Raw genomic sequence first — 57,671 nt, forward strand, 5'->3', positions numbered from 1 at the left:
CAGTACCGCGGTGGTATTTCAATTTGTTTATTGTGTTCTTAATTAGTGGTTTGTGGCATGGCGCAAATTGGACATATATTATTTGGGGTGCATTAAATGGTTTTTATCTCATATTTGGCAATATATCGCTTAACTTTAGAACAAAATTTGAAAAAACAATAGGCTTAACCAATTTGCCAAATTTGGCTAGGTTTATCCAAATTTCAGTTACGTTTTTATTAATATGCTTTTCTTGGATATTTTTTAGGGTTAACAACTTTAATGATGCAATAACGATTATTAAAAAAATAACAACCTTAAAAGGCCCTCTATTTATAGAAAATCCTTCTAAAATGATTTATAGTTTGGCAGGTATAGCTACACTATTATTAATTGAATATAAGCGAGAATACTACAGAGGAACTGTAAGTTTTTTTAATAACAAATATTGGATCATCAGAAATATGTCTTATGCTTCATTGGTAATTATCATTTTACTTTTCGGAGTTTTTGATGGCGGACAGTTTATCTATTTTCAATTTTAATGGGAAAGATATTAACCCAATTACTATACCGCTTAAGAACCAATAAATTTTATTTATTAGGGCTTAAATTCTTCTTATTTTTTCTGCTAGTTTTTATTTTAGATTACGCTATTGGTAACCTTTTAAAATACTTTTATTTTAAACAAGAGAGTGGCTTACAATACAGAGCTACTTATGTTATTGAAAAAACCAAAGCCGATATTTTAATTTTTGGATCTTCAAGGGCTTCATATCATTACATTTCTACTGTTTTTGAAGATAAGATGCGATTATCTTGTTTCAACGCCGGCCGTTACGGAAGTCCCATTTTGTACCACCTTGCTATTTTAAAAAGTGTTTTAAAAAGACACCATCCTAAAACTATTATTTTAGATTTAAACCTTCAAGATTTTGAAAAAAGAGAAGGAAGTTATGATATACTTTCTTGCCTACTACCTTATTATGATAGCCACCCAGAAATGCGATCAATTATTTTAAAAAGAGGTAAGTATGAACAGTTGAAACTGATTTCTAATATTTATCCATACAATTCAGAAATGTTAACAATTGCTATTGGCAACACAGAAATTAATAAAAAAAGAAAGGAAGACATTAAAGGGTTTACACCAATAAGAGCAAACTGGAATGACAAAATTGAAAATTACCGCTTCCCTCAAATTTATGAATTAGATAGTACCAAAGTAAAAGCATTTACTACATTTATAAACGATTGTAAAAAAGCTAAGATTAAATTATTTATTGTTTGTTCTCCTTATTTATCTAAAAATAAAATAAAGGAAAGTACAATAGAAAAAGGAAAAGAAATAGCGAGAAATTATCATATTCCATTTTTTGATTATTCCAATTATAAACCTTTGCTTAAAACAGTTTTGTTTTATGATGCCCCACACATGAACAGTGAGGGCGCAAAGGTGTTTTCAAACCTAGTTGTTAATGACATTTTGAGAAGCAATAAAAAATAGCCTAAACAAAAAAGCCGAAGGTATAAATACCCCCGACCCCCACTATTTAAACTAACTTCTTATTTAAGCAAAAAAATTAGCACTTGAAAAACATTAAATATTGTGTTAAGTGGAAAACGTTTTGACAATTTAATTTGGTTAAAATATTTTTTCTATGTGTTTTTATAGTCTCTACAGATAAAAAAAGAGAATCCGCTATATCATTATTTTTAAAACCTTTAATAATGTATTGTAAAATCTCTTGCTCTCTACAGGTAAGGCTATTAAAATTATCTAAATTTTTTAAACAAAACTCTTGACCTCTTAATAAATGATTTAACATGGTGGTATATTTCTGATAATCACATTTATTAATTGTTAATGAAAGCTCATATTTATCATCGCTAGCTTCTTTAATATTTAATTGAGGAACAGCGCCAGCCTCTTTTAGCCAAGAAGAAGTAGCCAACCAATCTGTTGCACTTTTTTCTTGTTCAAAAAATCGCAATTTCATATCCTGGTCAAGCTCTTCGTAAAAGTTCTTAACTTTAAACCTCGCATATAACCGCTCTGGTAAAACCATTGCAATTTTACCAGTTAAGCTTTTACTTAAATATTCATTGCTTAAGAAGGACTTAGCTCTTTTTTGCAAGTTTTCACAAAGTGACGCATCCAAATTAAGATTATTCCATAAAGTATGTTTAGGTTTAATGTTTAAAAAAGCTGCTTTAAAATTATTAATCCCACATAAATAATCATCTACGTTGTTGCAATTATTCCATGCGCCATTTAACATATTTAAGTTTTTATGATAACTGATGTTGATGTAGTTATTGGCGTAAATAGTTTCCATTAAAGAATAAATTGAAGGAATTGATACTAAGTTTATATTTTTTAGCAGATATTTTCAATACCCTTTTTTAAAAAATAAGTAATTATAATTACCAAAAGTGGCATAATTATGATACCTAAAGGCATAATTAGAGCAATGGCAGCTATTATTATAGTTACTATTTCTTCTTGAGTTGAAGCCGGTGTAGCTATTGCACAAAAGTGCCTTTTTACTATTTTCCATAAATTATTAATTGAAACTCCTCTATTTAACTCAACTTTTGCAATGGGCATTGCGTAATATTGATTTTTAAAAATACTTTGATTTGCCATTAGAGAAGTTTGATAATATAAATCTGCTAATGCTTTTTGAGCTTCAACCTCACTAATATTTAATAATGGATTAGACTGCAATTCATTTAAAACATCTAAGGCATAATTTTCTGAATCGATAATTTGTAAATTTTCATTTCTAATTTTCATGATATTTAAGTTTTATTTGAATCAAAATTGACAACTAAAAGTTAAAAATATTTCAGCAATATGCCCCAATTTACTACCGTTAAAACACCCTCTAAAAAAAGCTATATCGCTGTACAAAACATATTTAGTTAATGGCTAATTTTAGGTTCATTTAAACGTTAAAATTATGATTGATGACAAATTAAAAATTGCCTTTTACGATAGATTTTTTGGAGACGACAGTAAAAAAAAATTAAATGGTATAAATACCTCTGTTGATCCAATATGGGCAAATGATTGTACAGAGTTGTACAAAACTTCAAAAACAGCAATGGATTTAACTGTACTAAAAAAAATGCTACAAACAGAATCGGTTTCTTTTGAATTTTCTGAGCTTAAAGATTGGATGAATAAAACTTTATCAGGTGTGAATTTTAACAATATTAGAGTTTGTTTTGGTGTTTACGATAGAGATGTTATAACTATGGAAAACAAACCTACGAATCTATCTAAAGGGAAGTTGACAGTGTTTTTATGGCCTTATTTAGATGATAAAAAGGCAACTCGCCCTAAGCAAGGATTTGTAACAGATGAAGAAGAAGAGGAAGTTGAACCTTTTAATATTGGTAGTTTGCATCCATGATAGCAACATACTATTTTGAGTTTTTAGCTTTTTGTGTAGCTCTATACAATTTTAAAAGATTAAAAAATTCTTACATGTTTTGGTTTATCCCCTTTTTGGGGATAACCTTTTTAGCTGAAGTAAGTTCGGATTTAATATACTACTTTTACAAGAGTAACACTTATTGGGTATATAATTATTTAATTCCAATAACTACCCTTTTTTACAGTTTCATTTATTACTGTTTAATTAGAGACCAAAAACTTAAGATGCCATTTATTATCATCTGTTTATTATACCTAATAATTAATGGTTATTTTTTAAGTGTAACTTCAAGTTTTAGTATATCTTCTATTTTACTATCTTCTATAGTCTTAGTAATATTTTCTTGCTACTATTTTTACCGTTGTTTGTTAGACGATGTAGATTTAAACGCATTTTATATTAAAAGCGGCTTATGGATAGCCTCAGGCATTTTAATTTTTTATAGCGGGGTTTGTATTGTTTTTTCTTTATTTGATTACATAAGAACTCACCATTTAGCTGTAAATGGCACAGCGTTATATAATTTTGTACCAAGGGTATTAAGCATTATTTTGTATAGCTGTTTTATGGTTGCATTTGTTTTATGGAGAAAACCTCAGAAGATATAATTGGCGCAATAATTATTGCCAGTATTTTACTGGTCATATTAGCAGTTTTTACACTGTTGTTTTTTTTATTGTATATTAAAAAAAGAGGTAATTTAAAACAGCAAAATGAAAACCTAAAAATAGCCTTTCAACAAGAATTACTACAAACGCAAATAGAAATTCAAGAAGAAACTTTTAATCATATTTCTGAAGAAATACATGATAATATTGGCCAAGTATTGTCTTTTCTCCAACTTAATTTAAGTTTAAAAAAAGAATTAAGTAAAGAAGAAATAGAAGAGAAAATCAATAGTAGCGCAGAAATAGTAGCTGCAGTTATAAAAGATATACGTAACCTATCTAAAAGCCTTAGTTATGATTATATTAAACAGTTTGGCCTAGATGAAGCTTTAAAAAATGAACTCAACAGAATTAATTTAACAGATTTGTTTGAAACTTCTTTTAATGTTAAGAGCGAAGCCTTTGTTTTTTCCGATCAAATCAACTTATTAATTTTTCGTATTTTTCAAGAAAGCATCAACAATATTATTAAACATGCCAACGCAAATAAAATAACTGTAAACCTTAACTATAGTACTGATTTTTTTATACTTAATATTAATGATAACGGTAAAGGTTTTTTAGTAAATGAAAAAGATACAAACCAAGGCTCGGGTTTAAAAAACATTAAAAAAAGAGCTAAAGTTTTAGGTGCTACAATTAACATAGCATCGGTAATAAACAGCGGTACAACCGTAAATTTAAAAGTTCCTATCAAAAATTCCTATGAAAAAGATTAAGATAGCTTTAGCTGATGATCACAAACTTTTTAGAAGTGGCTTAGTGGCTTTATTAAAAGATTTACCAGCGTTTGAAATTATTTATGAAGCCAATGATGGGAAAGAATTATTAGAAAAAATAGAAGGAAAAATAAAACCAGACATTTTATTATTGGACATTAAAATGCCAAATGTTGATGGATTTGAGGTAATTACAAAGCTTAAAACAGATTATCCATTAATTAAAATCATTGTTTTATCTATGTTCTCTGATGAAACTACAGTTATGAAAATGATTAAAGCAGGTGTAGAAGGCTATATTTTAAAGGATGCCAACCAGCAAGAATTTATTGAAGGGATAGCGGCAGTGGCAAAAGACGATGTTTATTACTCAAAATATATTAATAAAGTAATACAAAAAAGCTTTGTACAAAAACCAAGTATTGGTGTTAAACTAAGTGCTAATGAATCCATTTTTTTAAAACTACTATGCCAGCAATTGAGCAATAAAGAAATTGCAGATAAAATGTGTTTAAGCGTGAGAACCATTGACGGTTACAGAGACCAACTTTTTTACAAGTTAAATGTAAAAAGCAGGGTTGGATTAGTGTTATATGCAATAAAAAATAAAATTGTAGAAATATAAATATATTATCCATTTAGATTATATATCAATAAAAGAAAATAGTTTTTTTCTATATCACTATCAGAACATACAATTACTTTTTTATAACTAAAAATATAAATTTGCACCACAAAACAAATTAAAAAAAATAGAGCAAATGATTGGTATAGGAGAAAAATTTCCAGAGTTTAAAAAATTAGCAGTAGTAAGTTTAGAAAAAGGTAAAGAATTTGAAGAAATAGATTCTTCTTCTTTAATTAACTTAGATAATAAATGGACAGTTATGTTTTGGTGGCCAAAAGATTTCACTTTTGTTTGCCCAACAGAAATTGCAGAATTTAATAATAATTACAGCGAATTTAGAGACAGAGATACTACTTTAATTGGCGCTTCTACAGATTCTGAGTTTGTTCACTTAGCTTGGAGAAATAACCACGATGATTTAAGAGGTTTAAAATTTCCAATGTTAGCCGATACTTCAAAATCTTTAGCAGAAGATTTAGGTATTTTAGTAGCAGGTGAAAAAGTAGCTTACAGAGCAACATTTATTATAGACCCACAAGGAGTTATCCGTTGGGTATGTGTAAATGATTTGAATGTTGGACGTAATGTTAAAGAAGTTTTACGTGTATTAGACGGCTTACAAACAGACGAACTTTGCCCATGCAACTGGGAAAAAGGACAAGAAACTTTATCTTAAGATCATAAAAAAGCCTCTTAAGTTATAAGAGGCTTTTTTTATGAATAATAATTTTTATAAATAATTGATAATCAATAACATGAATATTTCAGAGACTACGCAAGAAGTTTTAGCCATATTTGGCGAAACAGAAATAAATAACAAAGCCCTAACTTTACTAAATGCTACAGATTTTAAATATTTAAAAGATTTAAAATTAAATTTCAACAGCACATTAACTTCAGAACACTTAAGTGAAAAAGAATGTGGACTGCTAGGTTTATCTATTGCAGCAAATAACCAAAATGCTATTTTGATAGAGTTTTATAAAAACTACTCCTTAAAATTTGAAGCAACAGCAGACGAAATAGCTGAAGCAGTTTCTTGCGCTTCTTTATTAGCTTCAAACAATGTTTTTTACAGATTCCGTCACTTTACGCAAAAAGAAAAATACACTCAAATTCCTGCTCGTATCAGAATGCAGTTAATGATGAAGCCAGTTGGTACAAAAGAGTTTTTTGAATTAATGAGTTTAGCTATTTCTGCGGTTAACGGTTGCGAAATGTGCGTAAATGCTCATGAAGATTCTTTAATCAAATTAAATACAAAAGAAGAAAGAATTTTTGATGCTGTTAGAATTGCTTCAATTGTTACAGCAACAGGAGTAATCATTTATTAACTTAAATTATTGATAATTTCTTTTAGTGTAATTACTATAATTAAAATAGTTTATAGCTACAACTAAATGGTTATATTATCAGTAAATTTTATTAAAAATTTGTTATTAACTAAATTTTTTACCTAAATTAGTGATAAGGTTAATCACACCTAAAAGCATTTTCATCACTTTCTTTTAGGATTTATAGGTTTTAATTGTTAATTCCAGAGCCGCTTTCAAAATGAAGCGGCTTTGGTGTTTAATAAAGATTTTAAAATTAAAATCTTTTAAAGTAATTAATAAACCATTTTTCCGTATTGTAAATAAATACGCTACCAAAAGCACAAATTGTAATTATCTAAAAAATAGCTAACCATAGTAACTCAGTATAAATTTCTTCCCGTACTAATTTTATGATTGTATAAGTAGTTAAATAAATTACAATAAAATTAACTAGTAAATTAACAAATCTAAAACATTCAAAATTTTACATAACAAATAATAATTTTAAAATTTATTCCATAACTTTATACCTTAAACCAATTGAGTATTTAGTCTAAATTAATTGTCAATGAGTAATAAAATTAGGTCGATAATTGTAGGAACTGGTAAATTTGTACCAAACAGAGTTGTCAAAAATTCAGACTTTCTAGATCATACTTTTTTCGAAAAAGATGGTTCTCCTCAACTCAGAAAGAACATTGATGCTATCAATAAATTTCAATCCATTACTGATATTGAAGAGCGCAGATATTCTGAAGACAAATATGTAACTTCTGATTTAGCCTATTTTGCTGCAAAAGAAGCTTTAGAAACTGCTGGAATTAGCGGCGAAGAATTAGACTATATTATTATTGCTCATAATTTTGGTGATGTAAAAGCCGGACAAAACCGCACAGACATGGTACCAACGTTAGCAAGCAGGGTAAAGTTTAAACTAGGTATAGAAAACCCTGATTGTGTAGCTTATGATTTGCCATTTGGTTGCCCTGGATGGCTACAAGGAATGATACAGGCCGACTATTTTATCAAATCTGGAGATGCAAAAAAAGTAATGGTAATAGGTGCCGAAACTTTATCCAGAGTGATTGATCCACACGATAAAGACAGCATGATATATGCTGATGGCGCTGGCGCAACAATTTTGGCAGCAAGCGATGGAAGTGCGGGTATAATAAGTCATAAAGCACAGTCGCACACTTTAAACCAAGCCTGGTTTTTACAGATGGGTTGCTCAAGCAATACAGAGTATGCTGTAAAAAACGATTTATTTTTGAAAATGGATGGTAGAAAAGTGTATGAATATGCCCTAACCCATGTTCCCTTAGTAATGAAAGCAACGCTTGAAAAAGCTGGCTTAACACCCGATAAAGTAAAAAAAGTGTTGGTACACCAGGCCAATGGCAAAATGGACGACGCCATTTTGAAACGCTTTTTTAAACTTTATGATGTTGATAATCCTCCATCTACAGTTATGCCAATGACTATTGCTAAACTAGGGAACTCATCTGTAGCTACCGTACCTACATTGTTAGATATGATATTGAAAAATGAAATGGAAGGACATGCTTTAGAAACGGGAGATGTAGCTATATTTGTTTCAGTTGGGGCAGGAATGAATATTAATGCCCTGGTTTACCAGTTTTAATGTTCAACAAAATATTTAGAAGAGAGGTTGATTTGCATCAATCTCTTTTTTTGTGAAAAAATTAAAGACTATTCCAAACATTTATTATTATCGTTATGAAGTCCAAACCATGAAAAAACTGTTTACACTTTTATTCCCTTTGACAGCCTTATTTGCATTAGCATAGAAAAAACAGAACGTATATTTTTTAGATAAAAATGGAAAAATCATTAGCAATAAAGACAGTGCCGATTTACTCCGAATCATACAAGAGCCCGATTCTGGCTATTTAAACTACGTTTTACAGGAGTTTTATGCCGACGGAAAGCCAAAAAGATTCGGTACCGTAAGTAAATTTTCTCCCTCTTTAGTTTTAGAAGGCCCAGTTACTGAATTTTATAGAAACGGAAAAAGAAAGCAGTTTGAAAATTTTGTAAAAAATAAAATTGTTGACAATGGATATTATTTTTAAGAAAACGGAAAAATTCGGGAGCACAGGCTTTATCTAGCAAAACCAACAGAAGATATGCGCTATAAAACCTTACAATATGCCGATAGCACCGGCAGGGTTTTTCTTGACGAAAACGGAACAGGTAGAGTAGAAATCTATTCAACTTATGAAGGAATTTTAATGGGAAATTTCGTAAATGGATTAAAAGATGGTGTATGGAAAGAATATGTTCCCAAACAAAAAATAACATATGACGAGATTTATGAAAACGGAAAATTTATTAAAGGAACTAACACTTCAGATAATGGTGAAGTAACTGAATATGATAAATTTGAGACTCTTCCATCATTTAAAGGAGGCATGGAAACTTTTGGCAAATTTTTAACTAAAAATTTACGTTACCCTCCTAACGCTCGAAAAGACAATATACAAGGCCGTGTTTATATACAGTTTATCATCAAAAAGGATGGTACTTTATCGGAATCTAAAATACTTAAAGGCATTGGTGGCGGTTGTGATGAAGAAGCCTTAAGGGTAATTAATCTTTCTCCTGATTGGAATCCAGGTCTACAACGTGGTATAGCTAAAAATGTGAGCTATTCAGTACCTATTTTCTTTAAGCTGTCGGAGTCTCCAAAAAAAATCTTTCCTTATCAACAAAACCCGTATAACGCTTTTTAATTCTATGATTTAACGCTTTGAAAATTACCCTCAATAAATTCAAAATTTTATGCCAAAAAAAACTTTCAATTTCTTACCTTTGCATCCCGAACAAGCATTCGGGATTTTTGTTTTATACAAAAGCGTAAAATCCCCTTAAACTTACGCCATGCCAAAAAATAACTCCATTAAATCAGTTTTAATCATCGGGTCCGGACCTATTATTATTGGTCAAGCTTGCGAATTTGATTATGCAGGTTCTCAGGCTTCTTTATCGTTAAAAGAAGAAGGAATTGAAGTATCCATCATCAACTCCAATCCTGCAACCATCATGACAGATAAAGTGATTGCAGACCATGTTTACTTAAAACCTTTAACAGTTGCTTCAATAGAAGAAATTTTACAAGAACGTAAAATTGACGCCGTACTCCCAACAATGGGTGGTCAAACCGCATTAAACTTAGCCATAGAGGCAGAAGAACGTGGTATTTGGGAAAAATACGGAGTAGAAATTATTGGTGTTGATACCGCAGCCATAGAAAAAACTGAAAATCGTGAGGCTTTCCGTCAATTAATGGTTGATATAGGAATAGGAGTTGCTAAATCTAAAATTGCAAACTCATTTTTAGAAGGTAAAGAAGCAGCACAAGACATTGGTTTTCCATTGGTAATTCGTCCTTCTTATACACTTGGAGGTTACGGAGGTGGTTTTGTGCATAAAAAGGAAGATTTTGACGCAGCGCTTTCTCATGGCTTACAAGCTTCCCCAACTCACGAAGTTTTAGTGGAGCAAGCCGTTATAGGTTGGAAAGAATACGAATTAGAATTATTAAGAGATAATAAAGACAACGTTATCATCATTTGTTCTATAGAGAACTTTGACCCAATGGGTGTGCATACTGGAGATTCTATCACAGTAGCACCAGCTATGACATTATCTGATCGTTGTTACCAAGATATGCGTAACCAAGCTATCAAAATGATGAGAGCCATTGGTAATTTTGCAGGTGGATGTAATGTACAGTTTTCTGTAAATCCAGCTGATGAAAGCATCATCGCTATAGAAATCAACCCACGTGTTTCTCGTTCATCAGCACTTGCTTCTAAAGCAACTGGTTACCCTATCGCAAAAATTGCTGCTAAATTAGCTATCGGTTATAACTTGGATGAATTAGAAAACCAAATTACCAAAACCACTTCAGCATATTTTGAACCTACTTTAGATTATGTAATTGTTAAAATTCCTCGTTGGAATTTTGATAAATTTAAAGGCGCAAATACAGAACTAGGCTTACAAATGAAATCTGTAGGTGAGGTAATGGGAATTGGTCGTTCGTTTATTGAAGCCCTACAAAAAGCTTGTCAGTCTTTAGAAATTGGCAGAGCTGGTTTAGGTTCTGATGGTAAACAAATGAGAAACATTGAAGAAATTATGTACAAACTAGAGCACCCAAGTTGGGATCGCTTATTTGCCATAAAAGATGCTTTAAGAATGGGCGTTCCGCTAGAGTCTGTTAGAAAAGTAACTAAAATAGATAAATGGTTCTTAAATGAAATTCAAGAACTGGTAACTATAGAACAAGAAATTAAACGTTTCTCTTTAAATAATATCAGTAAAGATTTCTTCTTAACCATTAAACAAAAAGGTTTTTCAGATGTTCAAATTGCTTGGATTTTAGGTGGAAATGTAACCGAAGATGATGTTTACGACCGCAGAAAAGAATTAGGTGTAAATAGAGTTTATAAAATGGTAGATACTTGTGCGGCTGAATTTCCAGCACAAACCCCATATTTCTACTCCACTTATGAAGGCGAAAATGAATCTAAACCTTCGGACAAAAAGAAAGTAATTGTTTTAGGGTCTGGCCCAAATAGAATTGGACAAGGAATAGAATTTGATTACTCTTGTGTACACGGCTTAATGGCCTCTAACGAAGAAGGTTTTGAAGCGGTTATGATTAACTGTAATCCAGAAACGGTTTCTACAGATTTTAATATGGCTGATAAGTTATATTTCGAGCCAGTTTTCTGGGAGCATGTTCGTGAAATCATCGATCTTGAAAAACCGGAAGGTGTTATAGTTCAGCTAGGCGGACAAACTGCTTTAAAAATGGCCGAAAAACTTCACGAAAAAGGCATCAAAATTATTGGTACTTCTTTCGAGAATATGGACATTGCCGAAGACCGTGGTCGTTTCTCAGATTTATTAAAAGAATTAGGAATTCCTTACCCAAAATACGGAGTTGCCGAAGATGCTGAAGAAGCAATTAAAGTAGCTCATGAAGTTGGTTATCCGGTATTGGTTCGTCCGTCTTATGTATTAGGTGGACAAGGAATGAGTATTGTGATAAACGATGAAGATTTAGAAAGAGCAGTAGTTAAACTTTTAGGAGATTTACCAGGAAACCGTGTTTTAATTGATCATTTCTTAGATAGAGCTGAAGAAGCCGAATCTGATTGTATTTTTGATGGTGACGAAGTACATATTATAGGTTTAATGGAACATATTGAGCCTGCTGGTATTCACTCAGGAGATTCAAGTGCGGTATTGCCTCCATTTAACCTTTCTGATGCCGTAATTGCTAAAATGGAAGAATACACTGAAAAAATTGCGAGAGCTTTAAACATCAGTGGATTAATGAACATGCAGTTTGCCATTAAAAACGAGGAAGTTTATGTAATTGAGGCTAATCCAAGAGCGTCAAGAACGGTTCCTTTCATCGCTAAAGCTTATGATGTGCCTTACATTAATATTGCTACTAAAGTAATGTTAGGCACTAAAAAACTAAAAGACTTTAAAATTGAAAGAAAATTAGAAGGTTATGCTATTAAAGAACCTGTATTTTCTCACCATAAATTCCCGGAAATTAAAAAAGAGTTAGGTCCAGAAATGAAATCTACAGGCGAAGCAATACGTTTCATCAAAGATTTAGAAGACCCACATTTTATTCAGTTATACAAAGAGAAATCAATGTATTTGAGTAAGTAATAATTGATTTAATATTTAAATCCTCATCTTTTATTAGATGGGGATTTTTTGTTTTTATTTATTTCAACTTCTCATTATTCAAATGCCTAGTTGCATCCCTAATAGATTTTTTCTCTAAATTTTTGTTTAACGCATCTGTTAAATCAATACCCGTTTGATTGGCTAAGCAAATCAATACAAACAACACATCAGCCATTTCATCAGCAAGGTTAACATCCTCGTCAGATTTTTTGAAAGATTGTTCACCGTATTTTCTAGCCATAATACGAGCAACCTCTCCCACCTCTTCCATTAAAATGGCGGTATTGGTTAATTCGTTAAAATACCTAACGCCTGTAGTATTAATCCATTTATCTACTATTTCTTGAGCTTCTTTTATGGTCATGTTATTCTTTGTTTTTTGTATCGATTGTAATGGTAACAGGACCATCATTTACTAAATGAATTTTCATATCAGCACCAAAAATACCCGTGGCAATTTCTTTGTTGGTTAGCATTTTTAATTCATTAATCATTTTTTCATAAAGCGGAATAGCCAAACCAGGTTTTGCGGCATTTATAAAAGATGGACGATTGCCTTTTTTTGTTTGCGCAAATAAAGTGAATTGAGAAATCAATAAAATACTCCCCTCAATATCTTTTAAAGATTTATTCATTAAGCCAGCATCATCACTAAAAACCCGAAGATTCACAATCTTTTGAGCCAACCACTTTAAATCTTCATCAGTATCTTCATTACAAACGCCTAATAAAACAACATACCCATTTTTAATTTCACCAGTAAGTTCATCATCAACTAAACATTTTGCTTCACTTACCCGCTGAATAACTGCTCTCATATTACAAAATTATGTGAAATAGTGGTTTATTGCTAATAAATATATTTATAAAACCCAGCTCTGTGAACTCTTTGTGCTACCTACGTTTAATTTATTTTTTCTTGTTGCACTTTGTGGTTAATAATTGCAGAATTGGCTAATTAACCAAGATATCGAATTTTAATACAAACAAAAATAGGCCACTCCATTTAAGGAATAGCCTATTTAGCTTTCAAAAACATTGTTATGATGATTTAGAAAATTCTAAGATACGATTAACAGTTTCGTTTGAAGGAGCTTTAACTATTAAATCTAAAGCTGGCTTTAAATTTTCATAAAATTCAAATTCTTCAACACTCAACATATTCGTGTTTTTTGTTTCTTCGTCATTATTAACAATTGAATTTAAAGTAGGAGTAAGTGTTTCTATCATACGCTTTTTTACTGTTTAATTTAGATAAAAACGCTAACTCTTGCTTAATATTATTCAATCGTACTAAAAAAAATACAACTAATTTTTTAACATCAATTCTTTGGTGGTCATCATTTTACGTAAATTGTTAAGCGCATAGCGCATTCTGCCTAAAGCGGTGTTTATACTTACTTCTGTTAATTCAGCAATTTCTTTAAAACTTAAATCGCCGTAATGTCTCATAATCAACACTTCTTTTTGTTCTGATGGTAATAAATGAATCAGTTTTTTTAAATCTTCATGGGTTTGTTCTTTCACCATTTTTTCTTCTGCACTTTCATCATAAATACCTAAAACATCAAAAATATCAAAACCATCGGCATTGGTAATTGTTGGGTTACGTTTTTCTCTTCTAAAATGGTCAATAACTAAGTTATGCCCAATTCTTAAAACCCAAGGCAAAAATTTACCTTCTTCATTATACTTTCCGGCTCTAAGTGTTTTAATTACTTTTATAAATGTATCCTGAAAAATATCTTCAGCTAAAAATTCATCTTTAACTAAAAGGTATATTGAAGTATATATTCTTGATTTGTGTCTGGTAATCAACTCTGAAAGAGCAGACTCATTCCCCTTTATATAGAGGTGTACCAGTTCTTGGTCGGTTTGTGTTTGAAAGCTCATAATAAATCCTACTTTAAAATGTGTAATTAATTTTATTGTTAAGTAGAATATTATCTATAAGCTGTCGTTTTAAATGATTGGATTTGTTTTTACTACACCAAATGAAATGATAATTTTATTAAAATCAAAATATAATTGATAATTTGTTATGCAAGCATAGTTTTTATTTCGTAAATCAACATTAATATGATAAAAAATTATTGGCATGTAACTGTTTGTAAACAATATACGAAAATTATATAAATTAGTTTTGGTATTTAACCTTTGTTAACATAAAGAGCTTTTTAATATCTATCTAATAATTTGATTACTAATATTTTATTTCAAAGTGCTTGATTTTTTAGCATTAGGGATAGTAGTGAAAATCCTTTATTCTTTTTTCAAAAATAAAGATTGAAACGTATAGCCCGACCCGCTCTTTTGCGGGGAATGCCATTATTAATAAATATCTTTTTACACCATTAATTTATTAGCTATAACTATTCATTAAAGCAGGTAAAAACATCCTTAATAATCAGTTTGATCAGAATATAATTTACTTAGGAGTGGAGCAATGTGTCAATAAAAATCTTTCGGAAGAATTGGGAGGAATGTATTTATACCAAAAGAGGGCATCCTGGCTATTAGTTTTTATGATAGGGATATTATTAGGTGAAGTATTTATGATAAAAGAAGATCTATTGATTTTTTAAAAAAATATCAATTTCTATTTTCATTTAATTGGTTAGTGTCTCCTAAATTAATGTGCTTTTTTAATATGCGTTTGCCTTCTATTTTTACAGTTTTACTTTTACGTAATCTATAAATAATATCGCTTGCAAATTTCCTGCTTTCTTCTAAATCTACAATAGGCACAGGGTAATCTTCTCCTATTTTACAATGGTAAAGTTGTTGTTCAATTGGGCTTAATTTCCAAGGTTCGTAAATTAAATGTGAAGGAATATCTTTTAATTCTGGCAGCCATTGTTTTATAAAAACCCCATCGTTATCATGTTCTTCAGCATTTTTAGTAGGGTTATAAATTCTGATGGTATTAACGCCGGTTACGCCAGCTTGCATTTGTATTTGAGGGTAATGAATGCCAGGCTCGTAATCTAAAAATTGTTTAGCTAAAAAAAGTTAAGCTCTTGCCAGTTTTGCCATAAATTAAAAGTGAAAAAGGAAACTACCATGGCCCGCATTCTAAAATTAATATAACCGGTTGCCACTAAACATCGCATACAAGCATCAACCAAAGGAAAGCCGGTGTTTCCTTGCTCCCAAGCTTTTATATACACTAGGTTTTTAGGTTTAATAAGCTCATCAAATCCTTTATTTATGTTTTCAAACTCCATTCTACATTCGTTCTCAAATTTTTGAATAAAATGGCAATGCCAATGCAAACGAGAAATAAAATTAGCAAGGTCTCTTTTATGGTTTGATACTTTATAATGTTGCCTTGTGTACCTATAAACCATTCGCATAGAAATATTTCCGTAAGCCAAATAAGGCGATAGCCTACTACAACTTTTTCTACTTAAGGCTGGTTTTGATATATGGCTACTATAGTTTATATGGCGTTCTTTTATAAAAGATTCTAAATAACGCCAAGCAAAGGTCTCGCCACCTGGTTGAAAATTTTTATTTTGTGTAGTGATTTCTATAGGTAAGTCACCTCCCTTCAAATCACCGTAAAAATCATCTGCTAATTTGATGATATTCCAATGTTCTTCTTCCACAAATTTCGGAAATTCGCACATTTTATTTTCCCAGCTTTGCTCCCAATTTTTTCTTGATTTTAGTCCCCTAATTACACCAAATTGCTGGTATTGCTTCCAAATAATTCCTTCATTGTTACAAAAATTTTGAACCCATTTATCCCTATCAAAAGTGGTTTTATTACCTGTTTCTTGGTGGGAGAAAATGTGCTGAATCTGATATTGGGTTTGGATAGCTTTTAAAATTATCTCCACTTCTTTGTGAAAAATATAGATTTCGTTATGGATGCTTTTCAGCTTGTTTTGCATATCCGTTAAAGATTGATAAACAAAACGCCAATGTCTTACATCACTATCAGGGGACGACATTATAGAAGGCTCGAAACAATAAATCAACAGTATTGGCAAACCACTTTTATGTGCAGTTTGTAAAGCCTCGTGATCAGTAAAACGAAGGTCTCGTTTAAACCAAACTAGGTTAATTTTTTCTCGATGATTATTTTCTCCTCCGTTCATGTAATTGATAATAGAAGAAGATTTTTAGTGAGATTGTTTTGGGGTTTTACGTTTTTATTTGATTATTAGATATTCCAAAATGGAAGGTCAAAGTATTTGATTTCAAATACTGAACCACCTAAGAATAACGAAGATAATGTGATTCTAGTCCAAGCAGGGTCTCTCCAATGCTATTAAGTTAAGCTATTTATAATTTTGATAAGCCCTTGATTTGTTTTTTCTCATTTCAGCTCTGGGGAAACACCGATCTGGTTTTACGGCGACCATCGAACTAGCTATATTGGTTATTAAAAACTCAATCAATTCATCAGCTTTTTCGGAATAAAGAAGTTTTACAATTCTATTTCTGACATATCTAAAAGCATTCTGCCAGTTGAATTTGTAGGTCAGTTTACGTTTTTTAGTGGCGACATCTATCTTGGACTGAGCTTGACAACCCAGAATGGCAACTAGATTCATCATAAAAATATGTGCCTCGAATTCCTGAAACACTCCTTCCGGCTTTCTGCTACCAAACTGTTCAAGTTTCATTTTCGGTTTCAGTTTTTTGAAGCCTTCTTCCACTCCCCATCTCAACTTATACAGATCTTTCATTTCCGAAGAACTGAAAACAACCATATCATATAATGATGACACCAAGATTTCTGTCTCCCCCGTTTTAAGCCTGACTTTTGTTATTCTCACTTTGATTGGTCTACTGTCCTGAGCGTGTAAACTACAGGTTTTCTTCTCTTTTTCACTAGGTTTCCATTCGATGATGAAATCATCTGAGGATTGTTGCATAACTGTTTTGCCAAAGGTGGAATTGGTTCCACTCATCCTTATACAAAAATCTCTTTTCTGTTCAATAAAACGCTTGCATACATTAAAATGCCCAAACCCTCTATCAAGTATAAAGATTGCTTTACTGTTCGGAAGTTCGCTCAGACAGCATCTCAACAACGACTTTTCTGAAACTTCCATTTTTGAAATCCTCGAATCGATTACCATCTCACTGAAAACATCGTAGAGAATAAAAGTTTGCGCCAGACAATTGGATATGCCACATTCTGCCTTGGAATGTATTCCAAAATATTCTTTCATCTGCGGAGATGAGGGAAGAGCAACAGTCGATCCATCACCGGCAATCAATTGATACTCCTTCCAAAGTTTTTTGGTGGAATGCTGATGATAGTGAATCAGGATTTTGTTCAAATCCTTGAAAAAACAAAGATTGATTTTATAACGGGCAAGACTGAAAGCAGCGCCACTAACAGGTCTGAGGTGAAAATTCTGCATCAGGACTGAAATATTATATTCAACAGATTCCTTAAAAAGGTTGAGTATCGCCGTAGCTACTATCGGAAAGGTTAGCCGGCGCTCCCTCGAGAAAAAGATTGGATGTTTGATGTACTTCTCCGGGTCCGGATTATGGTGGATAAAATCAAATGTTTTTTTTAGGAGAGACTGAATGTTTCTCCTGAGTGGAATTCTGACTGATAATACTCATCTTTTCTGTTTTTATGACAAACAAAAATAATACTTATACATTTGATATACAAATATTTAACGTCTTAACTTAATAGCATTGAGGGTCTCTCTTTTCGAGGACCCTGCGTTTATTTATCCACGCAAATCTAAATAATGCTTCAATACAACATTTTTGTGTATTAGATTAATTTCGTAAAAGCTGGCACTACTGTGTTCATACTCTATAAATGTTTCCGCTAAATTCCATTTGCCAGCAACAGGGTTAGTATGTATATAATCTAACTTCTGTTGAAAAAATTTATCTGTTAAAATCGGTTTTGCATCAAATGATGGTTCGAAAATTCGGTGTAGCTGACCTTTTTTCTTATCGTCATCAGAACAGGCTTCACTTAATCTTAAAAGAATATCATTTTGATTTTGTGATTTCAGTCTTTTTACAATTTCATAAGCCATAAATCGCTTTCCGTTAGATATAACTTTATTAAGATTGTTAGAAGCATTTAAATGTAATATTGTATGAATATGGTTTGGCATAATCACAAAAGCAGCCGTATCAATTGAATACTTTTCTTTAATCAATTTGAGCCAATTGTAGATTAAATCGTAGGAATTGGTGATTTGAAATAATGGAATCCAGTTGAAGCATGTAAAAGTAATGAACCAAGTCTTATCAATTGTATCGAGAATGGTTTTGATTGCCATATCTAAATATATGGATTTTTGGGATTATCGGTGAAATGCGCAGGGTCCTCTGCGAGAGACCCTTCTTGGACGGAAATTAAAAACAAATGTATTTTAAAAAATATATAAATACAAAAAAGCCCTTCCGGGAATCAAATCTCGAAAGGGCGTTTAACTTTAAACTCTATACTTTCAACTTAAATCAAACTCACACTCCTATTCACAAAAGCAGTCAACTCCGCTCCAGTTAATAAACCTTGAGAAAGTAAAGCTAAATCGAAAGCTTGTTTAGCTAATTCAGCTTGTTCAGCCTCATTAGTGCTAGTTAATATTTTGTTTACGATTTTGTGATTACCGTTAATGGCCACTTTGTAGCTATCTGGCATATTTCCGTAGAAACTCATTCCTCCGCCCATGGCAGCCATATCTTTCATGCGTCGCATAAACTCGTCCATGGTTACGGTTACTGGTAACTCATCAGGACTTAAAGCTTCCACTTCAACTTTATACGCAGGTTTGTTAATGGCTTTTTCGAAAATTTCTACCACTTGTTTGGTTTGGTCTTCGCTCAGCACATGCTCCATTTTCTCACCTTTGTCAATCAGTTTGTCAACAGTGTTAGCATCCACACGCTTCAATTGTGTTTTCTCTAATTTCTGCTCCATCTGACTTACAAAATGCGTATCAATTGGGGTATCCATCAATAACACATCGTAACCTTTTTTAGTTGCCGATTGGATAAAGCCATCTTGCTTAGATGGATCAACAGTGTATAAATACACCAAGTTTCCGTCTTTATCAGTCTGTATGTCTTTCACTTTCTCACGGTATTCATCCATGGTAAAGTTCTTTTTATCGGTATTGGTAAACAAAGCAAAATCTTTGGCTTTATCATAAAATTTCTCTTCCGAAATCATTCCGTATTTCACAAATAAACCAATGTCGCTCCATTTAGCCTCATAAGCTACACGGTCTTTTTTATAAAGTTCGCCTAATTTTTCGGCAACTTTTTTAGTAATGTAGCTGTTAATTTTCTTCACATTACCATCAGCTTGTAAGAAACTTCTCGAAACGTTCAATGGAATATCTGGAGAATCAATCACACCATGTAACAACATCAAAAACTCAGGAACTATGTCTTTCACCTCATCAGTAATAAACACTTGGCGACTAAATAATTTGATTTTGTTTCTTTGAATTTCAACATCATTTTTCAATTTTGGGAAGTATAAAACTCCGGTTAAATTGAAAGGATAATCCACGTTTAAGTGAATCCAAAACAATGGATCTTCTTGGAAAGGATATAATTCTTTATAAAATTGAATATAATCTTCATCTGTTAATTCAGAAGGAGATTGCGTCCAAATTGGTTTTGCACCATTAATTACATTTGGTACATCAACAGATTTATATTGTTTTTTACCTTCAGCATCTTCACCGTCTTCAACACTTTCAGATTTTGTACCGAAAACCAATTTAACGGTTAAAAACTTGAAATACTTATCTAAAATGGTTTGTAATTTTTGTTCGTCTAAAAACTCTTCCGACTCGCTGTTAACATGTAATATAATGTCAGTTCCGCGGGTGGTTCTTGTACCTGCTTTAATTTCAAATTCTGTACTACCATCGCAAATCCAAGCAGCTGGTTCTGCACCTTCTTGGTAAGATAAAGTTTGAATTTCTACCTGCTCAGACACCATAAAGGCCGAGTAAAAACCTAAACCAAATTTACCGATGATCTCATTAGCATCTTTTGCATCTTTAAATTTCTCAACAAACTCAGTTGCGCCAGAAAATGCAATTTGGTTAATGTATTTTTTAATTTCTTCGGCAGTCATACCCAAACCATTGTCAGAAATGGTAATGGTTTTCTTGTCTTTATCAAAAGCTACATTCACTTCTAATTCGCCCAACTCACCATTGTATTGACCTAATCCAGCTAAACGTTTTATTTTTTGAGTAGCATCAGCAGCGTTAGAAACCAATTCTCTTAAAAATATCTCGTTATCAGAGTATAAAAACTTTTTGATGATTGGGAAAATATTCTCCGTGTGAATTGAAATTGTTCCTTTTTCTTCCATGATATATATCTTGTGTTTTAAATTTTGTGTTTACAATAATGCTTTCATCAATGCTTGTTCCAAAGGGGGTTTGGGTGTCAAGTTGGCAGATGATTTTTTTTTTGGGGCGTTCGGGCAGGCTTTACATTTATACGCCTTCAGGCCTTATGCGCAAAAAGGCCGGTATCCATTCCAATCCTTAACGCTAACAAATATTTTATGCCTTGCACTCAAATAAATTTAAAATGATAAGTTTGATAAATTTTTCAAAAACATGATTAAGTTTATACAAGATACTTTATATAAAATGGGCTTAATTGTTAAGCTTGTTCGTCCAGATAATAATTTGTGGTTACAAAACCGAGGTATAAAAACGGTTTTAGATATTGGTGCCAATACTGGTCAGTTTGCAAATCTTATTCAAAAAGTTTTGCCACAGGCAAGTATTATTTCCTTTGAACCTATAAAAAAATGCTATGATGAACTTTTGGTAAATACAAAAAACATAAATGTAAAAGCATTTAATTGTGCTTTGGGCGATGTTGAAGAACAGCAAGAAATAAATATTAGTGCGCATACACCAAGTTCTTCTCTACTAAACATGGCAGATTTACATACCGAAGTTTTTGCTGGGACTAATTTTGTAGAAAAAGAAATTATTAGCATTAAAAGATTAGATGATGTTTTCCCTGATTTAAAAATCAACGGAAAATTTATGGTAAAAGTGGATGTGCAAGGTTTTGAAGACCGTGTAATTAAAGGCGGAGTGGAAACCCTAAAAAAAGCTGACAGTGTTTTAATTGAAACTTCTTTTGTAGAATTATATAAAGACCAACTCTTGTTTGATGGAATTTACCAACTATTAATAGGCTTAGGGTTTGAGTTTAAAGGAAATTATACGCAAACGAAAAACAAAGAAGATGGCAGTATTTTATATGCCGAATCTTTTTTTACCAACACCAAATAAAAATTGAAAGTTGCCATTGTAGAAATATGTGAGCCAAACCATTATACTGCCGTAAAAGCTTTAGGTTTAACTTATGCCTCCGATTTACAAAACGAGGTAAGCATATATACTTTAGCACATTTTAAAACACTAGATACCTTAGTAAATAATGCTAACATTCAACTTATAAAAAAAACTGAGGCGCAAACTATTCTGGAATTTTTGGAGCAAATTAATGATGCAGGTTTTAATACTATTCACATCAACACGGTTTCTAAATATTACTCACACTTTGCAGCTGTTAATTGGAAAAACCTTGTTTTAACTGTGCATAACATTGATATTTGGTTTAACAACCCTTTAAACAACCAATTCGCTCTTTTAAAATATCGGGTATTTAACACAAAGGGAAATATTAAGCAGACTTTTTATTTACCTATTAAATATTTTACTAAAGAATACTTTTGGCAAAAACAGCGTGTAAAAATGCTAACCAAAATTATCAGTCAAAACCAAAAGGTATTAGTTTATAGCGAAGCACAGAAAAAAACTTTGTCAAAATATTTGAGTGCTAAACAAGTTGTTGTTTTTCCATTTTGTGTACGTGAGGTTACAGCAGATTTATCAGTAAATAATAAATTTTTAAGGGTTTGTATCCCAGGTTCGGTAGATAACCATAGAAGAGATTACGATGGATTATTTGAATTATTAAAAAAAAATCATCTGCTATTTGCAAATCAAATATGTTTTGATTTATTGGGTTACATTCCTAAAACAGAAACTACAATTATTCCACAAATAAAGGAATTAGAGAAACTTGGTATTCAAATAATTTACAATCAGAATTTTATTGATGATAAAGAATATAATGAGCGTTTACAACTTTGTGATGTAATTTTAGGAAATTTACAAGCAAGTTTAAACCACCAAAGTAAATACGGCGAAACAAAAGAAACAGGTGTTGTTTTTAATATGATTAAAGCTGCAAAACCAGGAATTTTCCCTAATTTTTACCCTGTTGAAGAAATTTTAAAGCCTATTTGTTTGCTTTATAGTAGTGATTTAGAGCAATTGCTTTTAGGTTTAATAAAAGACAATACACAGCTTCACACTTTAAAACAAAAAGCTATTGAAATTTCAAAATTTTACGAACCTCAATATCTTTATCCAAAACTCATTAAACAAATTTTAAACTAAATGAATCTATTAAAAAAACAAGGCTTTTATAATAGCATTACGCTTTACATTGGTACTGCCTTGGGTTTTTTTAATCTAATTATCTTATTTCAAAGAGTTTTAACTGCAGAGCAAATTGGTTTTTTTGCTTTAATGAGTAGTGCCATTACTTTGTTGTACACTCAAATTGCTGCTATTGGTTACAGCAGTGTAATTACCAGGTTTTTTCCGTTTTTTAAATCAGATGACAAAAAGCATCATGGTTTTCCTACATACGTTTTTAAAGTTACTGCAATAGGTTTTTTAATAGTTACCGCTTTTTATGTGTTTGGTAAAGAGTATATTTTAGATTTCAAATCAGCAGCAAAAGGTTCTTCGTACTTTTTTAAATATTACTATTTAATAGTGCCTGTTGCACTATTTACACTTTGGTACAACCTTGCCGAAACTTTTGCTCGTACTACATTTCATAATATTTTACCTTCATTTTTACGCGAAGTATTTTTAAAAGTATTAACAACTGTTGCAGTTTTATTAGTTTATTTTGGATGGATTGATTACCAAGGATTTGTGTATTGGTATGTTGGTGCTAATGCTTTAATTCTACTCATACTTTTACTATATCTAAAAAGGTTAGATTTATTACGGTTTAAGGCTACACAGCCAGCTGTAAAAGAAAAATCTCCTGAAATTCTAAAATATGGCTTATACTCTATGCTTGCAGGGGGGTCTTTTGCATTGATACAAAACATAGATGTTATTCTCTTAAAAGTTTACACTACCGAGCAAAATGTGGGTTATTATTATACCATGTTTGCTATTGCCATGGTTATTAGTTTACCAGCAAAAGCATTAAATACCACTTCGTACCAAATCATTGCGGATGCTTGGAAAACCGATGATTTACAAAAAATCAATAAAATTTATAAAAAAACATCATTAGTACAATTTATAATAGGTTGCTTATTGTTAATTGGTTTAATAGCAAATTGGCAAAATATTTTGGTAATGCTTAAAAAGCCAGAATATGTAAATTATTACAGCGTTTTTGTGGTGGTTGCTATTGGCTTTTTGTTTGATATTACCGGAGGTTTAAACGGAGCAATTATAAGTTTTTCTAAAAAATATAAACTGGTAATGTACATTTTGGTAAGTGCTGCTGCTTTGTGCGCATTTTTAAACGTACTTTTTATCCCAAAATACGGAATGTTAGGCGCAGCTTTAGCTTACAGTTTAACCATGTTTGCTTTAAACTTCACTTATTGGGCTTTTTTAACGTTCAAATACAAACTACAACCTTTTAACTTTACTTATATAAAAGTGGTTTTAATGGGTTTCCTAGTTTTAACTTTAGGAATTTATATTCCTTATTTAAATAACTTTTTTGTGGATGTAATTATACGTTCTGGATTAATGTCTTTAGTTTATGTAGGTTTAATTTTTACCTTCAAAATTTCGCCTGATATTAACGAAGCTATACTTCAAGTAATTAATAAAGTAAAAACAAAATAGAAGCTATGCAAAATTTAGCCCCAATTGCACTTTTTGTTTATAACAGGCCCGAGCATACTCGTAGAACTTTAAAATTTTTAAAAGCTAATTTATTGGCTGATGAAAGTAGGTTATACATTTTTGCTGATGCTGCCAAAACAGAAAACGAAGAAGAAAATGTAGCTGAAGTAGCAGATTTAATTAACCAAGTTGATGGCTTTAAATCGGTAAAAATAATTAAGCAAAAAAGCAATTTAGGTTTAGCAAAATCAATAATTAATGGAGTTACCCAGCTTACAGAAAGCTATGGAAAGGTTATTGTTTTTGAAGACGACTTAATTAGTTCGCCTTATACCTTACAATATTTTAACGAAGCCCTAAGTTTATACCAAAACCAAGATAAGTTGATGCACATAAGTGCATATATGTATCCATTAGTTGGCACTGATAATTTGCCAGACACTTTTTTCTACAGAGCAGTACACAGTTGGGGTTGGGCAACTTGGAAAACCGCTTGGGATAAATTTAATCCAGATATAGATGATTTAATCGCACAATTTGATGCTAAGAAAAAAAACGAGTTCTCTATAGAAGGTAAAATGAATTTCTGGAAACAAATGCTTGAATTTAAGAATGGTAAAAACAATTCTTGGGCAATAAGGTGGTATGCTTCTGTTTTTTTAAATGGAGGCTTAAGTTTAAATCCTACAAAATCTTTAATAAACAATATTGGCCATGATGGTACAGGCGTACACTCAAATATTGAGTTCATGTATAATGTAAAAATCCATCAACAGGCTATTAAAAATTTTCCGCAAGAAATTGTTGAAAATAAAACTGCGTACGCCTTGGTTAAAAATTATTTAGCAGTAAGAAAAGGCTCAATTTTTCAAAGATTGCTGAGATTTATGAAGCAGAAAATGAGCTAAATTGACATAAAAAAAGTCGCTTAAAAAGCGACTTTTTAACAACCAACCTAAACCTAATTTAAAAACGTTTTAACTGTTTTAGCAGTTTTATTTTCACTACTTAACGCTTTTTACTTCTTTAATGCGAATAGCTGAACCATACCGTAACTTGAATTGTCTTCTTCAGTTAATTTTATTGGGTTTAGCCATGATATGGCCAGCCATACGCAAAACTTTCAAATCTCTTTAATATAACTGGTCTCATTTTTTAAACTGAGATAACCAATTATTAATTGGATCACAAAACAAATATAGGGCAAAGGAATTAAATTTTTGCAGTTTTTTGTTTAAAAAAATTAATTAATGCATTTTATTGCAGTTTTAGGGGAATTTATGACTTATTTAATATATTAGGTTCAGATTTTAAAAGATATGAAAAACTGGTTGAGCGAAATGAATGCAATTTCGTTAAAAAAAGAACGCTTAATTATTGGCTTAATGTCTGGCACTTCTCTAGACGGTCTTGATATTGCTTTGTGTAAAATAGAGGGAACAGGTTTAAGTACCAAAGTAAGTGTGATAGCATTTCAAACTATTCCATATACTGATGCATTTAGAGATTCCATTAAAAAAATATGCTTTGTTAAATCTGTTGATTTAGAGCAGGTTTGTTTACTAAATTCGGAAATTGGAAGATTGCATGGCACATACATCAATCAGTTCTTAAGAGATAACAATATTGATGCTAAAAGTATGGATTTAATTGCAAGTCACGGACAAACTATTTTCCATTCTCCTAAAAGATTGAGAGAGGAAGATTATTTTTCTAATGCTACATTACAAATAGGAGATGCTGATCAAATTGCATGTGTAACTGGAATTACAACTGTTGCAGATTTTAGGCAAAAACATATAGCACAAGGTAAAGAAGGCGCTCCATTAGCTATATACGGCGACTACCTTTTGTTTAGTAATAATGCAGAAAACCGCATATTTTTAAATATAGGTGGTATTGCTAATTTTACACTTTTAAAAAAAGAAGCCACTTTTGATGATTTATTAAGTACAGATACTGGCCCTGGAAATACTTTAATGGATCAATATGTATATAAAAATTTTGAAGGAAAACGTTATGATAAAAATGCTGAAATTGCATTAGGTGGGACTGTAAATGTTGATTTATTAAATGCTTTGTTAGATCATCCATTCTTTGAGAATGAACTACCAAAAACAACAGGCCCAGAACTATTTAATCTTGAGTATTTATATGAGGCTATTAGAAAAGCAAATTTGAAGATGCTGTCTCATGAAGATGTTATGGCAACATTAAACAGGTTTACGGCTTGTGGAATAGCAAATGCTATCAAACAAACCCAATTAAGTATAAACTCTGTAATTTACATAAGTGGCGGAGGCATACACAACTCGCTATTAACCAATAACTTAAAAGAGTTATTGCCTTCTTTATCATTTAAAAACATCGAGACTTTAGGTATAAATCCAGATGCTAAGGAAGCTTTACTTTTCGCAATTTTAGCAAACGAAACTATAGCTGGAGATTATCGTAGTTTTGGAGATAACGCTTTAAGTTTAGGAAAAATTAGTTTACCTAAATAATATTCAAATTAAAGTCTTTAAAACTATCTAATTCAACACTTTTAGGTTCTAATTCGGTAATAAAATGTGAAACTTCATTAAGCCCGCAAACCCTCATTTTTTGCACCGAGTTTAATTTTTCTGAAATACTTAGTATTGCAATTTTAGACGTACATTTTATCATTGCCTTTTTTACCTGTACCACTTCCCAATCAGAATCTGTTATTCCCTCTTTTGCATCTATTCCATTTGCTCCTAAAAAGCAAACGTCAACTTTTATTTCCGATAAATCGTTAATTACGCTAGCGCCAATATTAATATGTGCATTTTTTGATAATTGCCCGCCAATTAATATAACAGTTAACTTTTGATGCTCTACTAATTCTAACGCTACCAAAGGACTAATAGTAAAAAAGGTGGCTTCCAAATCCGCAGGAATTAGTTTTGCCAATTCAATCATTGTAGTGCCACCACCAGTTAAAACAACCATACCCTCTTTTATAAGGCTAATTGCTTTTAAAGCTACACTCCTTTTGGCAGATTGTGCATAAACTTCATTCTCTTGAAAAGGGAAGTGAAAAGATTTTGATAAAGCACCTCCATGCACCTTTAGTAATTTACCATCTTCACCTAATTCGTTTAAATCTCTTCTAATTGTATCTTCAGAAACATCCAATTGAATACTTAAATCAGAGGATAAAACCTTGTTATGCAGATTAATCTGCTTCATAATATATGCGTGTCTTTCCTTTTTTAGCATTTTAATTTTTCTTTAAAGATAAAATATAGTAATAAAATAAAAAATATTAAGTTCGTTTTTAAATTAATTTACAAAAAAACGCAAATTCTATTGCAAATATTTGCATTAAGCACACACAACCAAAATGATATTATTTAGTATAAAATATCACCTAAATCATAAATTTAACCTGATTAAAATGTATTTATTCTAAACACTAGTAAATAAAAATAGTATTTAATAAAATTAATGTTAATTTATGTTAAATTAATTTCGAAATAATTTGCGTTTTTATGCAATTAATCCAATCTTTATAAAAAGGTTATTCGAAATAGCAAATGAATTTCCTCAAAATCATTCACTAAAGTAAATAATATGAAAAAAAAATTACTCATGTTGCTTTTCTGTTCTGTTTTTACTCTTACGCAATTACATGCGCAAGAAAAAACAATCACAGGAACTGTAAATTCAGCAGATGACAACGGGCCGCTTCCGGGTGTATCTGTAAAAATCAAGAATTCTTCCATTGGGGTTCAAACAGACTTGAATGGTAAATATTCCATTAAGGCAAAAAATGGAGATGTTTTGGTGTTTTCCTTTTTAGGAATGCTTTCGCTTGAAAAAGTTATTGGTAATTCAAATTTGATCAATGCAAATTTGATACAAGACACTAAAAGTTTAAAAGAGGTTGTGGTTACTGCATTTGGTATAGAGAGGGATAAAGATGCTTTAGGCTATTCAGCACAAACCATCAAAGGAGTAGATGTAGCGGCTACACAACGCGAGAATTTTATAAATGCACTTCAAGGAAGGGTAGCAGGTGCAACCATCACGCCAACAAATGGAGTACCAGGATCATCTTCACAAATTATAATTAGGGGTGCGGTTTCTTTAGATGGAGATAATCAACCTTTGTTTGTTGTAGATGGATTGCCAATCTCAAACCGCACATTTTCTGAAAGTGATTTGGTAGGACAAGGATCATTTAACAGAAATAACGATTTTGGAAACCGAGCAATGGATATTAATCCAGAAGAGATAGAGTCTATCACAATTTTAAAAGGTCCAGAAGCTTCGGCTCTTTACGGAACAGATGGCGCATCTGGAGCTGTAATAATTACGACAAAAACGGCAAAGGCTGGTGCTGCAAGGGTTAGCTATAGTAACAATTTCAGAGTAGAAACCGCATATCGTTTTCCTCCAACCCAAACTGTTTATGGCCCAGGAGCTGGGGGTATTTTTGATGAAGATAACCAAAGCCGAGTTTTTTTCGGAGCAAAATATCCAACAAACCTTCAACAATTTGATAATGTTTCTAATTTTTATCAAAATGGTTTTACTCAAAGGCATAATGCTTCCGTAGAGGGTGGCACAGATAAATTATCATTGCGTACTACATTAAGCTATACAGACCAAACGGGTATAATTCCTGGGACGGGTTTTAATAACGTAAACTTAAAAATATCTGGTGTATCGCAAATCAGCAAAAAGTTAAGTATGAACGGATCTTTAAACTTAATAAACTCTAAAACTGATAAGACGTACAAAGGGGCAGGAAGCCCTATGATTAGCGCATTAACATGGCCATTAACTGATGATATGCGTAATTTTTTAACACCAGCAGGAGAGCGCAGAACTATAACAGGGGCTTTTAACGGAGAATTAGATAATCCATATTGGGGAGTTGAAAATAACCCTAACAGAGACCAAAATAAAAGAGTTTTAGCAAATGTTGGCTTAGACTACAAACCACTAGATTGGTTAAGTTTTGCTGCAAGAGGTGGTGCTGATGTTTCCGCAGGCCAAGGTCTATCAGCCTATCATCCTCAAGCTTTTAACGCAAACATTTCAGGTTCCTCATATGCTGGGGGAGGTATAAACACATACAACTCTAACGAACTTGTTTATACGGGAACTTTCATCACAACTTTGAAAAAAGACTTTGGAAAATTCAAACCTCTTATAAGATTAGGTACTGATATTAGACAAAATTCTTATCAAGTTAATTCTCAGTTTGGATCAAGGTTTTATCAGCAAGACTTTTACAGTTTAAATAATACAGATCCAACAACTCAAAGGGTTGCCTATAAAGATGAACTAAAACGTAAACAAGGTTTTTTTGCAAGTGCAGAACTTGGTTATGATAACTTTTTTTATTTAACATTAACAGGAAGACAAGATATATCATCAACCTTACCTATTAATGATAATTCTTTCTTTTACCCAGCTGCCTCAGTAAGTTTTGTTTTCACAGAGTTAGCACCATTTAAAGATTTAGGTTGGTTGTCTTATGGTAAGTTAAGAGGTTCGTGGGGTCAGTCTGGTAAAGATGCAAGACCCGCATACATTACCAAAACAAGATTAATTGCTCAAACAACTACTGGCGGGGGATTCTCAACAGATGTAACTGCAGGTAATGGCAATATATTGGCAGAATTTACAACTTCTCAGGAGGCAGGTTTAGAATTAAGTTTTTTCAAAAAACGATTATCTTTTGATTTTTCCTACTTTCAAACTTTATCTGATAAACAAATTACAGCACCACGTTTAAGTTACGGAACAGGAGCAATATTAGGTTGGATAAATAGTGGAGAAATACGTTATAGAGGTTTTGAGCTTTTGGTAACAGGAACTCCAGTACAAACTAAAAACTTTTCTTGGGATATAACAGCTAATATGGCTCGTCAAAAAGGTAATATATTATCACTTCCAGCAGATCAGGATGTATTTTATCTTTCAGACACTTGGTTGTTTGATAATGTTAGGGCACAATATACTGTTGGCGCCTCTGTTTCTGCATTTGCTGGAATACAATATTTGGAAAATAATAACGGAGAATTACTCATAAACCCAGTAAATGGTATGCCTATAAAGGATGCTAATTTTACTCACATAGGTGATAGAGCTCCTGATTTTACAGTAGGTTTAACCAACAGCTTTACCTATAAAAATTTTAACTTATCTTTCTTATTAGATATGAGAAAAGGTGGTGATATCTACAACGCAACAGAACTTTATTTGTACCAAAGAGGTGCTTCTAGATTAAGTTTAGATAGGGAAACTCCACGTATTATTCAAGGAGTTATTAGAGATGGTTTGGAAAACACAGATAATCCAACCAGAAATAATGTTTTAGTAAATCCTTATATTACTACTTCATACTATTCTACCTTCTATAATACTTTAGATTTTTTAGAGAAAGACGTAAATTGGATTAGAATGAAAGATATTACATTAGCTTATAACCTACCTAAAACAATTTTCGCAAAGAGTAAAGTGTTTAAAAGTGGAAGTGTTTTCGCAACAGGAACAGACTTATTGTTGATTACTAATTATAAGGGCGTGGATCCTGCGGTAAACGGTTTAAGCGCAGCTAGTGGTGGCTTGGGCGGCTCTGGTATTGATTACGGATCGGTTGGTTTACCAAGAGGTTATAATTTTGGAGTAAGAATTGGCTTTTAAAAAATAAGGTTATGAAAAGAAGATATATATTATTTACAGCATTATTTGGAATATTTTTGGCTGGTTGTAGTAAAGAGTTTTTCGATGTAAACTCGGATCCCGCTACACCACAAACTCCAAATAGCAAAACATTAACAATGCCTTTATTTGCACAAATGGGAAGAGGCATTCAGTTTGATTCAAGATATTTAAGCCACGTAGTACAATTTTGGGGCAGAAATACTTCTAACTATTTTGCAGAAACTCATGGATGGCTACAAGGTAGCGATGCCTCAGGTGAAATTTGGAGAACCAATTACTTTGGGTTAGGATTAAATTTAGGATTAGTTATTGAAGATGCTACTCAAAAGCAAGAGTATAATTTTGTAGGTTTAGCTCAAGCTTTAAGAGCATGGAGCTGGCAAACTACTACAGATTATCATGGCGATATAATTTTAAAACAAGCATTCGAACCAAATAGATACGTTTTTGAATATGATCCTCAACCAGACGTTTATGCAGAAGTTGTTAGATTGGCTAATGAGTCTATTACAAATTTTAAAAGAACAGATGGGAACGGAACGGTCGCAGCAATGGCACCTTCTGATTTAGTTTACCAAGGTAATAATGCAAAATGGATTAAATTTAATTATGGTTTATTGGCCAGGAATGCAAATACATTGATTAATAAAGCTAATTACGACCCTAAAAAAGTTATTGAATTTGCAGACTTAGCTTTGAGTAGTAATGATGATAACTTTATTGTTCCAAATGATGGAAGTACTACAAGTAATGCTAATTTTTTCGGTCCTTTGCGTAACAATATAGGGACTTTTAGACAAACAAGACTTTTAGTAGGCCTTTTAAATGGTTCTTTATCTTTATTACCAGACACCATTATAGATCCAAGAAGAAACAATATGATTACTGCTTCTCCTGATGGAATATTTAGAGGTACTGGTCCAGCAACTGGAGATCCAGGAACTGATGCTTTGCGCAATAGAATTCCTAACCCATGGGGAGTTACTGCAAATAATAATGCAGGCGCAGCTAACATAAAGTATTTATTCAAAGATGCGGCAGGTATTCCAATTATGACGTATCCTGAAATCCAATTTATTAAAGCAGAGGCTGCTTTTAGAGACAATAATCTAACTTTAGCTTATGATGCCTACCGAAAAGGAATTTTAGGTCATATAGACTTTGTGAGTAAGCTAGGGCCAGTTATCTCAAATGCTAATAGGGATGCATATATGCTAAGTGCATCAGTAAAACAAAGTGCAGCCACATTAACATTAGCAGATATTATGTTACAAAAATTTATTGCAATGTGGGGCCATGGATTTGTTGAAACTTGGGTCGATTTAAGAAAATACAACTATAATGAAGGTGATTCAAAAGGAAACAATCCTTATTTAGGTTACTTTGTTTTTCCTACTACATTTTTTGCAGATAATGGAGGCAAACCTGCTCAGAGATACCGTCCTAGGTATAACTCAGAATATATTTGGAATTTAGAAGCTCTTAAAAAAGTTGGTGGTGAAAATTCTGATTACCACACCTATAAAATGTGGTTTTCACAACCTTAGTTTAAATATTAAAACAAAAAGACATGAAAAAGTTATTATACATTTTTACAATAGGTTTCGGCTTACTTACTTCTTGCGAAAAGGGTCAATTGGTTGAAAACACAACTTACGAAAAGTTAGAGCCAAGTAGTACAAAATATTCATACTTAAAATTCCTAAATGCATCACCTGGTAGTCCTACTATAAATTACTATATTAACGGTGTTAAATTTTCTGCCGCTTATACTACTAGTGGCAGAGAAATTGGAGGGTTTGCTTATAATGGATTATTTCCGGACTTAGGTTATGCCACTTCAGTAGTAGGTAGTCAAACTTTAACTGCAAAAACTTTATCTACAGCAACCACAGATCCAGGTTTGGAAGTTTTAAATGCAACTATCACTCCAGAGGGAGGAAAGTTTTATTCTATATTCACTAATGGTTTATATAATACTACAACCAAAACGATACCTAATTACACAATATTTGAGGATATTAAGCCTGCTACTGATACATCAAAGGTGTTTATTAGGTTAATAAATATGTACACAGGAGGCCCAACTATTGATATGGTACAAGATGCTACAGGAGAAAAATTAGTAACAGCTCTTGCTGTGGGCACTGCTTCACCATGGGTATCTATACCTAACCCTGGTCAAAGCAATAAATATGCATTTAGAAACTCTAATACTAATTTAGCTATATCTACTGTAACTTTAACTGCCACATTAATAAAAGGTAGAGCTTATACTATTTATACCAGAGGCATTTTTGGAAATACAGCCTTCCCTTTTGCATTGGGATTCTATACCACATTTTATGGAACTGTAAACTAATTTCTAATGAAAAAGTTTTAGAAAGCTGCTTCAAGAAATTGAAGTAGCTTTTTAAAACAAAATGGAGAATATAGAGATAGATTATTTACTTTTAAAGTTAAGCAATAAGTATTAGTAGCTTTAAATATAATATACTCCCCACCTCCAAAAAAGGTGGGGATTTTTTTTGCCCTCATAATTTCCGCCACTCATCCTCTCAAAACCTCCATTCATCTAAAAACCCTTCAAAAAAAACCGCTTAAGCCACATCTTTATACTGTTAAACAAAATTAACAGCATCATGAAAAAGCTTATCCTTGTCTTAATTAGTTTCATCAGCATCGGCGTAAGCCAAGCGCAAACAATTATCAGCGGAAGCGTAAAAGATGCAAAAGCTAAAGGAATTGCAGGAGCAAATATTGCTATAAAAAATTCTTACGATGGTACAAGTTCAGACAGTACTGGCAAATTCAGCTTCAAAACTTCTGACCAAGGCGAACAATGGATTATTTTCTCTGCCATTGGTTTCGGAACAGATAGCGTTAAAATTAATATCACCAATCAAAACATACAACTTAATTTAATTTTAAAAGAAAAGCTGAACGAGCTAAATGCTGTAGTAATAAGTGCAGGAACTTTTGAAGTTAGCGATTCTAAAAAAGGAGTGGTTTTAAATTCTTTAGATGTAGCCACAACAGCAGGAGCACAAGCCGATGTTTATGCAGCCTTGCAAACTTTACCAGGCACACAACCAGCTGCCGGCGAAAACGGTTTATTTGTTAGAGGCGGTTCGGCTGCAGAGGCAAACACCTATTTTGATGGAATGCTCATCAAAAATCCATTTAATACACAACTGCCAAATATTGCTTCTCGTGGTCGTTTCAGTCCGTTTCTTTTTAAAGGAACAACGTTTTCTGCTGGTGGTTACTCCGCGGTTTACGGACAGGCATTATCATCAGCCCTTATTTTAGAAAGTAAAGATTTGCCAGATAAAACCACTACAGATGTGTCTATCATGACAGTAGGTTTAGGTCTAGATCAAACCATCAAATTTAAAAACTCGGCTTTAACAATCGGCGCAAGCTATATTAATTTAAAACCAGCATTTGCAGCTTTTAAACAAGATGTAGATTGGCAACACGAACCAGAATCTGAAGGTGGAACCATCATTTATAAAGTTAAAACTTCTAAAACAGGATTGTTAAAAGCTTACGCCGAGTATAGCAACGCCAATGTGAGTTTGAATACTCCCGATTTAAACTCACAAAACAATAGCTTTTTTAGCAACATCAATAAAAACTTTTACACTAATGTAAGTCACCAAGATTATATAGGCAGTAATTGGAAAATAAATACTGCAATTTCTACCAGCAGCAATACAGATAATGGTTTGCAAACAGTAAATAACTACGGCCGCCGCGACGAATTGACTCAAGCAAAAAGCACTGCTACACGATATATAGGCACATTATCAACCGTCAAATTTGGGGCAGATTTTATGCATAGCAAAAGAACCGAAGAATGGAATGGTTTAAGCCGTAACTATAGCGATAACTTAACATCGGTTTATGCCGAGGGAGACTTTTTCTTATCAAACGCTTTGGTAGCAAGAATTGGTTTAAGAGCCGAGCATTCTGATTATTTAAAAGCAAACAACATTGCCCCCCGAGTATCTCTGGCTTATAAAACAGGCAAGTCTAGCCAAATTTCTTTAGCTTATGGCGAGTTCTTTCAAAATCCAGAAGATCAATATTTGGTGCAAAGCCAAAGCTTAAACTTTCAGAAGGCCACGCATTACATGGCTAATTTCCAAAAAATGGCCGATGGACAAACTTTCCGTATAGAGGCTTATTACAAAGATTATAACAACTTGGTTAAAAGCATACCCAATTTAAATAATAATGGAAGCGGTTATGCACAAGGTATAGATTTGTTTTGGAGAGATAAAAAGACTTTCCGTGGGGTAGATTATTGGGTTTCTTACTCCTACCTAGATACCAAAAGAGAGTTTAGAAATTATCCAACTGCCGCTACACCAGAGTTTGGTGCAAAACACAGCTTAAACATAGTTTACAAACAGTTTTTTAGCAAACTCAACTCATATGTAGGCGCAACTTACAGCTTAGCTTCCGGCCGACCGTTTTACAACCCAAACAACCCAGAGTTTATGGGCGATAAAACAAAAGCCTTTCAAAACCTGAGCATAAACGTGAGTTACCTAACCAGCATATTTGGCAAATACACAGTCATTTACACATCGGTAAGCAATTTGCCAGGCTTCAAAAATGTGTATGGTTACAATTACAGCACAGATGGGCAAATGCGCCAAACCGTACAACCACCTGCATTACGCAACATTTTTGTAGGCATGTTCATCACCATTGGCGATAATACTTATAAGCATTGAGATGTGGGGTAAGAGGTGGAAAGCGGAGGTATAAGATTAAAAATTAAGCTGAAAGCGCAAGGCAAAAAGCAAATTGAAAGGAGAAATTATTTGGGCGTTTTAACGGGCTTTACACTACCTGCCAGCGGTATGCAGGGATACCGTTTCAATACCTACGTAAGCACTAATGAACCAATGACTAATAAACTAAATCTCCATCACGCAAATACTAATGAACAAATGACTAATGAACTATTAACTAATTAACTAATTAACTAAAATAAAAATTATGAAAACTAGAATCACAACAACAATCGCAATGTTATTTATCCTATTAGTAGGAAATGTAAACGCACAAGATGCTAAATACATGGCTGCCATGCAAACCAGTTTACAACAATTTGGTGCAGCAAAAGCCCCAGCAGATTATTTAGCAGCTGCAAATAAATTTGAGCAAATTGGAACTTTAGCAAAAACAGAATGGTTACCCTATTATTATGCAGCCTTAAGTCAGTTAATTAACAATACCATGCTAAGCAAGCCCGAAGAAAAAGAGGCAGTATTAACCAAAGCACAAGAGTTAATTGAAAAAGCAGAAACTTTAAACCCCACAGAAAGTGAAATATTTGCTTTAAAAGGATACATCGCATTTATGCAAATTTATGTAGATCCAATGGCTCGTATGCAAACCGGAATGGCTAATGCTATGGGTTTATTAGGAAAAGCAAAAGCCTTAAATCCAGCAAATCCTCGTCCTTATTATATCATTGCACAAAATACTTTTTATACTCCAGAAGCGTTTGGAGGTGGGAAAAATGCTGCAAAACCAAAATTAGAAGAAGCAGCTGCAAAGTTTGAAACATTTAAACCAGCAAACCTGATGATGCCAAATTGGGGAGCAGATAGAAATGCCGAGTTATTAGCGCAATGTAAATAGGGTTTCAAAATTATCCGAAACTTAAAAAGGAGCCTTATTTGGTATAAATAGAGCTCCTTTTTTTATTGCATTTTTTAGAACTGCTAATTTAAGCTTTATCAAATATCAAACCTTTCTCTTAAAGCCTCAGAATTACTTCGGCTACTTGCAAATTTGCTTTGTAATAAATTACTCATCACAAATACCAAAGCACCATTAAAACTCTTCCTAATTTCTTTAATTTTATCGGTATTAATGATAATGCTTCTATGTATCCTGCAAAAAACATCAGGTAGTTTCTCTTCTAAACCAGTGAGTGTAAAATCCGTTAAATGCTTGTTACCATCTTCGGTAAGTAAGAAAACGTACTTATCCTCTGCTTCTATGGCCACAATTTGATGAAGTGGAATGAGTAAGATTTTATCGCCAATTTTAACTGTTAAAGTTTTAATTTCCTTTTTAGGTTTTAACTGGTTTAGTAAATCTTGTATAGGTAAAGCAACATGCTGTTGAGTTCGCTTTAATTTTCCTATACTTTTTTCTAAACGCTCTTTCTCTATAGGTTTCAATAAATAATCTACTGAATTTTCTTCAAAAGCTTTTATAGCATATTGATCATAGGCTGTTGTAAAAATAACTTTCGGTTGTTTCTTTACTTTAGATAGCATTTCAAAGCCATTCATCACCGGCATTTCAATATCTAAGAATATCAAATCGGGCTGGTGCAAATCTACTAATTTTAAACCTTCCTGTCCGTTATCTGCTTGTGCTATAATTTCTATAAAAGGATAAGGTTGTAATAACCTAATAAGACGTTTACGGGCTAACTCTTCATCGTCTATTATTATACATGAAATTTTTTCTATCATAACTTTGGTATGGTAATTTTGATTTGTTTTTCTGGTGAATTTGTAATTTGCAGGCTGTATTTATCGCCATACAAAAGTTGTAATTTTTCATAAGTGCTTTGCAAACCATAGCCCGAGTTTAACTCTGTAGGAAAAGGTTTTCCATTATCTGCTACAGTTAATGTCAATTCACCATCTAATTTTTCAACCGTTAACTTTAACTCTCCTCCATCTATCATATCATTTAAACCATGCTTAAGTGCATTTTCTACTAGAGGCTGTAAAATAAAGCGAGGTAAAGATTCATTTAAGGCACCTTCTTCAATGGCTAAAATAAATTGGATACGATTGCCAAAACGTACCCTTTCAATATCCAAATAAGTTTCAATAATTTCAACTTCTTCTTTTACTGATGTGAAATTTTCATTTTGTGTATTGATGCTATATCTAAATAATTTAGAAAGTTTGAGTGTCATTTCTTCGGCTTTATCTGCATCAATGTGTATTAAACTAGCTATGGAGTTTAAAGAGTTGTACAAAAAGTGAGGATTTATTTTCGACTGTAAAGTTTGTAATTCTGCTAACGTTTTCATCTGATTTAGCTTAACAATATCAAGCTCTTTTTCTTTCAATCTTATTTCTAAATTAGTCCGCTGACTTTGGTAAACACCCACAATAGTAGTTACAATTAAAGAAATTATTAAGTTAATTAACAATTGTTTTGGATCGGCAAATAGATTGTAATCAATGTGTAAGATAAAAATATTTAATATGAATAAACATATTTCGCTGGCTACAGACATCCCTATTAGAGCCGCTAAATAGTACAATGCCCAAATCATATAAAAGTTTTTAGGTTGGTATTTAGCCCTGTAATTATCAACCATTTTAATTAAAAAAGAAATAAAGGTGGCAATTGTAACGCTAAACATAAGAGTAACCCCAATATAACTCCATTGAACGGTTTTGGCAGAAACCAAATAAAATACTGTGAGTACAAAAGCAACAACTATCCCTAATTTTAGTCCATTTAAAAAACACTTAAATAAATCTTTCATTTTAATATCATTTGTAAACCCTTAAGGTAATTAAACATAGGTTAAATTTTATTTAAAACCCGACTAGTGGCAAAATACTAAGATGAATGGTGTTTTTTTACCGATGAATTGAAAACAACTATGATTGCAACTTTACAATTAGGATGAATTTGGAGACTCTAAATTACTAATTAGCATTAATTATCATAGTAATCAATTATATAAGCAAATTTTAACTACCCACAATTAATAATTAGCCAAACCTCAATTTCTATAGTATATTTTATATTTTTGAAATATTATAAGTTTATACGATAAAGAAAATATTTGTGAGTAAACCAAAAGTTTTAATCACCGGAGCAAGTAAAGGTTTAGGTTTGGCAATGGCTAAGCGCTTAAACGCTGATTACTGTTTAATTTTACATGCATCAAAAGCAGAGAATATTACAGATATAGGGGAAGGAAACTTTGTTTTAGCTGCCGATTTATCAAACGCTGATGAATTAAAAGAATTTTGTAAACAACTAAAAGCCCAACATGGCGATGATTTGTATGCAGTAATTAATAATGCTGGTATTTCTATAGATAAACCTCTAACTTTCCAGCCAGAAAGAGATATAGACATCATGATGGCTGTAAATTTAAAAGCGCCTATCATCATCTCAAAAACAGTAATTAAGCTTTTTGGCTTAAAAGGTAAAGGAGTGATTATTAATGTAAGTTCTTGCGTTGCAGAAATGGGTAATGCCTTTCAATCTGTTTATGCGGCAACAAAAGCTGGACTTATTGCTTTTTCCAAATCCTTAGCTAAAGAAGCCGGAGCAGTGTATCCCGATCATCAAATAAGGGTTTTAAGTATTTCACCTGGTTTTATACAAACCCCTATGACGGACGCCATCCCGGAAACGGAGAAAGAAAAATACCTTAAAATGATACCCGCCCAAAGATTTGGTCAAGCCAATGAAGTAGCAGAAACCGTAGCCTTTTTACTTTCAGACAAAGCTTCTTACATAAACGGAAGTAATATTGACATTAACGGAGGACTTTTTTAATGGAAAATTTAATAGGCACTTTACCAAAAGATATGCTTTTGCATGGGCCAACAAAAAAATTGTTAGATAAATACCATTGGCATGACCCCAAAGTTGGAATAGTTGCCAGTTATACCCCAAATGCTTTTGATGTAAATGACCATTTTGGAATTTTTAGAGGGGTTGACCAAATTGAAGCATTTGCACAAGCAACCATTGTATCTTGCGCTACTTTTTTAGAATGCCAAAAACAAAAGTGTGTACCCGAAGATTTAAAAGATAAATTTGTACCAGCTTTTATTAGCGTTGGAAATGTTTATTTTCACAATTATTTATCAGAAGGAGAAACATTTATAAGCTTAGGTAAAATAAAGTTTTACAAATTTAGGCAAATGGTTGCTGATGGTAGAATATATAAAGCACCTAAAGGTTTAGATTTAGATGCTTATTTTAGTGATTTTAACGAAGAAAAATTAAACAATTATCAGCTAAGTGATGATTTTAAATTAGTGGCAGAACTTTTTGACATTACTGGAAGGGCTTTAAAAAAAGACATATTTACACAATAAAACAAAATGGAAAGACAAGAAATAATTGACGGTATTGTAGAAATTTTAAAAACTGTTAGAACCATTGACCATGATAAGTTAGCTGATATTACAGAAGAGACTGATTTTTTAACAGATTTAAAAACACCTTCTACAGAGCTAATAAATATTGCTGCCAAAGCAGAACAAAAATTTGATATCGAGTTTGAAGATGATGATATTGACGGATTAGGATCAACAGTTAAAGATATTGTTGATTTAATTTTACGCACCAAAGAAAGAGGTTAACATGGAATTAGGGGGAAGAAAAGTAGCGGTAGTAGGCATGGGGGGGGCTTTCCCAACATGCTCTAGTTTAAATGATTTCTCTGATAAACTTTTTACAAATCAAAGTTTAATTAGAGAATGGGATGTTGCCGTTGCTCGTGGTAAGCAAATACGTTCTACAGTTTCGGGTTTTATTACCGAAGCCGAAATGAATTTAGAAGCCATTTATTCTCCGCTTTCTGATACCTACCCAGAAGTTTACAGCGATTTACTCAAACGTATTCCAGAAATAAATTTATCTACTGCAGATATGGGTAGTGTTTGGGCAATGTTAGGTTCGCTTGATGCTATTAAAATGGCAGGCTGGACTACTCAAGAAACACAATCTGAAGGTACTGGTGTTGTAGTTGGTTCTGGTGGTGGCGGTCATGTAATCCAACGTCATGCTTGGCATGCTTTTTTTGAATTAGGTAAAAAATCTCGCTTAGCAGGTTCTCATACCGTAGATAGATCTATGGTTTACCGCGATGCTGCAAATGTTTCTTGTTTAATAAAAAACCGCGGTGTTTGTGAATCTATCGGTTCTGCTTGCGCAACTGGTTTGGGCAATATTGGCTATGCTTACCGCTTAATTAAATACGGTATGCAAGACAGAGCAGTAGCTGGCGGTGTTGAAGGTACTTCATTAGAAACTTTTATAGGTTTTGATGCCATGCAAGTATTAAGTCGTGGTTTTACACCCGAGCAAAGTTCTCGCCCTTTTGATAAAGACCGAAATGGTTTTGTTTGTTCTTTTGGGGCGGGTATTGTATGCTTAGAAGAATACGAAATGGCAAAAGCCCGTGGTGCAAATATTTTATCAGTTATTGATAGTTATTTCAATAATTCTGATGGTGATGGCGATATGTTTTACCCATCATTTGCTGGCCAACAAAGACTTTGGAAAGGCTTATTAGCTGATACCAATATAAAACCTGATGTAGTAAAAGTACATGGAACTTCCACCCCTGCTGGCGATGCTATTGAATTATTAAGTGTGGTTGATGCTTTAGGTGTAAAAGATTATAGTATTTCTGCCCCAAAATCTCAGTTTGGGCACATGTTAGGTGCGGCTGGTGCTGTTGAATTTATTGCTGCGGTGTTGATGCTTCAGAAACAGAAAGTATTGCCTTGCTTAAATTCTGATCATTTGAATGAAAACCAAGAAGCTTTTCAGACTAAGGAAACTTGGTTAGGCCCCAAAGAACCTTTAGCTGCTTACAGAGATTTAATGCCACAACAAACTATCGATAAAGAAATTAATAGCATCACCTGTTTAAACTATGGTTTTGGTGGTACAAATAGTGCTATTTTAATATCAAAAGATCATTCATGATAAATAATCAAAATAAAATAGCTGTAGTTTTTGGTGTTCGTAACGATAGTTCTATAGGTTTTCAAGTTGCGCTTAAATTGCACCAATCTGGTTGTAAAGTTGTTTTAAATTACGTAGAAGATACCAAAGAAGACGTACTTTATTTAATGCAGCAAAACGGCATTGATAGTACTTATGCTGCCAATGTTGATGTCCGTAATGAAGAAGAAATTAAAAGCTTTTTAACCGCTATTTATCAAGGTTTAGGGCCAATAGATTATATTTTGCATGGCGTGGCTTTTGGTAGCCAAAATGTAATGTGCTATACTTTACCCGGTATTGATGCGCCTGCACCATCTTACATTGATATACCGTTTGAAGAATTAATGGATGCTTTTAATATTAGCGCTTATTCTTTGTTAAGAATTTGCCGCGTTGCCGAACCATTAATGGCTAAAAATGCTTCTGTTTTAACCTTAACTTATAACGCATCTCAAAGGGTTTTTCCTGGTTATGCGGGTATGGCAATTAATAAAGCAGCATTAGAAAATATCATGTTGTACTTAGCCAGTTATTTCAGAATAAGTGGGGTTAGGGTAAATGCAATATCAGCAGGTTTGGTAATGAGTACTTCTGCAGGTGGTATAAATGGCGTTAGAAGATTACGTAAAATGGGTAAAGTTACTGCTCCATTAGGTAATATTGCTGCTACCGATGTTGCCGACGCTGCTTTATATTACTTCTCAGATTTATCTAAAAAAGTAACCGGAAACATTCATTTTGTTGATGGCGGTTTTAACATTATGGGCGTTGCTATTGAAGAAATTTAAGTTGGAAAATTTGATTAAAGAAATAGCAAACCAACAAGATTTTGCCATTGGTAACGATGTTGTTTTTTTATCCAACTTTATGGCATCTTACAACCCACTATTTCAGAAAAAAGTTTATACACAAAAAGAAATTGACTACTGCGAGCAGTTTGAAGAAAATTTGCTGCACTACGCATCAACTTGGGCTGCAAAAGAAGCAGTTTATAAAGCCATCAAACAGCTTAATCCTAAACCTATTTCATTTAAAAAAATAGAAATTTTACGTTCTAAAATTGGTGGAATACCAAGTCCAGTTTTACCAGAATTATACCAAAATCTTAACATTAGTTTAAGCATTAGCCATGATGGTGATTATGTTTGGGCAGCTGCAATTGTTAAAAAATAATGTACTAAAATCATTATAGAATAACTTAAGGCAAAATGCACAAAGCTTAATGCTAAAAATCTATATCATAAAGAACTACTTTAATTGCTTGTGAGATGAATTTATAGGTGATGTAATAATATTTTTTATGAAATTTGCATATCACAAACAAATGTCTTATTTTTATAGACATAAGTCTAAATTAGTTATGGAAAATTCAAAAAGTATAGCATACAAACTCGATCAAGAAATTACTTCTTTTTTAAATGAGCCAGAGGTAGCCTATTATGAATCAAAACCAACAAATCATATCAGTTATTCAAATTTTTTGGATGATAAAATGATGGTTATAGCTGCTATTAGGGCTGGCATACCGTATTCTCTTTTTGATGTAATACAAGAACAAGCTCCTTTTTCTGAGTTAGATTGGGCAGGGTTTTTAGATATTTCTACAAAATCTTTACAACGTTATAAAACTGCCGCTTCTCATCATTTTAAATCAAGCCACTCAGAAAAAATAATTGAACTTTCTGAAGTTACGCAATTAGGTTTAGATGTTTTTGAAGACATGGAAAAGTTAAAACTATGGTTAAATACACCTTGTTTTGCTTTGGGTAGTTTAAAGCCAAAAGAGCTTTTAAAAGATTCTTATGGCAAAGAGTTAGTAATTACAGAATTAACCAGAATTAACTACGGCATTTTAGTTTAAATGGAGGTTTACAGGCTTTCGAGAGAAAGATACGCTGATTCACTATCTGGAGCTGGAGCAGCAATAAAAGGTGGAAGATGGAATTCTATTGGGATAGAGCTTATTTACACTGCCGGGAATAGGTCTCTGGCTATGGCAGAAGTTGCGGTGCATTTTACTTTAGCAACTTTGCCAAGTGATTATATGATGGTTACCATCGCTGTTCCTGATGATTTATTGGTTAAAGAAATACTAGAAAAAGATTTACCTTACAACTGGAATAACTTTCCGCATCCATCGGCCACGCAAAAATTTGGAGATAACTTTGTTTTGGAAAACAAGTATTGTATTGCCAAAATACCATCAGTGGTAACTAAAGGCGATTTTAACTTTTTAATAAATCCACATCATCCAGATTTTAAAAAAATAGAAATTTCAACTATTGAAAAATTTCCTTTTGATAGACGAATTTTTAAGTAAACCAAATCAATGACCAATCACTATTTTGAAAACCAGCTTGTAAAAATGCACTATTACCAATTTGGTAGTGGCCCAGAAGCAATGCTTTGTTTTCATGGTTATGGCATGCATGGCAAACAGTTTAGATATTTAGAAGCTACATTAGGCAACCAATATACCTTTTACGGGTTCGATTTATTTTTTCATAAAGAGACAAAATTGATTAATCAAACTGTAGAAACGGTTAAAAAAGGAATTTCTAAAAAAGAATTAAGTCAGCTTTTTATTGATTTTTGTGCGCACAAAAGCATTCAAGATTTTTCTGTTATAGCCTATTCTATGGGTAGTTTTTATGCTTGTACATTAGCAGAAGAAATCCCCGAAAGGATAAACGAAATTATATTAGCAGCGCCATCAAGCCTTAAACCTGGGAGATTAGTTACTTTTTTTAGTGCCAATAAAATTGGGAACAAACTTTTAGAACGCTTGGCATTAAGCGATAATGGAATGTTAGGGTTATTATCGCTTTTAAAAAGAATAAAGGTAATTGACCAAAAAGCTTACGAGATTTTATATAGAGAAATAGCCACTCCAGAACTTAGATTTAGCTTTTTTGCTTGTGCCAGTTATTTGCGTTTTTTAAAGTTAGATGTTTCAAAATTTATTCAGCAACTTAACCAACACCAAATACCCAGTGTTTTTATTTTCGGTAAACGCGATGGAAGTTTTCCAGCTAAAATTGGTAAAATTATTATCCCACAAATAAATAATGCAAAACAGTTAATTATAGATGAAAACCATGATATGATTAATGCTGATTTTGCAAAGCATTTGGCTGGTTTATTATCCGTAAAACCTTAAATCAGCAAAGTATCAATTCGGTAAGCTTGCACCATTTCTTGTGCCAAAGACCAAGAAAAAACGGTGAAATGTCCATCTTGTGAAGCAACTAAAGCAACAGCATCATGCTGGTCGTGAACAAATTGTGCGGCTGATAAATGCCTTGTACCTCCAATTTCTCCAATGTATTTACGCACTTCTTCGCCATTAATAATTGGTTCTATATACAAAACTTGTTCAACTGTAGTACTGTGGCTGCTTCTTACTATTTTTGCCCCAAAAGTATGTAAATGATGGTCTCTGCTAACTACCGTTGCGCCATCAATTGCAGTTAAGCCAGCAATATTTTCTACTTCATTACGCAAAGCTGCTTGCCATAAAACTTCGCCATATTCTGTATGATTGGTATTTAATAAGGTTGCCAATGAATCAAAACTTGGGTGCAAGGGATATTGCAAAGGGTGTACAATTGAGCGTTTCCAATCAGAAGAGTTTGGTGGTACAACTAATAAAATACCACCATGTTGGTGCGCTCGCATAGATACCGCCAACTGTATAAAAACATTTACGCCATTATTAAAAGTGCAAGGCGCATCAATGTCTAATAAAGCGGTTACAATTGGCGGGCATTCTTTTAGAGTCCCACAATCTTTATCAATCACTTTTATCTCATCACCTTTTAAAACGGCAACATTGGTATATTTTCCAAAACCATGTAAACGGCGGTGTTTAACCACAATTAAGCCAGGCTCAGAAACATCTAAAACAAAACAAAAATTAGGAATTTTTAAGGTTGTACCCCAAATATATAGAAAGCCGTTCTCTTCCCAAACACCTAAATGAATACCTGCTCTTTCAATTCCTGGAGCAATTTTAGTTAAATTTGCCGCATTCAAAGGAAATTTTACCCCAAAAACTAAAGGTTGTTCTGCCTGTTCTGGAGCTAAAAAAGCGATGGATATTTTTGGAGATTTACCTTCTTCTTTTCTTAAACTTGCCCAAAAAGCAGCGTTTATAATTTCTGAAATAATTTTTTGATTTGGCGCATCAGCTAAACCCAACTCGCCTTTTGCACTTGCCAAGCCTATTAAATTATTAAAATGAGCTTCTATAATTGGTGAAGCGGTATTTGCGGCTTGGTAAGTGGTTTTACTCATAGCTATAAAATTAAATTTTCTAAACTAAAAATCCGCTACTTTAGGTTTAATTTACGTTTTTTCAACAAAATTTCATAAAGCTCGATATAAATCCTTAAAACAAATGTTAGATTTTTAGTTGAGTGTAAGTTTTTTGTTGAATCAATTGTTTACCTAAACAACTATAGACAAATAAAGAAAAGGCCACGTTATAAACCGTAACAAAATCCTATTTTTAAGCTCTAAAACATCAATATGGAAATTACCCTAACACCAATCATCAGCATCAGCAACCTTAAAAAAAGCTATGGCGATAAACAAGTTTTAAAAGGTATCAATTTAGAAATTTACCCCGGACAAGTTATAGGCTATATTGGGCCTAACGGAGCTGGAAAATCTACCACGGTTAAAATTTTAACAGGTTTAATTAGCGATTTTGAAGGAGAAGTTACGGTAGAAGGCAAAAGAATTAAGGATGACATAACAGCTATAAAAAGCCAAATAGGTTACGTACCAGAAAACGCTGAGATATATGATGTGCTTACTCCGTTAGAGTATTTAGATTTTATAGGCAAACTTTATGGAATGGATGAAGACCAAATTGCTACCAGAGCCCAAAAATTATTGACAGCTTTTGGTATTGGAACAAACGCAAATCAAAGAATGGACACTTTTTCTAAAGGAATGCGCCAAAAGGTTTTACTGATATCGGGCATTTTACACAATCCTAAGATTTTAATTTTAGATGAGCCTTTATCTGGTTTAGATGCTAACGCCGTAATTATGGTGAAAGAGTTAATTGCTTTGTTGGCCAAAGAAGGCAAAACAATTTTCTATTGCTCGCACATGATGGATGTGGTAGAAAAAGTAGCGGACAGGATACTATTGATTAACAACGGTGAAATTATTGCCGACGGTTCTTTTGAAGAATTAAAAGCCGGTGGAAACCAAACCTTAGAAAACATTTTTGCAAAACTTACCGGCAAAGAGGAAAGTAATAAAGAAGCCAACGATGTTTTAAACGCCTTAAATTAAGCCATGCTAAACAAATTTGTTTTAAATTTTGTAATGCTTTTTAAAAGCATTTATGCCCGTTTTGGTGTAGATGTTACTCAACTTCGTATTATCTTAAGCACTAAAATGCTAATGGATGACAGAAGACCGAATGTTTACAGTCACAGCCAAAAAAAGAAGAAAGAAACAAATAATGCCAGTTGGCTAACCATGTTGGTGCTGCTTATTATGGGTGTTTTTTTAATGGTGATGCTAATCGTAATTAAAAAACCATTAGTTGGCCAAACTATATTTTTTTCGGCCTTTATGGTGATGTTGGCTGTTACGCTTATTTCTGATTTTACCAGCGTTTTAATTGATGTTAGAGATAATTACATCATATTACCTCGTCCAGTATCTGATATTACATTTACAGTTGCTCGTATTTTGCACATTGCTACACATACATCAAAAATGGCATTTGCCTTGGCTTTACCCGGCTTGGTATATATTTCTATTTGGGAAGGCCCGTTATTGGGTTTACTGTTTATTTTACAGGTATTTATAGCTACCCTGTTAAGTATATTTTTAGTTAATATTACCTATTTAATTGTTTTAAAAATAACCAGTCCGCAAAGGTTTAAAGACTTTATTTCCTATTTTCAAATCATATTATCTGTTGGCATTTTTGCTGCATATTATACCCTTCCTAAATTAATAAGTGCTAGTACGCTTAACAGTTTTGAAATTAAAAGTATTAAAACATTGGCAATTGTACCATCCGTTTGGATTGCTGCTTTAAATGAATTGGCTGTAAACCCAAAATCGGCAGATTTAATTCTTGTAGTTTATGCAAGTTTAGCTTTAGTTAGTCCTTTTATAGCCATGTATTTGGTGGTTAAAATATTGGCGCCAGGGTTTAACCAAAAGCTTTCTTCCATTAGCGGTAGCGGTAATGAAGATCAAACAGATACTAAACTAAACAATAACAACTTTTTAAATAAGATTGCTAAGGTATTAGCGCCAAAACCAATAGAAAACGCTGGTTTTAAAATTACATGGTTGCTTACATCTCGTTACCGAGATTTTAAAGTAAAGGTTTATCCGGCTTTTGCTTACGTACCAGTTTACTTTTTTTATTTCGGTTTTATGAATAAGAAGGGAAGCATTGCACAAAATTGGGAAAATATGCGAGAAGGCAATATGTACATTTTGCTACTTTACCTTACAAGTTTTGTGCTAACTTCTGTATTGCAACATGTAAGCATAACAGAGAAACATAAAGCAGCATGGGTATATTTTAGCACTCCGTTACACCACCCCGGACAAGTTTTAGGCGGTATGTTTAAAGCTGTTATAGTAAAATATTTTTTACCGTATTTTTTAGCAGTAGGTATTTTTAGTATCAGTTTTTGGGGCATTAAAGTTTTTAACGATTTGATTTTGGTTTTTATGGTGAGCGTAATTTATGCTTTACTCATTGCCTTATTTCAGGTTAAAGGTTTACCGTTTTCGCAACCTGTTAATGTTAAAAAAGGCGGAAAAATGTTTATTGGTATGTTTTTGATGATAATACCTGCTGTTTTAGGTTTTATACATTATTGGGCGGCAGAATGGGAAACAGCCATTTGGATATTTGCTGCTTTAATGACTATTGCTGCCTGGCAATGCTTTGTGCAATACCGAAAAGAAAGTTGGGATAGTTTAGAAGCAATAGAATAAATTTTACTCCTATTCTAATTTGTAATTTTAATTCAGCAAAGTCATATCATTTTTAACTCATAAAAAATTAAAAGCCAGCCAATATTATTTGCAACCACATTAAAAGCAGTACTTTTGTTAAAAAAGCGCAATCTTGTTGCCTTATCCAATTAAAAAATCCAAGTTACTCTGTAGGATTTTATACAAAATAAAATTTAGAGATTTTGAAAAAGAGTTTAATAGCGCTTGGTTTAGGCGGTTTGGGTATAGGTACAACAGAATTTGTAATGATGGGCTTATTGCCCGATATCGCTAAAGATTTTGATATCAGCATACCGGTAGCTGGGCATTTAATATCTTCATACGCATTAGGTGTAGTTATAGGTGCTCCTATTTTAGTGGCTTCAGCTGCTAATTTTGAGCCAAAAAAAATATTAATGGCTTTAATGGCTGTTTTTACAGTTTTTAATGCGTTTTCTGCTTTTGCACCAGACAATACAACTTTATTAATTACTCGCCTACTTTCTGGCTTACCACATGGCGCTTTTTTTGGAGTAGCTTCAGTTGTTGCTAGTCGTTTAGCAGATAAAGGAAAAGAAGCACAGGCTATTTCTGTTGTGCTTGGTGGGTTAACAATTGCTAACTTATTAACCGTTCCAATAGGGACTTACATTGGGCATCATTACTCGTGGCGATACACTTTTGCTTTAATTGCTATTATTGGTTTAATTACACTTGTAGCTATTCGTTTTTGGTTGCCTGCTTTACCTGTTAAGCGTAGCGGAGATATAAAATCTGAACTAAGTTTTTTTAAAAAGAAAGAAGCTTGGATGATACTGGGAATAACCGCAATTGGTACAGGGGGTTTGTTTGCTTGGATAAGCTACATTGCACCGCTTATGACAGAAGTTGGTGGTTTTGCTGCTGATACAGTGCCATATATTATGGTTTTAGCAGGTTTAGGAATGGTAGTAGGAAATATATTTGGTGGTAAACTGGCAGATAAAATTTCTCCAATTAAAGCTTGTTTAATTTTATTATTATGCATGGCAAGTGCTTTATTAATTATCTTTTTTACTGCAGAAATTAAAGCAATATCTTTAATAATGACTTTTATTGCCGGCGGACTGTCTTTAGCGGTTGGCGCTCCTATCCAGATTTTAATGATTAAGACTGCCCGTGAGGCTGAAATGTTAGGAGCTGCTGCTACACAAGCGGCTTTTAATGTAGGCAATGCATTAGGTGCCTTTTTTGGTGGTATTCCTATAGCTTTAGGTTATGGCTATACTTCGCCAGAAATCGTAGGCGTTGTAATGGCCTTAATTGGGGTTGCAATGGCTTTTACTTTAATGAAACAGAATAATAAAGAAGCAACTATTTTATCAGAGAAAAAGGAATACCTGGTTAATTAAAAATAATTTAAAACACCATTTTTAACCCTACACCATTGCCGGCGATACCAATATTAAAGTTTACTTTGGGCTTAAAACCAGTTTTTTGTAAGCCATTATTATAAGTTTCTACAGCATTTTTGGTGTGCTTTGTGTAAGCGGATGAAAATGGAATAGACAAACCAATTAAGCCTGCTCCAATTCCGGCTAAAGTCCAATTCGGTTTTCCGCCACCAATTGCGCTACCTAAAGGGTAACCAACTAAAAATCCGCCAATGCTTCCAAAAATTGTTGCTGGCGCATAATTACGTTTTGCTATTTGCATCTGCTGATAAGCTTCTGGGTTAGCTTCTGTAATGTTTAATAGTTGCTTTGGCGTTAAAGGTTTTCCGTTTTGTTTAAAAACGGTTCCAAATCCTTTTTTAACTTCAATAGTATCTGTTGAAATAGTAGTTTGATTAAAAGCATCTAAAAAACTAAATGCCATTAACATAAATAAAAGTGTTTTCATAGGGTTTTTAAATTAAGAATTAAAGGTAAAATAAGAAAAATAATTATGAAATTTATTTTGGAGATTTACTCAGGTATTTCCTCTTTTAAAATTTCATTCCCTAAAGTATCGTAATAAGTACAGTTCATTTTTTCCGTACAAACAATCCATTTTTCAATACCTGCATTTGCACAATCCTTACAAAAGGTTGGATAATCTGTTTTTCCGTTTTGGTGGGTTATTAAATCAGTTTTAAACGCTGTTGAATTAGCTTCATCCAATATTGTTAATAAACTATAAATTGCTGGTGACGAAACTTTAAAATCATCTTTACCATAATAATCTGTATGTCCATCACTAACAAAAGCTGTATAATTAGCAATACCCAATTTTTTAAGGTCTTGTATGTACGCAGGAAAATCTGCCCCTGATCTAACTTTACTATGTGCGTCTTTAATTTGTGTTATTGTGAACATGCTTTTTTATCTTGAACTTGTTATTAATGGTATTTAAATTTATGGAGATTTTACAAAAATGTAATTCAAAATAAAACAAAAATTTTACAGCTTAAAATAATAAATTAAAAATATGAATGATGTTATCAAACAAAAAATAATTAAAGTTTGTAACCATAAAATAGCCACAAAAGGAGAAAGTGTTGGTCTTTCTTTTTATGCTTTTTTTGCCAATAAAAATGATAATCCGGTTTTATTAATGGCTGTTGCCGAATGGTGGATTATGAAACACCAACTTGATCATTTTGAAAAAGCTGTGAAAATTAAAGAAATGGTTTTGGCTGATTTATAAATTTAAACTTGTAGTTGGTGTTATCACCAAACCATTTGTTTGATATAGTATGGTACACGGTAATAACAACCGTCGCAAGAAAAACAAAAAAGCCCTAGTTTACTAATTGCAAACTAAGGCTTTTTATCATCAGCGATAAGCGGATTATTTTTTCTCTGGCAACAATATTAATTTAATAAAGTTATTGGCGTTTAAGTACTGAATTGCTGTAGCTTTAATGCTTGCTGCTGTAACTTGATTTAAAGTAGTTAAATAAGTTAAAACGTCTTTAGGATTTTTGTTGCTGGTGTAAGCATCTTGCAAATAACCTAACCAAAATCCGTTTTCTCTTAACTGCAACTCTAACTGGCGATTTTCCTCCGCTTTAAACTTTTGCAAATCATCTGCGGTAGCACCACTTTTTTGTAATTGATTAACCTCATCAATTGCGGCAGCAATCAATTTATCAACGTTAGCGGTTGCGCAGCTAAAAGAAATACTTACACTGTATTTGTTTTTAGGTACATCATTATAACTAAGCCCAACTCCAGGACTGTAAACACCACTTTCTTTTTCACGTAAACGCTCTAAAATTTTAATTTCTAAAATAGCTTTTAAAGCATCTAGCTGTAGGTTTTCTTTGTTAGAATAGTTGTAATTACCGTGGTAAACCAAAGTTACATTTGCTTTGTCTTCTAAACCTTTATAAACTTTTTTGGTAACATCGCCTTTAATGGGCTCTAAACCTAAATCTTTAAAGTTTTCTTTTGCAGCTGTAGCAGGTAAACTTGCTAAATAAGTAGCCAATAAAGGTTTAATTTCTTCCACTTTAAAGTTGCCTACAAAAGTGAAAGTAAAATCGGCCGCGTTAGCAAAGCGCTCTTTATAAAACGCCATTGCTTTGTCTAAATTTATTTGATCTAACTCTGGTATAGTAATTTGTTGTGCTCTTTTTTTGTAGCTATTTAAAACAGCGCTTGCTGTATCTTGAAAAACTGCTGTAGGCTGCGTTAAACGGTTACTTAAAACAGTTTTCATGCTTTCTAGCTGTGTTTTTAAAACACTTGGGTCTTTACGTGGCGCTGTAAAATACAAATGAGTTAATTGTAAAGCTGTTTCTAAATCTTTAGGACTAGAGCTTCCGCTTAAACCTTCGCTATAAGTACTAATGTATGGGTTTACCCTGGCTACTTTACCTGTGAGTAATTTGCCTAATTGCGATTCGTCAAATTCTCCAATTCCAGAAGAAGTTATTAATCCGTCTGCCATTTCTGCTGAACGGAAATCGGCTTCTGAAGCTAAAGAAGTACCACCTTTACTTGTTGCGCTAAAAATAATTTGATCATTTTTAAAATCTGTTGGTTTTAAAATTACTTTTATTCCGTTAGATAAAGTAAGTTCTGTAACACCAATTTCATCTACTTTTTTCTCGCTAGCAACAGTACCAGCGCTTGGCTTTTTCTCCATTAAAGGTTTGTTAACTGTATTATCAACATAAGCTTGTACGTCTTGACCAGCACTTTTTACCCAAGTTAATAAAGTAGCCTCTGTAGGTAGGTTTTCTTTCTCTTTTTCTGGTGCCTGTACAATTGCAATTAAATTGTTTTCGGTTACAAAAGTTGCTGCTAATGCATTAATTTCAGCTACAGAAATGCTTGTTAAGCTTTTGGTATAAAAATCATGAATATAATCTATACTTGGTATTGGCTGCCCTTTTAAAAAGCTTTCTACATATTGCTGTACAAAAGCAGCAGATTTTGTTTTATCTTTTTCTTTAAATTGTTTGTCAATACCGGTTTGTAAATTGGTTTTCGCTCTTTCTAATTCGGTTGTGGTAAAACCAAATTTCTTCATGCGTATGTTTTCTGCAAGTACTGCTTTTAAGGCCGCCTCTAAACCTTTAGCATCTTTAGAAACTGCCATACTGTTAAAAGCATCTAAATTAACTAAACCACCTTGAAAAGCACCATAACTACTTTGTGCAAAAACAAACGGAGCATTTCCTTTTTGTACAATTTCTGTTAACCTTGCGCCCAACATACTGTTAATTAAGCTGGTTAAAATTTTAGTTTTTAATTGCGCTTCGTCCTTTTCAATTACTTCCGCATGTTTGTAAGTAACTGTTGCAATATTGTATGGAAACTCTGGGTCTGTTACAATTTTAACTAACGGTTCTGCATTATCCGGAATGCTATATTCTTCTCTAGCTCTTTGGTTTGTTGGATTTTTAAGTTCAGAAAAATTGTCTTTAATTAATTGCACTACTTTTGCTACATCAAAATCGCCAACAGCAATAACTGCTTGTAAATTTGGGCGATACCAATCTTTATAAAACTGTTTGATAGTTTCATATTTAAAGGTATTAAGCACCTCTAAATTCCCAATGGGAAGCCTATCCGCATATCTTGAGTTTGCCAATAAAAAAGGTAATAATTGCTTGCTCATACGCTCTTGCGCATTTTTCCCTCTTTGGCGGTCTTCTTCTACAATTACACCACGCTCTTGGTCAATTTCATTATCATCAAAGCTAACCAAGCCTGCCCAATTTGATAATATATCGAAACCTTTTTCAAAAACAGCAACACTATCTGTTGGTAATGGCAATTGGTAAACAGTTTGGTTAAAACCAGTGTATGCATTCAAATCGGCACCAAAACGAACACCTGCTTTTTGTAAATAACTTATTAATTCGTTTTTAGGGAAATCACGTGTACCGTTAAAAGCCATGTGTTCTGTAAAATGGGCTAAACCTCTTTGGTCGTCATTTTCTACAATAGAACCAATTTTGTTTACCAAATAAAGCTCGGCCCTGTTTTTTGGTTCTACATTTTTTCTGATGTAATAGGTTAAACCATTTGGCAAAGTACCAATTACCACATTACTATCTATTGGAATAGTTGCTGATTTAGTGTTATTTGCGGTATCTGTACTTATTTTTGGGCTACAGGCAGCAATTGTTAATGCAATAGCAGCTGCAGAGGCTAAATAATTAATTCTCATAAGTTTAATTTAATATAATTTTGTGATTTTGTTAATAGTTTGATTTTTTAGCGTGATAAGATAATTATTTAATTGAATAAATTAATTTTGCTTTTAAATTCTGAGTGTTTAATTAAAATTTTAAAGTGTTTCACGAAATTTACTTAATAAAAGTAAAATGTCAATAGTTTTTATCTAAAAATGCATCAATTGCTTCAATAGCGTTTTCAATTCTGTTGTTTACACCGCCAACTTCTGTATAAACTGCATTTAAAGCTTTTAACTCTTTGCGCCAAATATTCATAAAATAATCTCCCATGTCTTTAAAATCTCTTAAAGGGTCTTCTTGCCACGGAATATCGTTTTTAAGCAACACATAAAAATCATAATAATGAGATTTTAGCTTGTCTAATACTGGCTGCGGAGTTTCTCCCAATTGGTAATCGCTCCAAATTTTTACGGTTAAAAATGTAGTATCGCAAATAAGTAAATTATTTTGCGCAACAACCTCCATAGATTTCTCTATAGCCATTTGTCCGTAAAACATGTTTAACTCATCTTGTAAAGTACAATCGGCGGTTAGGCCTTCACAATAGTAACGAGCATATTCTGGAACCCAAACTGTTTTGTAATGTTTAGCTAAAGCTGCAGATATGGTAGATTTTCCGGTAGATTCTGGTCCAACTACTGCTATTTTAATTAATTTTTTATTCATTAAAACTTATGTTACAATATAAAGTATTAGTGAAACTATATTCAATACCTTATAAATTAAAGCCAAACCACACAACCTTTCCTGCCCTCATGCCGGGCAATGGCAGATACTTTTTTCATTTTTCATCATTTCATTTTTTTGGTATTCAAGAGTGCTACGCAATTTTTTCCGCAAAAAAGTATCCAAAACCCGAGCGAAAGCGAACACATGAAAACCTATAAAAACAATAAACAAATTGAATAAACTCTCGCCTGCGCCTGATGCTGTCAAAGTTATTGCTTTTACTTCTTCATCATATCCGCACCAGACAAGGGCGAATTTATCGGTAATTAATGTTTCTACTAAAACTTTAATAATGTTTAATAACAGTTGAAACTCATTAAAAGCTTTTTTGCCTTTTTATGCTTTTTTTCCAGCTGATGTAGCCTTGCAAAGCTATAAATACAAATATAAAATATAACGCAGCAGTAGCCAATAAGTTTTTATGAATGTATAGCGGTATGTAAATGATATCGACAAAAATCCAAATTAACCAATTTTCTATTTTTTTACGCGTTAATAGGTATTGCGCAACAAAACTGGTAACTGTACAAAAGCCATCAATATAGGGTACGTCTGTATCGGTATAATTATCTAAAAGATATCCAAATATAAAACTCCCTACTAATAATATAATGGCAATTGTAAACCAATCTTTTTTATTAATGTGCGAAACGGGCCTTTCTGCTTTTAGGGAGTTAAGATGCCCATAAGACCAGTAATACCAACCGTAAATTGCAGTTCCTAAAAAGTAAAATTGCAAAATGGTATCGCCATAAAGCTTGGCATTATAAAAAATATAAATGTAGGTGGCAACACTTAATATGGAAACTGGCCAATTTAAAATATGCTCTTTAGCAGCCAAATAAACACATAAAGCACCAGTAATTACACCAAACCACTCAACATAAGTTATGGCTTTAAATTGTTCTAAAATAGTAGAAAGTAATTGCTCCAAAATAAAAAAAATCTTATCCCGAAAGATGGGGATAAGATTTTAGGCATCAAAATAAATTGAGTTTTTCTTTTAATTGGTATTTGCAGGGCTGGTATTAAATCCGATACTGGCTTTTACACTTAAATCAACACTTAAGCTGTTTTGCAAAATGTAATCCATTCTTATACGTACGTTTCCAGTTTTCACATAATCATCTAAAAACTTACTGTTATCAATATCTAAAACTAAGCTATTGCCTGTGGTTGCAGCAACATCGTTTCTTGATGCTACTAAAGCTTCATTACTTCCATTTAGTAAGTAAACTTTAATAGATTTAAAAACGCCTAAGTTTTGGTTTGTTGGGTTTACGGCTTCAATTTTAGCAGATGAAATTCTTACTTGGCTAATTTGACTTGTATTAGAACCGTTGCCAGTAAAAATTTGGTCAATACTACTTGCCGAACTTGTAGCAGATATTGTTTTGCCAGTTTGAGAACTTGCAGGAATAATTAATGTTGAAGTATATGGAAATGTTGATTTTACAATAGATTGTAAAGTTGCACAACTGCTAATGAATATGGTTAGGATGAATAATCCTGAAGCTAATTTTTTCATAATTGTTTTTTTATAGATTGAAGGCAAAGATTATTCCAAAAAATAGTATTATTGATTTATAAAACATTACTTATGAAAACTACTTTATTCAATCTCTTTATCTGCTTTTTTTAATTCTTTCTTTTACAGCTTGTAATAAGCCACAAAAATTTTCTTTAAAAGCTAATTACAGCAATACCAAATTAAAGCCTACCCTATTAATTAAAAATGCTGATGGTAATGTAATTTTGAGTGAAAACATGGCTGATGGGAAGTTTGAGAAAGAGTTAAGCGTTCTAAAAGAAGGTTTTTATACCATTTTAATGCATGATGATGATGAGAAATTAGTGCCAGAAATAATATAATTGGTTTCGCCTAAATTCTCAGCATTTGTAATTATTCGAGTATCAGAATTTCTGTTGTATAATTCAGACGCTAAATAAAACCCGTTGTATTTAAAATGAAAATCAGCACCATAATATCTAATGTTTGCTGTTTGTGAATTGAATAAAAATTCTCCCAGTTGCCCCATTTTTCTGGTAGCTGAGTTGTTGAATGCCTAAAAAAAATGAACAGCCTAAAATTGATTGTTAAAATAGAAACACAACAACGTTAAATCCATAACAAATGTGAATGTGTAAGGTTCCGTCCAACCATAGTTTCTTTGTTGGCTCTCAGAGCATAACGAAGCCTTAGCTATTGCATGTAGCTGCTACTCTAAAAGAACCAATTTATGGTAAGCCATGATGTAAAATGGGTTTGATTGTCTATAAATGAAGCAAAACGGTTATCCAATCCCAATTCTATCTTGTGCTGATCATTAATTACATAGCCTATGTTAGGA

56 protein-coding genes (2 of these 56 cut by a window edge) are annotated in these 57,671 nt (G+C 32.6%); 33 read left to right on the forward strand and 23 right to left on the reverse strand.

Features of this window, described 5'->3' with window-relative positions; genetic code table 11:
• Together ACFSSE_RS08035 and ACFSSE_RS08040 are read left to right on the forward strand one after the other, a co-directional pair.
• Positions 1-524 carry the 3' end of an MBOAT family O-acyltransferase gene (locus ACFSSE_RS08035; protein ID WP_379045645.1) on the forward strand. The gene continues 790 nt to the left of window position 1, outside the view, so the window shows 524 of its 1,314 coding nt (coding positions 791-1,314); the start codon falls outside the window, past its left edge; it ends in the stop codon at positions 522-524.
• Positions 524-1,486 (forward strand): hypothetical protein, encoded by a 963-nt coding sequence (locus ACFSSE_RS08040; protein ID WP_379045648.1) that lies wholly within the window; start codon positions 524-526, stop codon positions 1,484-1,486. The genes ACFSSE_RS08035 and ACFSSE_RS08040 overlap by 1 nt, the downstream gene beginning before the upstream one ends.
• Positions 1,487-1,562: 76 nt before the next feature.
• On the opposite strand, the gene ACFSSE_RS08045 is transcribed toward ACFSSE_RS08040, so the two are convergent.
• Both ACFSSE_RS08045 and ACFSSE_RS08050 read right to left on the reverse strand, forming a co-directional pair.
• A complete protein-coding gene (locus tag ACFSSE_RS08045; RefSeq protein ID WP_379045651.1) occupies positions 1,563-2,318 on the reverse strand; it encodes a response regulator transcription factor in 756 nt (251 codons plus the stop codon).
• 41 nt (positions 2,319-2,359) lie between these two features.
• Entirely contained in the window at positions 2,360-2,779 is a 420-nt protein-coding gene (locus ACFSSE_RS08050; RefSeq protein WP_379045654.1) for a hypothetical protein, read from the reverse strand.
• A gap of 166 nt (positions 2,780-2,945) precedes the next feature.
• Between ACFSSE_RS08050 and ACFSSE_RS08055 the strand changes: the two genes are divergently transcribed.
• From ACFSSE_RS08055 to carB, 8 genes are all read left to right on the forward strand, one after another.
• Entirely contained in the window at positions 2,946-3,401 is a 456-nt protein-coding gene (locus ACFSSE_RS08055) for a hypothetical protein (protein ID WP_379045657.1), read from the forward strand.
• 607 nt (positions 3,402-4,008) lie between these two features.
• On the forward strand, positions 4,009-4,812 hold the full coding sequence (locus tag ACFSSE_RS08060; RefSeq protein ID WP_379045660.1) for a sensor histidine kinase: 804 nt from the start codon (positions 4,009-4,011) through the stop codon (positions 4,810-4,812).
• Complete coding sequence (locus tag ACFSSE_RS08065; protein WP_379045663.1) at positions 4,799-5,437, forward strand: response regulator transcription factor; 639 nt, start codon at positions 4,799-4,801, stop codon at positions 5,435-5,437. The genes ACFSSE_RS08060 and ACFSSE_RS08065 overlap by 14 nt, the downstream gene beginning before the upstream one ends.
• Before the next feature lie 136 nt (positions 5,438-5,573).
• Positions 5,574-6,116 carry a peroxiredoxin gene (locus ACFSSE_RS08070; protein WP_379045666.1) on the forward strand — a complete coding sequence of 181 codons (543 nt, stop codon included), beginning with the start codon at positions 5,574-5,576 and terminating at the stop codon, positions 6,114-6,116.
• 79 nt (positions 6,117-6,195) lie between these two features.
• Positions 6,196-6,774, forward strand: coding sequence for a carboxymuconolactone decarboxylase family protein (locus tag ACFSSE_RS08075; RefSeq protein WP_379045669.1), 579 nt, complete (start codon positions 6,196-6,198; stop codon positions 6,772-6,774).
• Positions 6,775-7,324: 550 nt separating this feature from the next.
• Positions 7,325-8,401 (forward strand): 3-oxoacyl-ACP synthase III family protein, encoded by a 1,077-nt coding sequence (locus ACFSSE_RS08080; RefSeq protein ID WP_379045672.1) that lies wholly within the window; start codon positions 7,325-7,327, stop codon positions 8,399-8,401.
• Positions 8,402-8,906: 505 nt separating this feature from the next.
• Entirely contained in the window at positions 8,907-9,512 is a 606-nt protein-coding gene (locus ACFSSE_RS08085; protein ID WP_379045675.1) for an energy transducer TonB, read from the forward strand.
• Between the two features lie 148 nt (positions 9,513-9,660).
• Positions 9,661-12,480 (forward strand): carbamoyl-phosphate synthase large subunit, encoded by a 2,820-nt coding sequence (gene carB / locus ACFSSE_RS08090; protein WP_379045678.1) that lies wholly within the window; start codon positions 9,661-9,663, stop codon positions 12,478-12,480.
• A gap of 58 nt (positions 12,481-12,538) precedes the next feature.
• Here the strand turns inward: carB and ACFSSE_RS08095 are convergent, their stop codons facing one another.
• The 9 genes from ACFSSE_RS08095 to htpG all read right to left on the reverse strand — a co-directional run bounded on the left by ACFSSE_RS08095 (position 12,539) and on the right by htpG (position 20,839).
• Positions 12,539-12,865: a nucleotide pyrophosphohydrolase gene (locus tag ACFSSE_RS08095; RefSeq protein WP_379045681.1), complete on the reverse strand. Its 327-nt coding sequence runs from the start codon at positions 12,863-12,865 to the stop codon at positions 12,539-12,541.
• 1 nt (position 12,866) lies between these two features.
• Entirely contained in the window at positions 12,867-13,319 is a 453-nt protein-coding gene (dtd, locus tag ACFSSE_RS08100) for a D-aminoacyl-tRNA deacylase (RefSeq protein ID WP_379045684.1), read from the reverse strand.
• Between the two features lie 223 nt (positions 13,320-13,542).
• The gene (locus ACFSSE_RS08105; RefSeq protein WP_379045687.1) at positions 13,543-13,731 is read right to left on the reverse strand and encodes a hypothetical protein; all 189 of its coding nucleotides are present in this window, start codon (positions 13,729-13,731) and stop codon (positions 13,543-13,545) included.
• Positions 13,732-13,809: 78 nt separating this feature from the next.
• Entirely contained in the window at positions 13,810-14,394 is a 585-nt protein-coding gene (locus ACFSSE_RS08110; RefSeq protein ID WP_379045690.1) for an RNA polymerase sigma factor, read from the reverse strand.
• Between the two features lie 699 nt (positions 14,395-15,093).
• The gene (locus tag ACFSSE_RS08115; protein WP_379045693.1) at positions 15,094-15,453 is read right to left on the reverse strand and encodes an FAD-binding domain-containing protein; all 360 of its coding nucleotides are present in this window, start codon (positions 15,451-15,453) and stop codon (positions 15,094-15,096) included.
• Between the two features lie 50 nt (positions 15,454-15,503).
• Entirely contained in the window at positions 15,504-16,607 is a 1,104-nt protein-coding gene (locus tag ACFSSE_RS08120) for an FAD-binding domain-containing protein (protein ID WP_379045696.1), read from the reverse strand.
• Between the two features lie 183 nt (positions 16,608-16,790).
• On the reverse strand, positions 16,791-18,077 hold the full coding sequence (locus ACFSSE_RS08125; protein ID WP_379045828.1) for an IS4 family transposase: 1,287 nt from the start codon (positions 18,075-18,077) through the stop codon (positions 16,791-16,793).
• Positions 18,078-18,209: 132 nt separating this feature from the next.
• Positions 18,210-18,779, reverse strand: coding sequence for a transposase (locus ACFSSE_RS08130; protein WP_379045699.1), 570 nt, complete (start codon positions 18,777-18,779; stop codon positions 18,210-18,212).
• 176 nt (positions 18,780-18,955) lie between these two features.
• Positions 18,956-20,839: a molecular chaperone HtpG gene (htpG, locus tag ACFSSE_RS08135; protein ID WP_379045701.1), complete on the reverse strand. Its 1,884-nt coding sequence runs from the start codon at positions 20,837-20,839 to the stop codon at positions 18,956-18,958.
• A 253-nt stretch (positions 20,840-21,092) separates the two neighbouring features.
• Here htpG and ACFSSE_RS08140 point away from each other — a divergent pair, with 253 nt between their 5' ends.
• The 5 genes from ACFSSE_RS08140 (at position 21,093) to ACFSSE_RS08160 (ending at position 26,956) form a co-directional block, all read left to right on the forward strand.
• The gene (locus tag ACFSSE_RS08140) at positions 21,093-21,785 is read left to right on the forward strand and encodes an FkbM family methyltransferase (RefSeq protein ID WP_379045703.1); all 693 of its coding nucleotides are present in this window, start codon (positions 21,093-21,095) and stop codon (positions 21,783-21,785) included.
• A 3-nt stretch (positions 21,786-21,788) separates the two neighbouring features.
• Entirely contained in the window at positions 21,789-22,961 is a 1,173-nt protein-coding gene (locus ACFSSE_RS08145; RefSeq protein ID WP_379045706.1) for a hypothetical protein, read from the forward strand.
• Entirely contained in the window at positions 22,962-24,452 is a 1,491-nt protein-coding gene (locus ACFSSE_RS08150; protein WP_379045709.1) for a lipopolysaccharide biosynthesis protein, read from the forward strand. It abuts the gene before it with no gap.
• A 5-nt stretch (positions 24,453-24,457) separates the two neighbouring features.
• A complete protein-coding gene (locus ACFSSE_RS08155; protein ID WP_379045712.1) occupies positions 24,458-25,360 on the forward strand; it encodes a glycosyltransferase in 903 nt (300 codons plus the stop codon).
• Positions 25,361-25,771: 411 nt separating this feature from the next.
• Positions 25,772-26,956, forward strand: coding sequence for an anhydro-N-acetylmuramic acid kinase (locus tag ACFSSE_RS08160; RefSeq protein WP_379045715.1), 1,185 nt, complete (start codon positions 25,772-25,774; stop codon positions 26,954-26,956).
• Here ACFSSE_RS08160 and ACFSSE_RS08165 read toward each other — a convergent pair.
• Positions 26,949-27,695 carry a DeoR/GlpR family DNA-binding transcription regulator gene (locus tag ACFSSE_RS08165; protein WP_379045718.1) on the reverse strand — a complete coding sequence of 249 codons (747 nt, stop codon included), beginning with the start codon at positions 27,693-27,695 and terminating at the stop codon, positions 26,949-26,951. The two genes, ACFSSE_RS08160 and ACFSSE_RS08165, sit on opposite strands and share 8 nt — an antisense overlap.
• Before the next feature lie 354 nt (positions 27,696-28,049).
• On the opposite strand from ACFSSE_RS08165, the gene ACFSSE_RS08170 reads away from it, so the two are divergent.
• The 5 genes from ACFSSE_RS08170 (at position 28,050) to ACFSSE_RS08190 (ending at position 36,821) form a co-directional block, all read left to right on the forward strand.
• Complete coding sequence (locus ACFSSE_RS08170) at positions 28,050-31,136, forward strand: SusC/RagA family TonB-linked outer membrane protein (protein WP_379045720.1); 3,087 nt, start codon at positions 28,050-28,052, stop codon at positions 31,134-31,136.
• An 11-nt stretch (positions 31,137-31,147) separates the two neighbouring features.
• A complete protein-coding gene (locus ACFSSE_RS08175; protein WP_379045723.1) occupies positions 31,148-32,704 on the forward strand; it encodes a SusD/RagB family nutrient-binding outer membrane lipoprotein in 1,557 nt (518 codons plus the stop codon).
• Between the two features lie 23 nt (positions 32,705-32,727).
• On the forward strand, positions 32,728-33,519 hold the full coding sequence (locus ACFSSE_RS08180; RefSeq protein ID WP_379045726.1) for a DUF4397 domain-containing protein: 792 nt from the start codon (positions 32,728-32,730) through the stop codon (positions 33,517-33,519).
• Positions 33,520-33,799: 280 nt separating this feature from the next.
• A complete protein-coding gene (locus ACFSSE_RS08185) occupies positions 33,800-35,905 on the forward strand; it encodes a TonB-dependent receptor (RefSeq protein ID WP_379045729.1) in 2,106 nt (701 codons plus the stop codon).
• Between the two features lie 268 nt (positions 35,906-36,173).
• Entirely contained in the window at positions 36,174-36,821 is a 648-nt protein-coding gene (locus ACFSSE_RS08190) for a hypothetical protein (protein ID WP_379045735.1), read from the forward strand.
• Between the two features lie 98 nt (positions 36,822-36,919).
• Here ACFSSE_RS08190 and ACFSSE_RS08195 read toward each other — a convergent pair whose 3' ends face one another.
• On the reverse strand, positions 36,920-37,669 hold the full coding sequence (locus ACFSSE_RS08195; RefSeq protein WP_379045738.1) for a LytR/AlgR family response regulator transcription factor: 750 nt from the start codon (positions 37,667-37,669) through the stop codon (positions 36,920-36,922).
• Positions 37,666-38,706: a sensor histidine kinase gene (locus tag ACFSSE_RS08200; protein ID WP_379045742.1), complete on the reverse strand. Its 1,041-nt coding sequence runs from the start codon at positions 38,704-38,706 to the stop codon at positions 37,666-37,668. Before ACFSSE_RS08200 ends, ACFSSE_RS08195 begins: the two co-directional genes overlap by 4 nt.
• Positions 38,707-39,014: 308 nt before the next feature.
• Here ACFSSE_RS08200 and ACFSSE_RS08205 point away from each other — a divergent pair, with 308 nt between their 5' ends.
• From ACFSSE_RS08205 to ACFSSE_RS08245, 9 genes are all read left to right on the forward strand, one after another.
• Positions 39,015-39,737: an SDR family NAD(P)-dependent oxidoreductase gene (locus ACFSSE_RS08205; protein WP_379045746.1), complete on the forward strand. Its 723-nt coding sequence runs from the start codon at positions 39,015-39,017 to the stop codon at positions 39,735-39,737.
• Complete coding sequence (locus ACFSSE_RS08210) at positions 39,737-40,285, forward strand: hypothetical protein (protein ID WP_379045749.1); 549 nt, start codon at positions 39,737-39,739, stop codon at positions 40,283-40,285. Before ACFSSE_RS08205 ends, ACFSSE_RS08210 begins: the two co-directional genes overlap by 1 nt.
• Before the next feature lie 6 nt (positions 40,286-40,291).
• Positions 40,292-40,552: a phosphopantetheine-binding protein gene (locus ACFSSE_RS08215; RefSeq protein ID WP_379045752.1), complete on the forward strand. Its 261-nt coding sequence runs from the start codon at positions 40,292-40,294 to the stop codon at positions 40,550-40,552.
• 1 nt (position 40,553) lies between these two features.
• Positions 40,554-41,906 carry a beta-ketoacyl-[acyl-carrier-protein] synthase family protein gene (locus tag ACFSSE_RS08220; protein WP_379045755.1) on the forward strand — a complete coding sequence of 451 codons (1,353 nt, stop codon included), beginning with the start codon at positions 40,554-40,556 and terminating at the stop codon, positions 41,904-41,906.
• A complete protein-coding gene (locus ACFSSE_RS08225; protein ID WP_379045758.1) occupies positions 41,903-42,715 on the forward strand; it encodes an enoyl-ACP reductase FabI in 813 nt (270 codons plus the stop codon). Before ACFSSE_RS08220 ends, ACFSSE_RS08225 begins: the two co-directional genes overlap by 4 nt.
• 10 nt (positions 42,716-42,725) lie before the next feature.
• Complete coding sequence (locus ACFSSE_RS08230) at positions 42,726-43,100, forward strand: holo-ACP synthase (RefSeq protein ID WP_379045761.1); 375 nt, start codon at positions 42,726-42,728, stop codon at positions 43,098-43,100.
• Between the two features lie 187 nt (positions 43,101-43,287).
• Positions 43,288-43,788, forward strand: a complete 501-nt coding sequence (parS, locus tag ACFSSE_RS08235; protein WP_379045764.1) for a type II RES/Xre toxin-antitoxin system antitoxin — start codon at positions 43,288-43,290, stop codon at positions 43,786-43,788.
• On the forward strand, positions 43,789-44,247 hold the full coding sequence (locus tag ACFSSE_RS08240) for an RES family NAD+ phosphorylase (RefSeq protein WP_379045767.1): 459 nt from the start codon (positions 43,789-43,791) through the stop codon (positions 44,245-44,247).
• Between the two features lie 9 nt (positions 44,248-44,256).
• The gene (locus ACFSSE_RS08245; protein ID WP_379045771.1) at positions 44,257-45,087 is read left to right on the forward strand and encodes an alpha/beta fold hydrolase; all 831 of its coding nucleotides are present in this window, start codon (positions 44,257-44,259) and stop codon (positions 45,085-45,087) included.
• Here ACFSSE_RS08245 and ACFSSE_RS08250 read toward each other — a convergent pair.
• Positions 45,084-46,223: a putative sensor domain DACNV-containing protein gene (locus ACFSSE_RS08250; protein ID WP_379045774.1), complete on the reverse strand. Its 1,140-nt coding sequence runs from the start codon at positions 46,221-46,223 to the stop codon at positions 45,084-45,086. The two genes, ACFSSE_RS08245 and ACFSSE_RS08250, sit on opposite strands and share 4 nt — an antisense overlap.
• Before the next feature lie 234 nt (positions 46,224-46,457).
• Between ACFSSE_RS08250 and ACFSSE_RS08255 the strand changes: the two genes are divergently transcribed.
• The 3 genes from ACFSSE_RS08255 to ACFSSE_RS08265 all read left to right on the forward strand — a co-directional run bounded on the left by ACFSSE_RS08255 (position 46,458) and on the right by ACFSSE_RS08265 (position 50,308).
• Positions 46,458-47,237, forward strand: coding sequence for an ABC transporter ATP-binding protein (locus tag ACFSSE_RS08255; RefSeq protein ID WP_379045776.1), 780 nt, complete (start codon positions 46,458-46,460; stop codon positions 47,235-47,237).
• Positions 47,238-47,240: 3 nt separating this feature from the next.
• Positions 47,241-48,917, forward strand: coding sequence for a hypothetical protein (locus tag ACFSSE_RS08260; protein ID WP_379045780.1), 1,677 nt, complete (start codon positions 47,241-47,243; stop codon positions 48,915-48,917).
• Positions 48,918-49,120: 203 nt separating this feature from the next.
• Positions 49,121-50,308 (forward strand): MFS transporter, encoded by a 1,188-nt coding sequence (locus tag ACFSSE_RS08265; protein WP_379045783.1) that lies wholly within the window; start codon positions 49,121-49,123, stop codon positions 50,306-50,308.
• A 7-nt stretch (positions 50,309-50,315) separates the two neighbouring features.
• Here ACFSSE_RS08265 and ACFSSE_RS08270 read toward each other — a convergent pair whose 3' ends face one another.
• Together ACFSSE_RS08270 and ACFSSE_RS08275 are read right to left on the reverse strand one after the other, a co-directional pair.
• Positions 50,316-50,798, reverse strand: coding sequence for a hypothetical protein (locus ACFSSE_RS08270; protein ID WP_379045786.1), 483 nt, complete (start codon positions 50,796-50,798; stop codon positions 50,316-50,318).
• A 65-nt stretch (positions 50,799-50,863) separates the two neighbouring features.
• Positions 50,864-51,253: a DUF1398 domain-containing protein gene (locus ACFSSE_RS08275; protein WP_379045789.1), complete on the reverse strand. Its 390-nt coding sequence runs from the start codon at positions 51,251-51,253 to the stop codon at positions 50,864-50,866.
• Positions 51,254-51,365: 112 nt separating this feature from the next.
• Between ACFSSE_RS08275 and ACFSSE_RS08280 the strand changes: the two genes are divergently transcribed.
• Positions 51,366-51,584 (forward strand): DUF6500 family protein, encoded by a 219-nt coding sequence (locus ACFSSE_RS08280; RefSeq protein WP_379045792.1) that lies wholly within the window; start codon positions 51,366-51,368, stop codon positions 51,582-51,584.
• Between the two features lie 144 nt (positions 51,585-51,728).
• On the opposite strand, the gene ACFSSE_RS08285 is transcribed toward ACFSSE_RS08280, so the two are convergent.
• The 6 genes from ACFSSE_RS08285 to ACFSSE_RS08310 all read right to left on the reverse strand — a co-directional run.
• A complete protein-coding gene (locus ACFSSE_RS08285; RefSeq protein ID WP_379045795.1) occupies positions 51,729-54,563 on the reverse strand; it encodes a M16 family metallopeptidase in 2,835 nt (944 codons plus the stop codon).
• A gap of 160 nt (positions 54,564-54,723) precedes the next feature.
• Entirely contained in the window at positions 54,724-55,257 is a 534-nt protein-coding gene (locus ACFSSE_RS08290) for an AAA family ATPase (protein ID WP_379045798.1), read from the reverse strand.
• Between the two features lie 379 nt (positions 55,258-55,636).
• Positions 55,637-56,254: a nicotinamide riboside transporter PnuC gene (gene pnuC / locus ACFSSE_RS08295; RefSeq protein WP_379045801.1), complete on the reverse strand. Its 618-nt coding sequence runs from the start codon at positions 56,252-56,254 to the stop codon at positions 55,637-55,639.
• Between the two features lie 69 nt (positions 56,255-56,323).
• Positions 56,324-56,848 carry a hypothetical protein gene (locus ACFSSE_RS08300; RefSeq protein WP_379045804.1) on the reverse strand — a complete coding sequence of 175 codons (525 nt, stop codon included), beginning with the start codon at positions 56,846-56,848 and terminating at the stop codon, positions 56,324-56,326.
• Positions 56,849-57,137: 289 nt separating this feature from the next.
• The gene (locus tag ACFSSE_RS08305) at positions 57,138-57,359 is read right to left on the reverse strand and encodes a hypothetical protein (protein WP_379045807.1); all 222 of its coding nucleotides are present in this window, start codon (positions 57,357-57,359) and stop codon (positions 57,138-57,140) included.
• A gap of 185 nt (positions 57,360-57,544) precedes the next feature.
• Positions 57,545-57,671, reverse strand: the final stretch of a protein-coding gene (locus tag ACFSSE_RS08310) for a DUF2490 domain-containing protein (protein WP_379100849.1). Its footprint extends 536 nt past the window's final position; the window shows 127 of its 663 coding nt (coding positions 537-663); its start codon lies off the right edge, out of view — the gene reads right to left on this strand; its stop codon occupies positions 57,545-57,547.

Source organism: Pedobacter alpinus (assembly GCF_042684645.1).
Lineage (GTDB): Bacteria > Bacteroidota > Bacteroidia > Sphingobacteriales > Sphingobacteriaceae > Pseudopedobacter > Pseudopedobacter alpinus.

Coding starts and splice junctions, on each gene's coding strand:
- ACFSSE_RS08040 (WP_379045648.1), top strand. CDS start 524: ATGGGAAAGATATTAACCCAATTACTATACCGCTTAAGAACCAATAAA.
- ACFSSE_RS08045 (WP_379045651.1), bottom strand. CDS start 2,318: ATGGAAACTATTTACGCCAATAACTACATCAACATCAGTTATCATAAA.
- ACFSSE_RS08050 (WP_379045654.1), bottom strand. CDS start 2,779: ATGAAAATTAGAAATGAAAATTTACAAATTATCGATTCAGAAAATTAT.
- ACFSSE_RS08055 (WP_379045657.1), top strand. CDS start 2,946: ATGATTGATGACAAATTAAAAATTGCCTTTTACGATAGATTTTTTGGA.
- ACFSSE_RS08060 (WP_379045660.1), top strand. CDS start 4,009: ATGGAGAAAACCTCAGAAGATATAATTGGCGCAATAATTATTGCCAGT.
- ACFSSE_RS08065 (WP_379045663.1), top strand. CDS start 4,799: ATGAAAAAGATTAAGATAGCTTTAGCTGATGATCACAAACTTTTTAGA.
- ACFSSE_RS08070 (WP_379045666.1), top strand. CDS start 5,574: ATGATTGGTATAGGAGAAAAATTTCCAGAGTTTAAAAAATTAGCAGTA.
- ACFSSE_RS08075 (WP_379045669.1), top strand. CDS start 6,196: ATGAATATTTCAGAGACTACGCAAGAAGTTTTAGCCATATTTGGCGAA.
- ACFSSE_RS08080 (WP_379045672.1), top strand. CDS start 7,325: ATGAGTAATAAAATTAGGTCGATAATTGTAGGAACTGGTAAATTTGTA.
- ACFSSE_RS08085 (WP_379045675.1), top strand. CDS start 8,907: ATGCGCTATAAAACCTTACAATATGCCGATAGCACCGGCAGGGTTTTT.
- carB (WP_379045678.1), top strand. CDS start 9,661: ATGCCAAAAAATAACTCCATTAAATCAGTTTTAATCATCGGGTCCGGA.
- ACFSSE_RS08095 (WP_379045681.1), bottom strand. CDS start 12,865: ATGACCATAAAAGAAGCTCAAGAAATAGTAGATAAATGGATTAATACT.
- dtd (WP_379045684.1), bottom strand. CDS start 13,319: ATGAGAGCAGTTATTCAGCGGGTAAGTGAAGCAAAATGTTTAGTTGAT.
- ACFSSE_RS08105 (WP_379045687.1), bottom strand. CDS start 13,731: ATGATAGAAACACTTACTCCTACTTTAAATTCAATTGTTAATAATGAC.
- ACFSSE_RS08110 (WP_379045690.1), bottom strand. CDS start 14,394: ATGAGCTTTCAAACACAAACCGACCAAGAACTGGTACACCTCTATATA.
- ACFSSE_RS08115 (WP_379045693.1), bottom strand. CDS start 15,453: ATGCAAGCTGGCGTAACCGGCGTTAATACCATCAGAATTTATAACCCT.
- ACFSSE_RS08120 (WP_379045696.1), bottom strand. CDS start 16,607: ATGAACGGAGGAGAAAATAATCATCGAGAAAAAATTAACCTAGTTTGG.
- ACFSSE_RS08130 (WP_379045699.1), bottom strand. CDS start 18,779: ATGGCAATCAAAACCATTCTCGATACAATTGATAAGACTTGGTTCATT.
- htpG (WP_379045701.1), bottom strand. CDS start 20,839: ATGGAAGAAAAAGGAACAATTTCAATTCACACGGAGAATATTTTCCCA.
- ACFSSE_RS08140 (WP_379045703.1), top strand. CDS start 21,093: ATGATTAAGTTTATACAAGATACTTTATATAAAATGGGCTTAATTGTT.
- ACFSSE_RS08150 (WP_379045709.1), top strand. CDS start 22,962: ATGAATCTATTAAAAAAACAAGGCTTTTATAATAGCATTACGCTTTAC.
- ACFSSE_RS08155 (WP_379045712.1), top strand. CDS start 24,458: ATGCAAAATTTAGCCCCAATTGCACTTTTTGTTTATAACAGGCCCGAG.
- ACFSSE_RS08160 (WP_379045715.1), top strand. CDS start 25,772: ATGAAAAACTGGTTGAGCGAAATGAATGCAATTTCGTTAAAAAAAGAA.
- ACFSSE_RS08165 (WP_379045718.1), bottom strand. CDS start 27,695: ATGCTAAAAAAGGAAAGACACGCATATATTATGAAGCAGATTAATCTG.
- ACFSSE_RS08170 (WP_379045720.1), top strand. CDS start 28,050: ATGAAAAAAAAATTACTCATGTTGCTTTTCTGTTCTGTTTTTACTCTT.
- ACFSSE_RS08175 (WP_379045723.1), top strand. CDS start 31,148: ATGAAAAGAAGATATATATTATTTACAGCATTATTTGGAATATTTTTG.
- ACFSSE_RS08180 (WP_379045726.1), top strand. CDS start 32,728: ATGAAAAAGTTATTATACATTTTTACAATAGGTTTCGGCTTACTTACT.
- ACFSSE_RS08185 (WP_379045729.1), top strand. CDS start 33,800: ATGAAAAAGCTTATCCTTGTCTTAATTAGTTTCATCAGCATCGGCGTA.
- ACFSSE_RS08190 (WP_379045735.1), top strand. CDS start 36,174: ATGAAAACTAGAATCACAACAACAATCGCAATGTTATTTATCCTATTA.
- ACFSSE_RS08195 (WP_379045738.1), bottom strand. CDS start 37,669: ATGATAGAAAAAATTTCATGTATAATAATAGACGATGAAGAGTTAGCC.
- ACFSSE_RS08200 (WP_379045742.1), bottom strand. CDS start 38,706: ATGAAAGATTTATTTAAGTGTTTTTTAAATGGACTAAAATTAGGGATA.
- ACFSSE_RS08210 (WP_379045749.1), top strand. CDS start 39,737: ATGGAAAATTTAATAGGCACTTTACCAAAAGATATGCTTTTGCATGGG.
- ACFSSE_RS08215 (WP_379045752.1), top strand. CDS start 40,292: ATGGAAAGACAAGAAATAATTGACGGTATTGTAGAAATTTTAAAAACT.
- ACFSSE_RS08220 (WP_379045755.1), top strand. CDS start 40,554: ATGGAATTAGGGGGAAGAAAAGTAGCGGTAGTAGGCATGGGGGGGGCT.
- ACFSSE_RS08225 (WP_379045758.1), top strand. CDS start 41,903: ATGATAAATAATCAAAATAAAATAGCTGTAGTTTTTGGTGTTCGTAAC.
- parS (WP_379045764.1), top strand. CDS start 43,288: ATGGAAAATTCAAAAAGTATAGCATACAAACTCGATCAAGAAATTACT.
- ACFSSE_RS08240 (WP_379045767.1), top strand. CDS start 43,789: ATGGAGGTTTACAGGCTTTCGAGAGAAAGATACGCTGATTCACTATCT.
- ACFSSE_RS08245 (WP_379045771.1), top strand. CDS start 44,257: ATGACCAATCACTATTTTGAAAACCAGCTTGTAAAAATGCACTATTAC.
- ACFSSE_RS08250 (WP_379045774.1), bottom strand. CDS start 46,223: ATGAGTAAAACCACTTACCAAGCCGCAAATACCGCTTCACCAATTATA.
- ACFSSE_RS08255 (WP_379045776.1), top strand. CDS start 46,458: ATGGAAATTACCCTAACACCAATCATCAGCATCAGCAACCTTAAAAAA.
- ACFSSE_RS08260 (WP_379045780.1), top strand. CDS start 47,241: ATGCTAAACAAATTTGTTTTAAATTTTGTAATGCTTTTTAAAAGCATT.
- ACFSSE_RS08270 (WP_379045786.1), bottom strand. CDS start 50,798: ATGAAAACACTTTTATTTATGTTAATGGCATTTAGTTTTTTAGATGCT.
- ACFSSE_RS08275 (WP_379045789.1), bottom strand. CDS start 51,253: ATGTTCACAATAACACAAATTAAAGACGCACATAGTAAAGTTAGATCA.
- ACFSSE_RS08280 (WP_379045792.1), top strand. CDS start 51,366: ATGAATGATGTTATCAAACAAAAAATAATTAAAGTTTGTAACCATAAA.
- ACFSSE_RS08285 (WP_379045795.1), bottom strand. CDS start 54,563: ATGAGAATTAATTATTTAGCCTCTGCAGCTGCTATTGCATTAACAATT.
- ACFSSE_RS08290 (WP_379045798.1), bottom strand. CDS start 55,257: ATGAATAAAAAATTAATTAAAATAGCAGTAGTTGGACCAGAATCTACC.
- ACFSSE_RS08300 (WP_379045804.1), bottom strand. CDS start 56,848: ATGAAAAAATTAGCTTCAGGATTATTCATCCTAACCATATTCATTAGC.
- ACFSSE_RS08305 (WP_379045807.1), bottom strand. CDS start 57,359: ATGGGGCAACTGGGAGAATTTTTATTCAATTCACAAACAGCAAACATT.